This is a genomic window from Streptomyces sp. NPDC029159, from assembly GCF_055564055.1.
This window is the reverse complement of the sequence record NZ_JBVHWT010000014.1, coordinates 157,475-214,487: the sequence shown is the minus strand read 5'-3', so window position 1 is coordinate 214,487 and position 57,013 is coordinate 157,475. Positions and strand designations below refer to the sequence as shown.

45 protein-coding genes and 2 tRNA genes (1 of these 47 only partly in view) are annotated in these 57,013 nt (G+C 71.6%); 29 read left to right on the top strand and 18 right to left on the bottom strand.

The features are described 5' to 3' along the window. Positions 1-133: 133 nt before the first annotated feature. Entirely contained in the window at positions 134-2,713 is a 2,580-nt protein-coding gene (gene pepN, locus ACZ4U4_RS25065; protein ID WP_467878333.1) for an aminopeptidase N, read from the bottom strand. Positions 2,714-2,857: 144 nt separating this feature from the next. Here pepN and ACZ4U4_RS25060 point away from each other — a divergent pair, with 144 nt between their 5' ends. Next, complete coding sequence (locus ACZ4U4_RS25060; protein ID WP_467878330.1) at positions 2,858-3,502, top strand: mycothiol-dependent nitroreductase Rv2466c family protein; 645 nt, start codon at positions 2,858-2,860, stop codon at positions 3,500-3,502. A gap of 117 nt (positions 3,503-3,619) precedes the next feature. Here ACZ4U4_RS25060 and ACZ4U4_RS25055 read toward each other — a convergent pair whose 3' ends face one another. The 3 genes from ACZ4U4_RS25055 to ACZ4U4_RS25045 form a co-directional block, all read right to left on the bottom strand. After that, positions 3,620-4,261: a superoxide dismutase gene (locus ACZ4U4_RS25055; protein ID WP_467878327.1), complete on the bottom strand. Its 642-nt coding sequence runs from the start codon at positions 4,259-4,261 to the stop codon at positions 3,620-3,622. A gap of 199 nt (positions 4,262-4,460) precedes the next feature. Beyond that, positions 4,461-5,906, bottom strand: a complete 1,446-nt coding sequence (locus tag ACZ4U4_RS25050) for an amino acid permease (RefSeq protein WP_467878324.1) — start codon at positions 5,904-5,906, stop codon at positions 4,461-4,463. A gap of 293 nt (positions 5,907-6,199) precedes the next feature. Then, complete coding sequence (locus tag ACZ4U4_RS25045) at positions 6,200-7,612, bottom strand: amino acid permease (RefSeq protein ID WP_467878321.1); 1,413 nt, start codon at positions 7,610-7,612, stop codon at positions 6,200-6,202. A 294-nt stretch (positions 7,613-7,906) separates the two neighbouring features. Between ACZ4U4_RS25045 and ACZ4U4_RS25040 the strand changes: the two genes are divergently transcribed. Continuing rightward, a complete protein-coding gene (locus tag ACZ4U4_RS25040; RefSeq protein ID WP_391643777.1) occupies positions 7,907-8,503 on the top strand; it encodes a biotin transporter BioY in 597 nt (198 codons plus the stop codon). A gap of 99 nt (positions 8,504-8,602) precedes the next feature. Here ACZ4U4_RS25040 and ACZ4U4_RS25035 read toward each other — a convergent pair whose 3' ends face one another. After that, complete coding sequence (locus ACZ4U4_RS25035) at positions 8,603-10,048, bottom strand: amino acid permease (RefSeq protein WP_467878316.1); 1,446 nt, start codon at positions 10,046-10,048, stop codon at positions 8,603-8,605. A gap of 190 nt (positions 10,049-10,238) precedes the next feature. Between ACZ4U4_RS25035 and ACZ4U4_RS25030 the strand changes: the two genes are divergently transcribed. Further along, on the top strand, positions 10,239-10,724 hold the full coding sequence (locus ACZ4U4_RS25030) for a ribose-5-phosphate isomerase (protein ID WP_030283928.1): 486 nt from the start codon (positions 10,239-10,241) through the stop codon (positions 10,722-10,724). A 77-nt stretch (positions 10,725-10,801) separates the two neighbouring features. Beyond that, positions 10,802-11,620 carry an Fpg/Nei family DNA glycosylase gene (locus ACZ4U4_RS25025; protein ID WP_467878315.1) on the top strand — a complete coding sequence of 273 codons (819 nt, stop codon included), beginning with the start codon at positions 10,802-10,804 and terminating at the stop codon, positions 11,618-11,620. 102 nt (positions 11,621-11,722) lie between these two features. Here the strand turns inward: ACZ4U4_RS25025 and ACZ4U4_RS25020 are convergent, their stop codons facing one another. Continuing rightward, a complete protein-coding gene (locus ACZ4U4_RS25020) occupies positions 11,723-12,952 on the bottom strand; it encodes a GNAT family N-acetyltransferase (RefSeq protein WP_467878313.1) in 1,230 nt (409 codons plus the stop codon). A gap of 126 nt (positions 12,953-13,078) precedes the next feature. On the opposite strand from ACZ4U4_RS25020, the gene ACZ4U4_RS25015 reads away from it, so the two are divergent. Continuing rightward, complete coding sequence (locus tag ACZ4U4_RS25015; RefSeq protein WP_467878310.1) at positions 13,079-14,224, top strand: SpoIIE family protein phosphatase; 1,146 nt, start codon at positions 13,079-13,081, stop codon at positions 14,222-14,224. Here ACZ4U4_RS25015 and ACZ4U4_RS25010 read toward each other — a convergent pair. Continuing rightward, positions 14,205-15,428, bottom strand: a complete 1,224-nt coding sequence (locus tag ACZ4U4_RS25010; protein ID WP_467878307.1) for a cation:proton antiporter — start codon at positions 15,426-15,428, stop codon at positions 14,205-14,207. The two genes, ACZ4U4_RS25015 and ACZ4U4_RS25010, sit on opposite strands and share 20 nt — an antisense overlap. Before the next feature lie 306 nt (positions 15,429-15,734). After that, positions 15,735-16,946 (bottom strand): acyltransferase family protein, encoded by a 1,212-nt coding sequence (locus ACZ4U4_RS25005; RefSeq protein WP_467878304.1) that lies wholly within the window; start codon positions 16,944-16,946, stop codon positions 15,735-15,737. Between the two features lie 689 nt (positions 16,947-17,635). Here ACZ4U4_RS25005 and ACZ4U4_RS25000 point away from each other — a divergent pair. Continuing rightward, positions 17,636-17,830, top strand: a complete 195-nt coding sequence (locus tag ACZ4U4_RS25000) for a hypothetical protein (protein WP_030283919.1) — start codon at positions 17,636-17,638, stop codon at positions 17,828-17,830. 90 nt (positions 17,831-17,920) lie between these two features. Here the strand turns inward: ACZ4U4_RS25000 and ACZ4U4_RS24995 are convergent, their stop codons facing one another. Both ACZ4U4_RS24995 and ACZ4U4_RS24990 read right to left on the bottom strand, forming a co-directional pair. Continuing rightward, positions 17,921-18,292 carry an arsenate reductase family protein gene (locus ACZ4U4_RS24995; RefSeq protein WP_467878301.1) on the bottom strand — a complete coding sequence of 124 codons (372 nt, stop codon included), beginning with the start codon at positions 18,290-18,292 and terminating at the stop codon, positions 17,921-17,923. A gap of 100 nt (positions 18,293-18,392) precedes the next feature. Then, positions 18,393-18,463, bottom strand: a tRNA-Gly gene (locus ACZ4U4_RS24990). Positions 18,464-18,600: 137 nt separating this feature from the next. Here ACZ4U4_RS24990 and ACZ4U4_RS24985 point away from each other — a divergent pair. The 5 genes from ACZ4U4_RS24985 (at position 18,601) to clpX (ending at position 23,423) form a co-directional block, all read left to right on the top strand. Next, a tRNA-Pro gene (locus tag ACZ4U4_RS24985) sits at positions 18,601-18,677 on the top strand. Between the two features lie 290 nt (positions 18,678-18,967). After that, positions 18,968-20,347, top strand: a complete 1,380-nt coding sequence (gene tig, locus ACZ4U4_RS24980; RefSeq protein ID WP_467878299.1) for a trigger factor — start codon at positions 18,968-18,970, stop codon at positions 20,345-20,347. Positions 20,348-20,633: 286 nt separating this feature from the next. Continuing rightward, positions 20,634-21,236 (top strand): ATP-dependent Clp protease proteolytic subunit, encoded by a 603-nt coding sequence (locus ACZ4U4_RS24975; RefSeq protein ID WP_030283915.1) that lies wholly within the window; start codon positions 20,634-20,636, stop codon positions 21,234-21,236. Positions 21,237-21,302: 66 nt separating this feature from the next. After that, on the top strand, positions 21,303-21,980 hold the full coding sequence (locus ACZ4U4_RS24970) for an ATP-dependent Clp protease proteolytic subunit (RefSeq protein WP_467878296.1): 678 nt from the start codon (positions 21,303-21,305) through the stop codon (positions 21,978-21,980). Between the two features lie 159 nt (positions 21,981-22,139). After that, positions 22,140-23,423 carry an ATP-dependent Clp protease ATP-binding subunit ClpX gene (clpX, locus tag ACZ4U4_RS24965; RefSeq protein WP_030283913.1) on the top strand — a complete coding sequence of 428 codons (1,284 nt, stop codon included), beginning with the start codon at positions 22,140-22,142 and terminating at the stop codon, positions 23,421-23,423. Between the two features lie 74 nt (positions 23,424-23,497). Here the strand turns inward: clpX and ACZ4U4_RS24960 are convergent, their stop codons facing one another. After that, a complete protein-coding gene (locus tag ACZ4U4_RS24960) occupies positions 23,498-24,445 on the bottom strand; it encodes a hypothetical protein (RefSeq protein ID WP_467878293.1) in 948 nt (315 codons plus the stop codon). Positions 24,446-24,582: 137 nt separating this feature from the next. Here ACZ4U4_RS24960 and ACZ4U4_RS24955 point away from each other — a divergent pair, with 137 nt between their 5' ends. Next, on the top strand, positions 24,583-27,201 hold the full coding sequence (locus tag ACZ4U4_RS24955) for a valine--tRNA ligase (protein WP_467878290.1): 2,619 nt from the start codon (positions 24,583-24,585) through the stop codon (positions 27,199-27,201). Here ACZ4U4_RS24955 and ACZ4U4_RS24950 read toward each other — a convergent pair. Continuing rightward, the gene (locus tag ACZ4U4_RS24950; RefSeq protein WP_467878367.1) at positions 27,167-28,354 is read right to left on the bottom strand and encodes a hypothetical protein; all 1,188 of its coding nucleotides are present in this window, start codon (positions 28,352-28,354) and stop codon (positions 27,167-27,169) included. The genes ACZ4U4_RS24955 and ACZ4U4_RS24950 overlap by 35 nt on opposite strands. 225 nt (positions 28,355-28,579) lie before the next feature. Between ACZ4U4_RS24950 and ACZ4U4_RS24945 the strand changes: the two genes are divergently transcribed. The 9 genes from ACZ4U4_RS24945 (at position 28,580) to rodA (ending at position 39,355) form a co-directional block, all read left to right on the top strand. Beyond that, complete coding sequence (locus ACZ4U4_RS24945) at positions 28,580-30,028, top strand: peptidoglycan D,D-transpeptidase FtsI family protein (RefSeq protein ID WP_467878288.1); 1,449 nt, start codon at positions 28,580-28,582, stop codon at positions 30,026-30,028. A 159-nt stretch (positions 30,029-30,187) separates the two neighbouring features. After that, positions 30,188-31,699 (top strand): bifunctional tetrahydrofolate synthase/dihydrofolate synthase, encoded by a 1,512-nt coding sequence (gene folC, locus ACZ4U4_RS24940; RefSeq protein WP_467878285.1) that lies wholly within the window; start codon positions 30,188-30,190, stop codon positions 31,697-31,699. Positions 31,700-31,701: 2 nt separating this feature from the next. Continuing rightward, the gene (locus ACZ4U4_RS24935) at positions 31,702-32,055 is read left to right on the top strand and encodes a DUF4233 domain-containing protein (protein ID WP_467878282.1); all 354 of its coding nucleotides are present in this window, start codon (positions 31,702-31,704) and stop codon (positions 32,053-32,055) included. A gap of 185 nt (positions 32,056-32,240) precedes the next feature. Continuing rightward, on the top strand, positions 32,241-32,654 hold the full coding sequence (gene ndk / locus ACZ4U4_RS24930) for a nucleoside-diphosphate kinase (RefSeq protein WP_467878280.1): 414 nt from the start codon (positions 32,241-32,243) through the stop codon (positions 32,652-32,654). A gap of 297 nt (positions 32,655-32,951) precedes the next feature. Next, complete coding sequence (locus ACZ4U4_RS24925; RefSeq protein ID WP_003985182.1) at positions 32,952-33,971, top strand: rod shape-determining protein; 1,020 nt, start codon at positions 32,952-32,954, stop codon at positions 33,969-33,971. Positions 33,972-34,254: 283 nt separating this feature from the next. Further along, entirely contained in the window at positions 34,255-35,190 is a 936-nt protein-coding gene (gene mreC, locus ACZ4U4_RS24920; protein WP_467878277.1) for a rod shape-determining protein MreC, read from the top strand. Continuing rightward, entirely contained in the window at positions 35,190-35,909 is a 720-nt protein-coding gene (gene mreD, locus ACZ4U4_RS24915) for a rod shape-determining protein MreD (protein WP_467878275.1), read from the top strand. The genes mreC and mreD overlap by 1 nt, the downstream gene beginning before the upstream one ends. A 42-nt stretch (positions 35,910-35,951) precedes the next feature. Next, positions 35,952-38,144: a penicillin-binding protein 2 gene (mrdA, locus tag ACZ4U4_RS24910; protein WP_467878272.1), complete on the top strand. Its 2,193-nt coding sequence runs from the start codon at positions 35,952-35,954 to the stop codon at positions 38,142-38,144. Further along, the gene (rodA, locus tag ACZ4U4_RS24905) at positions 38,141-39,355 is read left to right on the top strand and encodes a rod shape-determining protein RodA (protein ID WP_467878270.1); all 1,215 of its coding nucleotides are present in this window, start codon (positions 38,141-38,143) and stop codon (positions 39,353-39,355) included. Before mrdA ends, rodA begins: the two co-directional genes overlap by 4 nt. Here the strand turns inward: rodA and ACZ4U4_RS24900 are convergent. Next, the gene (locus ACZ4U4_RS24900; protein WP_467878267.1) at positions 39,265-39,795 is read right to left on the bottom strand and encodes an ATP-binding protein; all 531 of its coding nucleotides are present in this window, start codon (positions 39,793-39,795) and stop codon (positions 39,265-39,267) included. The two genes, rodA and ACZ4U4_RS24900, sit on opposite strands and share 91 nt — an antisense overlap. A gap of 351 nt (positions 39,796-40,146) precedes the next feature. Between ACZ4U4_RS24900 and ACZ4U4_RS24895 the strand changes: the two genes are divergently transcribed. From ACZ4U4_RS24895 to obgE, 8 genes are all read left to right on the top strand, one after another. Further along, complete coding sequence (locus ACZ4U4_RS24895) at positions 40,147-41,898, top strand: CYTH and CHAD domain-containing protein (RefSeq protein ID WP_467878265.1); 1,752 nt, start codon at positions 40,147-40,149, stop codon at positions 41,896-41,898. Between the two features lie 189 nt (positions 41,899-42,087). Then, positions 42,088-44,016, top strand: a complete 1,929-nt coding sequence (locus ACZ4U4_RS24890) for a TIGR03960 family B12-binding radical SAM protein (protein WP_467878262.1) — start codon at positions 42,088-42,090, stop codon at positions 44,014-44,016. A 160-nt stretch (positions 44,017-44,176) separates the two neighbouring features. After that, positions 44,177-44,728, top strand: a complete 552-nt coding sequence (locus ACZ4U4_RS24885; RefSeq protein ID WP_467878259.1) for a GNAT family N-acetyltransferase — start codon at positions 44,177-44,179, stop codon at positions 44,726-44,728. A gap of 264 nt (positions 44,729-44,992) precedes the next feature. Beyond that, entirely contained in the window at positions 44,993-45,796 is an 804-nt protein-coding gene (locus ACZ4U4_RS24880) for a TIGR03936 family radical SAM-associated protein (RefSeq protein WP_467878256.1), read from the top strand. Positions 45,797-46,013: 217 nt separating this feature from the next. After that, a complete protein-coding gene (locus tag ACZ4U4_RS24875; RefSeq protein ID WP_467878253.1) occupies positions 46,014-49,805 on the top strand; it encodes an Rne/Rng family ribonuclease in 3,792 nt (1,263 codons plus the stop codon). Between the two features lie 228 nt (positions 49,806-50,033). Further along, positions 50,034-50,354, top strand: a complete 321-nt coding sequence (rplU, locus tag ACZ4U4_RS24870; protein ID WP_467878251.1) for a 50S ribosomal protein L21 — start codon at positions 50,034-50,036, stop codon at positions 50,352-50,354. 14 nt (positions 50,355-50,368) lie between these two features. After that, positions 50,369-50,626, top strand: coding sequence for a 50S ribosomal protein L27 (gene rpmA / locus ACZ4U4_RS24865; protein ID WP_009717948.1), 258 nt, complete (start codon positions 50,369-50,371; stop codon positions 50,624-50,626). Between the two features lie 135 nt (positions 50,627-50,761). Beyond that, complete coding sequence (gene obgE, locus ACZ4U4_RS24860) at positions 50,762-52,198, top strand: GTPase ObgE (RefSeq protein WP_467878247.1); 1,437 nt, start codon at positions 50,762-50,764, stop codon at positions 52,196-52,198. A 62-nt stretch (positions 52,199-52,260) separates the two neighbouring features. Here obgE and ACZ4U4_RS24855 read toward each other — a convergent pair whose 3' ends face one another. The 5 genes from ACZ4U4_RS24855 to ACZ4U4_RS24835 form a co-directional block, all read right to left on the bottom strand. Continuing rightward, a complete protein-coding gene (locus ACZ4U4_RS24855) occupies positions 52,261-52,896 on the bottom strand; it encodes a LutC/YkgG family protein (protein WP_467878244.1) in 636 nt (211 codons plus the stop codon). Then, positions 52,893-54,455, bottom strand: a complete 1,563-nt coding sequence (locus ACZ4U4_RS24850) for a lactate utilization protein B (RefSeq protein WP_467878241.1) — start codon at positions 54,453-54,455, stop codon at positions 52,893-52,895. Before ACZ4U4_RS24850 ends, ACZ4U4_RS24855 begins: the two co-directional genes overlap by 4 nt. Further along, positions 54,452-55,219 (bottom strand): (Fe-S)-binding protein, encoded by a 768-nt coding sequence (locus ACZ4U4_RS24845; protein ID WP_467878239.1) that lies wholly within the window; start codon positions 55,217-55,219, stop codon positions 54,452-54,454. Before ACZ4U4_RS24845 ends, ACZ4U4_RS24850 begins: the two co-directional genes overlap by 4 nt. A 191-nt stretch (positions 55,220-55,410) precedes the next feature. Beyond that, positions 55,411-56,181: a FadR/GntR family transcriptional regulator gene (locus ACZ4U4_RS24840; protein WP_467878237.1), complete on the bottom strand. Its 771-nt coding sequence runs from the start codon at positions 56,179-56,181 to the stop codon at positions 55,411-55,413. A gap of 173 nt (positions 56,182-56,354) precedes the next feature. Beyond that, positions 56,355-57,013: the end of a hypothetical protein gene (locus ACZ4U4_RS24835; protein WP_467878235.1), read on the bottom strand. 1,426 nt of this gene lie beyond the right edge of the window; the window shows 659 of its 2,085 coding nt (coding positions 1,427-2,085); its start codon lies beyond the right edge, outside the window — the gene reads right to left on this strand; its stop codon occupies positions 56,355-56,357.

Here is a 57,013-nt window from a genome sequence, read left to right as displayed (position 1 = left end):
GGTTTGTGCAACGCGGGGGGGAGGAAGGGGAGACTTTGGTGGGGGGGGGGGGGGGGGGGGGGGGGGGGCGGCGGGACGGGGCATCAGTGACCTCTCCCCCCCACCGCCCCGGACCGGCCGGCCCCGGCGTCCGTCAGTCCCGCGGGCCCGCCGCCGCGTCGCAGGCCCGGGCCCGCAGCGCCCGCGCCAGGTCGTCGCGCTGCTCCGACACCAGACGGCGCAGCGCGGGCGCGGCGTCCGTGTGCGCGGTCAGCCAGGCGTCGGTGGCGTCCAGCGTGGCCTGCTCGATCTGCCAGAACGGGAAGAGACCGCGGACCACGGCCATGCCGATCTCGATCGACCGCTCCTGCCAGATCCGCTCGATCGCCGCGAAGTACCGCTCGCCGTACGGCGCCAGCAGCTCGCCCTGGCCGGGCCGGGCGAAGCCGCTGATGGTGGCCTCCACCAGCGCGTTGGACAGCGCGTCGGACTCCACCACGTCGGCCCACGCCTGCGCCTTGACGCCGGCGTCCGGCCGGGCGGCCAGACAGCGGACCTGGTGCCGCTTGCCGGACGCGGTGTCGTCGCGGGACAGCTCGGCCTCGACGGCGGCGGCGTCGGCCGCGTCCTCCGACGCCAGCGACGCCAGGAACGCCCAGCGCAGCTCCTGGTCCACGTCGAGACCGTCGATCCGCGCGGTGCCGTCCAGCAGTCCGCGCAGCAGCTGGAGGTCGGACGGCCGGGTGGCGACCGCGGCGAAGTGCCGGGCCCAGGCCAGCTGGTGGTCGCTGCCGGGCGCCGCGATCCGCAGCTCGTGCAGCGCGCCCTCGGCCAGCGTGCGGGCCATCGCCTCCTGGTGCTCCGGCGCGGTGTACGACCGCAGTGCCCCCTGCGCCTGTCCGTGCAGCGTCTGGAGCACCCCGATGTCGCTCTCCCGCCCGGCGAACCGCAGCACCAGGTCCAGGTAGTCCCGGGCCGGCATCAGCCCGTCGCGGGTCAGCCCCCACACCGCCGACCAGCACAGGGCCCGCGCCAGGGGGTCGGAGAGGTCGCCGAGGCGGGCGCCGAGGGTGGCGAGCGAGCCCTCGTCGAAGCGGGTCTTGCAGTACGTCAGATCGTCGTCGTTGACGAGGATCAGCTCGGGCCGCTCGGCGCCCGCCAGCTCCGTGACGACGGTGCGCGGCCCCGCGACGTCGACCTCGGCGCGGGCGTAGCGCTCCAGCGCGCCGCCCGCGTCCTCCCGCCGGTAGAGGCCGACCGCCACCCGGTGCGGCCGCAGCTCCGGGTGGGAGGCGGCGGCCTCCTGGAGGACGACCAGTTCGGTGATGTGGTCCTGCGCGTCGTAGGTGACCTGCGGGGTCAGCGCGTTGACCCCGGCGGTCTGGAGCCAGGCGCGCGACCAGGCGGCCATGTCGCGGCCGGAGGTCTCCTCCAGCACCGACAGCAGATCGCCCAGCCGGGTGTTGCCGTAGGCGTGCCGCTTGAAGTAGCGGCGGGCGCCCTCCAGGAACGCGTCCCGTCCCGCGTACGCCACCAGCTGCTTGAGGACCGAGGCGCCCTTGGCGTACGTGATGCCGTCGAAGTTGAGCTTGGCGTCCTCCAGGTCATGGATGTCGGCGGTGACCGGGTGGGTGGACGGCAGCTGGTCGGCGCGGTAGGCCCATGCCTTGCGGTTGTTGGCGAAGGTGATCCAGCCGTTGCGGAAGCGCGTCGCCTCGACCAGCGACAGGGCGCCCATGTAGTCCGCGAACGACTCCTTGAGCCACAGGTCGTCCCACCACTCCATGGTGACGAGGTCGCCGAACCACATGTGCGCCATCTCGTGCAGGATGACGTTGGCCCGGCGCTCGTACGACGCCTCGGTGACCTTGCCGCGGAAGACGAACTCCTCACGGAAGGTCACACAGCCCGGGTTCTCCATCGCCCCGATGTTGTACTCCGGGACGAACGCCTGGTCGTACTTGCCGAACGGGTACGGGTAGTCGAAGTGCTCGTGGAAGAAGTCCAGGCCCTGCTTGGTGACGGTGAAGATGTCGTCCGCGTCGAAGTGCTTTGCCAGTCCCTTGCGGCAGAGCGCGCCCAGCGGGATCGTCAGCGTGGTGCCGTCCTCGAACGTCCGCCGGTAGCTGTCGCGCTCGTAGTGGTACGGCCCGGCGACCACCGCGGTGATGTACGTGGAGATCGGCTGCGTCGTCGCGAAGCGGTGGCGGCCGCCGGACGGCTCGCCCTCTTCGGCGCCGTTGCTGAGCACCAGCCACTCCTCGGGCGCGGTCACCTCGAAGGTGAACGGGGCCTTGAGGTCGGGCTGTTCGAAATTGGCGAAGACCCGGCGGGCGTCGGCGGGCTCGTACTGCGTGTAGAGGTAGACCTCGCCGTCCTCGGGGTCCACGAAGCGGTGCAGGCCCTCGCCGGTGCGGCTGTAGGCGCACTGCGCGTCGACGGTCAGGGTGTTCTCCGCCGCGAGACCGGCGAGCGTGATGCGGGTGCCGTCGAAGACCGCCGACGGGTCCAGGGCCGTGCCGTTGAGCGTCACCGACGTCACCGACGGCGCCAGCAGGTCCGCGAAGGTGGTGGCGCCCGGCTCGGCGCAGCGGAAGCGGATCGTGGTCAGCGAGCGGAAGGTGTCCTCGCCCTTCACCGCCGACCGCACGTCCAGCGCCACGTCGTACCCGTCGACGCTCAGCAGCCGTCCGCGCTCGTGGGCCTCGTCCCGGGACAGATTCTCACCTGGCACGCTCTGACTCCTTCGTCTTTTCGTGGTCTTCTTCCGGTTCCGTGGTCCACCGGTCGAACACGGGAATCATGGCACGGTCGCACTCTGTTGAAGCGGGCGCCGACCGGCGTACGCCCCGGCACCCACCGCACTTGAGGAGAGCCTGTGCCCGACACCGCGAAGACCCCCGCAGACTTCTGGTTCGATCCGCTGTGCCCCTGGGCGTGGATGACGTCCCGTTGGATGCTGGAGGTGGAGAAGGTCCGCCCGGTCGAGGTCCGCTGGCATGTCATGAGCCTCGCGGTGCTCAACGAGAACCGCCTCGACGACCTCCCGCCGGAGTACGCCGAGCCGATGCGGCCCGGCGGCTTCTCCTGGGCCCCGGTGCGGGTCTGCATCGCCGCCGAGCAGCGCTTCGGCAGCGATGTCCTCGGCCCGCTCTACACCGCGCTCGGCACCCGGATGCACAACGAGGGCATGGGCCGCCACCGCGCCGCCATCGAGGCGGCTCTCGCCGACGCCGGGCTGCCCGCCGAGCTGATCGAGGCCGCCGACTCCGATGCGTACGACACCGCGCTGCGCACCTCCCACAAGGAGGGCATCGAACTGGTCGGGCAGGACGTCGGCACGCCGGTCATCGCGGTGCCCGGCGCGGACGGCGGACAGATCGCCTTCTTCGGCCCGGTCGTCACACCCGCCCCCAAGGGCGAGGAGGCCGCCAGGCTGTGGGACGGCACCCTGATGGTCGCCTCCGTCCCCGGCTTCTACGAGATCAAGCGGACCCGCACGGCCGGTCCGGTCTTCGACTGATCCACAACGGTTAATGGGCAGGGCCCCGCGAGTCACGTCCTCGCGGGGCCCTGCCGTTCTTCCGCCTGCCGGGTGAAGGTTGAGAAGACGATCACGAGGCAGGACGCACGGGGGGTGTCACGGCGCCAGCAGCAGCGTGTGCGCGCGCTCCTTGGCGGCGGCGTAGCGCTTGGCCACGTCCTGCCAGTTGACGACCTGCCACATCGCCTCGATGAAGTCGACCTTCTGGTTCTTGTACTGGAGGTAGAAGGCGTGCTCCCAGGCGTCGAAGACCAGGATCGGCACCGAGCCCTGGCCGACGTTGCCCTGGTGGTCGTAGATCTGCTCGACGATCAGCCGGCCGCTGACCGGCTCGTAGGCGAGCACGCCCCAGCCGGAGCCCTGCGTGGTGGCGGCGGCCTTCGTCAGCTGGGCCTTGAAACCGGCGTACGAGCCGAAGCTCTCGGCGATGGCGTCGGCCAGCTCGCCCACACCGTCCTTGGCGTCGGGCTCGCCGCCGCCGTCACCGCTCATGTTGTGCCAGTAGATGCTGTGCAGGATGTGCCCGGAGAGGTGGAACGCGAGGTTCTTCTCCAGCCCGTTGATGCCGCCCCACTGCCCCTTGTCGCGGGCCTCGGCGAGCTGCTCCAGGGTGTCGTTCGCACCCTTCACGTAGGCCGCGTGGTGCTTGTCGTGGTGCAGCTCGATGATCTCGGGGCTGATGACCGGGGCCAGCGCCGAGTAGTCGTAGGGGAGCTCCGGAAGGGTGTAGGTCGCCATGTGCCCAGCCTCTCCAACTGCTTACGCCTTCTTATTGCAACAGGGAGCTATTGCAATTGGTGTGCAAGAACGCTCGCTACGCTACCAGCCGGGGCGATCACCGGCCCGGCAAGGGCGGGCTGCCTGGTCCCAAAGACGGAGGCGGGGCGGGACCCCCGGAGGAGTCCCGCCCCGCCTCGTACGCAGGGGTGCGGTCCGGTCAGCCGGCCGCCGGCCGCTCGCCCTCCGCGTGAGTGCGGCCCAGCTTCGAGCGCAGCAGCCCGATCACGGCCAGCACCAGCGCGAACCCGCCGGTGAACAGCAGTTGGACCCGCTGGTCGCCGTCGCGCAGCATCAGCAGCAGCACCGCCGCGATACCGGCCAGCGCCACCCACGTCAGGAACGGGAACGCCCACATCTTCACGACCAGCTTCTCCGGCGACTCCCGCTCCAGCTGACGGCGCATCCGCAGCTGGGCGGCGGCGATGAAGCCCCACACCACCAGCACCGCGGCGCCGACCATGTTGAGCAGCCACTGGAAGACCGTCGTCGGCCACCAGAAGCTGAAGAGCACCGCGAGGAATCCGAACGCCGAGCAGAGCACCACCGCACGGCGCGGCACCCCGCCGCTGACCTTGCCGAGGAAGGCCGGGCCCTGCCCGCGCGCGGTCAGCGAGAACGCCATCCGGGACGAGCCGTAGATGTTGGCGTTCATCGCGGACAGCAGCGCCACCAGGATGACCACGTTCATGATCTGCCCGGCCGCCGGGATGTTCAGGTAGTCGAGGACCGCGACGTACGGGCCGCTCTTGGTGATCGAGGGCTCGTCCCACGGGATGACGGTGACGATGATCGCCATCGAGCCGACGTAGAAGAGGGCGATCCGCCACATCGCGGTCCGCACCGCCCGCGCCACCCCGCGCACCGGGTCCTTCGACTCGGCGGCCGCGATCGTCACCGTCTCCAGACCGCCGTACGCGAAGACCGACGCCAGCAGACCGACCATCAGGCCGTCCACACCCTTGGGCAGGAAGCCGCCGTCGCCGGTGAGATGGGAGGCGCCCGGCGCGGCGGTGCCCGGCAGCGCGCCGAAGATCGCCAGCAGGCCCAGGATCAGGAAGATGCCGATCGCGGCGACCTTCAGAGCGGCGAACCAGAACTCGAACTCACCGAAGTTGCTGACCGCCGCGAGGTTGGCGCCGCAGAAGATCACCATGAAGAGCAGCACCCACATCCACGTCTGGGTGCCCGGGAACCACTGCGTCATGATGCCCGCCGCGCCGATCGCCTCGGCGGCCACCGCCACACACAGCAGCGCGGTGAACATCCAGCCGGCGGTGAACCCGGCCCACGGCCCGATCGACCGCCCGGCGTGCACCGAGAACGACCCGGACGCCGGGTTCGCCGCGGCCATCTCGCCCAGCATCCGCATGATCAGCATGACCAGCGCACCGGAGACCGCGTAGGCGAGGACGATCGAGGGCCCGGCGGCGGCGATGCCCGCACCGGAGCCGACGAAGAGCCCGGCGCCGATCACCCCGCCCAGGGCGATCATCGACAGATGGCGCTGCTTCAGGCCGTTGGACAGCGAGGGCCCGCCGTCGCCGCCCTGGTCCGCTTCGGACCGCTCACGCGCGGCCGCGGCGGACGGGGGTATTCCATTCATGTCGTACCTGTCCCAGTGGTGAGAGCGAGCGGAACCTGCGTTCTCCCGGGGCTGCGACCTGTACGCCTCCGCCGCCGACCCCCGGCCCCCCGCCCGCGGTGGCAAGGCACAGCCCTGCGTATGGCGCGTAAACGAGGGGTCCTCGGTGAAGCGCGCTCAGTCTGGGCGGCGGTGTCCGCTCAGGGCAACAGGCATGCAGCGAATGTTCGGTATTCAGACGTGATCGTGACCGTACGTGTCCAGGTCATCGTCGTATGCCACCACAAGCCCATACAAGGCGGTATACCTCCGCCTCAGCGCCGGGATGTCCAGCCACGTACTTCCCGGACGGCGGCGACCAGCAGGACCAGCGCGGTGGCCCCCGTCGACCACAGCAGCTGCGGCCGGGCGGTGGCGTCGGTCAGCATCAGCACCAGCACCGCGGCCATCCCCGCCAGCGCTGCCCAGGTCAGATAGGGGAACGCCCACATCCGCAGGGTCAGCTTCTCCGGCGCCTCCTGCTCGATCCGGCGCCGCAGCCGCAGCTGCGAGACGGCGATCAGCGCCCAGACGAAGAGCAGCACCGCGCCGACCGCGTTCAGCAGATAGAGGAACACCGAATCCGGCCACTCGAGATTCAGCAGCACCGACACGAAGCCGAACGCCACCGACGCCAGCACCGCCCGCCGCGGCACGCCCCTGCCCGCCACCTTCAGCAGCCCGCGCGGAGCCTCGCCCCGCTCCGCCAGCGAGAAGATCATCCGGGAGGCGCCGTAGAGATTGGCGTTCAGCGCCGACAGCAGCGCCACGAACACCACGATGTTCATGATCAGCCCGGCGCCCGGGATCCCGATATGGTCGAGCACCGCGACGTACGGGCTCTTCCCCGGGATCAGCTTCGACCACGGCAGCAGCGCGACGATCACCAGCATCGAGCCGACGTAGAAGAAGAGGATGCGCCACACCGCGCTGCGCACCGCCCGGCCCACCGCCCGCGCCGGATCGTCCGACTCGGCCGCCGCGATGGTGACGACCTCCAGACCGCCGAACGCGAACACCACCGCCAGCACCCCGGAGACCACCCCGGACCAGCCGCGCGGCAGGAAGCCGCCCTGCCCGGTCAGGTTGGACAGGCCCACCGGCTCGGTGTCCGGCAGCACCCCGAAGATCGCCAGCAGGCTCAGCACCAGGAAGAGCACGATCGCGGTGACCTTGAGCGTGGCGAACCAGAACTCGAACTCGCCGAAGTTCTTCACCGCGGCGAGGTTGGCGCCGGTGAAGACCACCATGAAGAGGAGCACCCAGCCCCACTGCGGCACCGCCGGCACCCAGCCGTGTGCGATCTGCGCCGCGCCCGTCGCCTCCACGGCGAGCACCACGACCAGCAGGAACCAGTAGAGCCAGCCCACGCTGAACCCGGCCCAGCGGCCCAGCGCCCGCTCCGCGTGCACCGAGAACGCCCCGGACGCCGGCATCGCCGCCGACATCTCGCCCAGCATCCGCATGATCAGCATCGCCAGCGCGCCCGCGATCAGGTACGACACCGTGATGCCGGGCCCGGCCACCGCGATACCCGCACCGGAGCCGACGAACAGCCCGGCGCCGATCACCCCGCCGAGCCCCATCATCGTCAGATGGCGCTGCTTGAGCCCCCCGGAGAGCGGCTCCCGCTCGCCTACCCCCTCTCCGAGCGGAGGTTTCCCGGAGGAGGGTGGTGCGTCGTGCATGGCTCGTACTCTCACGCGGTGCGGGGCCCCGCGCGCGGCGCGGCCTGTTGTCCTTCACAGTTTCCCCGCCCCGGCGACCACCGCAAAACGTCTGCCCTCTTGGTGAGAAGCATCACGTGACCTGCGAAGAGAACGTACGAACGGCCTCGCTGGGCCCGGCTGGGGGATGTTCGGAACTCTCCAAGCCGCCCGGCGCCGCTTTGTCGCCGCCACACGATGATCGCGGTGGCCCGGCTGGACTAACGTCCCTCAGGTCCGACCTGTCCGTATCCCTTAGACCTTCGCGGAGTTCTGATGAGCACTGCCGCTCTCACCCGTCCCGGTGCGGTCCTCGCCGATCTGCTGCCCGCCGCCACCGCCTCCCGCGCCCGCGTCCGTGACGCCGCGCTGGTCGCCGGGGGCGCCGTCCTCACCGGCGTCGCCGCCCAGATCGCCCTGCCGGTCCCGGGCTCCCCGGTGCCGGTGACCGGCCAGACCTTCGCCGCGCTGCTGGTGGGCACCGCGCTCGGCGCCCGCCGCGGCCTCGCCTCCCTCGCGCTGTACGCGGCGGTCGGCATGGCGGGCGTGCCGTGGTTCGCCGAGGGGAAGTCCGGCCCCGGCGGCGCCACCTTCGGCTACGTCCTGGGCATGCTGCTGGCCTCCGTCGTCGTCGGCGCGCTGGCCCGCCGCGGCGGCGACCGGGGCGCGCTGCGCACCGCCGGGACGATGGCCGTCGGCCTCGCCGTGATCTACGCCGTCGGCGTCCCCTACCTCGCGCTGTCCACCGGCATCTCCTTCGGCCAGGCGCTCGCCGTCGGGATGGTGCCGTTCCTGATCGGCGACGCCCTCAAGGCGGCCCTGGCGATGGGCGCCCTGCCCACCGCCTGGAAGCTGGCCGGCCGCCGCGGCTGACCCGACGGCCGCCGCACACGCGAACGGGCCGGGCCCCGCACCCACCCAGGTGGTGACTGCGGGGCCCGGCCCGTTCCCCCTGCCCTACGTGTCGGTCGGCTACGCGCGGTCCGCGCCCTGCGCGGCGGCGGCCTCAGGTGCCTCGGCGGCCGGAGCCTGCGCCGGAACGGCGGCGGCCTCGCGGGGACGGCGGCGGTCCAGTATCAGACCGATGGCGAGGACGACGACGGCGGCGACGACGGACAGGACCATCTGCTTACGGCCGTCCGGGTCGTAGAACATGTAGCCCACGACGAAGAGGATCAGCGCGATCGTCGCGTACGTCAGCCACGGGTACAGCCACATCCGGACCGTCAGCCGCTCCGGCATCTCCTTCTCGATGACCTTGCGCATCCGCAGCTGGGAGAAGCAGATGACCAGCCACACGAAGAGCGCGACGGCGCCCGAGGAGTTCAGCAGGAACTGGAAGATGGTGTCCGGCGAGGTGTAGCTGAAGATCGTCGCGATGAAGCCGAAGGCCACCGACGCCCAGATCGCCACGGCCGGCACGCCGCCCTTGTTGACCTTCGCGAACGCCTTCGGCGCGTCCCCGCGCTCACCCAGCGAGAAGGCCATCCGGGACGCGGTGTAGAGACCCGAGTTGAGACAGGACAGCACCGCCGTCAGCACGACGACGTCCATCACGGTGCCCGCGTACGGGATCTTCAGCGACTCCAGCACGGCCACGTACGGGCTCGCGTCCAGCTTCGGGTCGTTCCACGGCAGCAGCGTCACGATGACCGCGATCGAGCCGAGGTAGAAGAGCGCGATCCGCCAGATGACGCTGTTGACGGCCTGGCGCACGGCCTTCACCGGGTTCGGCGACTCGCTGGCCGCCAGGGTGACGATCTCGCTGCCCATGAAGGAGAAGACCACCAGCAGCATGCCGGAGAGGATCGCCCCGGGCCCGTTCGGCAGGAAGCCGCCCTGACCGGTGAAGTTGCTCAGCCCCACCGCGTGGTCGCCCGGGGGCAGACCGAAGATGGCCAGCGCGCCGACGATGATGAAGATGACGATGGCGACGACCTTGATACCGGCGAACCAGAACTCGAACTCGCCGAACGAGCCGACGGAGATCAGGTTGGTACCGGTCAGCACGATCATGACCAACAGCGCCCACGCCCACTGTGGGACGGCGGGGACCCAATTGGTCAGGATCGAGGCGGCCGCGGTCGCCTCGACGGCCAGTACGACCGACCAGAAGAACCAGTACAGCCAGCCGATGGTGAACCCGGCCCAGCGGCCGAGCGCACGGTCCGCGTAAGCGGAGAACGAACCGGACGTGGGGGAGGCCGCGGCCATCTCACCCAGCATCCGCATGACGAGCACGACCAGAAGTCCGGTCAGTGCGTAGGAGAGGAGAATGCCCGGTCCGGCGGCCTTGATACCGGCTCCGGACCCGACGAACAGTCCGGCTCCGATGACGCCACCGATGGCGATCATCGACAGATGCCGGTTCTTGAGTCCTGCCTGAAGCCCGTCCGTGGTAGGCGGGTGCGTGCCCATGTGCACCGTCCTTCAGTGGTTCTCGGTTTCGAGTCCCCGCATTAGACAGGTGACACCAACCGCTTAGGAAGATCCGACTCCGGATCGTTGCCGTTCCTGTTCAGCTGTATGAAGAGTGGCTGAAACCTTCCTGCCATATGTACGAAGACCCGACGCCACATGGTCGCATTCCTCGTGCCACACTCATGCCATGCGCGTGTATCTCGGCTCCGACCATGCCGGTTTCGACCTCAAGAACCACCTCGTCGACTGGCTCAAGGCCCACGGCCACGAGCCCGTCGACTGCGGTCCCCACCTTTACGACGCCCAGGACGACTACCCCCCGTTCTGCCTCCGTGCAGCTGAGCGGACCGCCGCCGACGCCGACGCCCTCGGCATCGTGATCGGCGGCTCCGGCAACGGCGAGCAGATCGCCGCCAACAAGGTCAAGGGCGTCCGGGCCGCACTGGCCTGGAGCGAGGAGACCGCGAAGCTGGGCCGCGAGCACAACAACGCAAACGTGATTTCCGTCGGTGGCCGGATGCATACCCTGGAAGAGGCGACCAGGTTCGTCGAGATCTTCCTCGCCACCCCGTACTCCGGCGAGGAGCGTCACACCCGCCGCATCGAGATGCTCTCGGCGTACGAGACCACCGGCGAACTCCCCCCGATCCCGGCCCACCACCCCCAGGGCTGATCGCCTCCGAGCCCGACGCCGCCCGCTTCCCCGGCCGCCGGGGGAGCGGGCGCACCACCTTCTGAAGGACGCACCGCATGCCCGAGGGGCACACCATCCACCGCCTCGCCCTCGACCACCGCGAGCGCTTCGCGGGCGAGACGGTCCGCGCGAGCAGCCCGCAGGGCCGGTTCGCCGCCGGTGCGGCGCTCGTCGACGGCCGGGTCCTGGAGCGCACCGAGGCCCACGGCAAGCACCTCTTCCTCGGCTTCGGGCCCGCCGGCTGGATCCACATCCACCTCGGCCTCTTCGGCAAGCTCGGCTTCGGCACCGCCCCGGCCCCGCCCGCCACCGACACCGTCCGGCTCCGCCTCGCCACCGGCGAACACCACGCCGACCTGCGCGGACCCACCGCCTGCGCGCTGATCACCGACGCCGAGAAGCAGGCGATACACGACCGCCTCGGCCCCGATCCGCTCCGCCCCGAGGACGACGGCGAACGGGCCTGGCGGCGCATCTCCCGCAGCCGCACCACCGTCGCCGCACTCCTCCTCGACCAGAAGGTCGTCGCGGGCGTCGGCAACGTCTACCGCGCCGAGGTCCTCTTCCGCCGCGGCATCGACCCGTACCTCCCCGGCCGGGCGCTCGCCCGCGACGACTGGGACGCGATCTGGGCCGACCTCGCCGCCCTGATGCGCGAGGGCGTCCGCCACAACCGGATCGACACCGTACGGCCCGAGCACCTGCCGGAGGCGATGGGCCGCCCGCCGCGCGTCGACGACCACGGCGGCGAGGTGTACGTCTACCGCCGCGCCCACCAGCCCTGCCACCTGTGCACCACCGAGATCCGCACCGCCGGCCTGGCGGCCCGCAACCTCTTCTGGTGCCCGCGCTGCCAGCCGGCGCACGGGGGCTGAGCGGGCCCGCCCCGCTTGCTCCGGACACGGGCCCGGCCACCGTCGCGGAGCCGGGCCTGGCCGGCGGGCCCGGCCGTCACCGCGGGCCCGCGCCCGCCGTCCTCAGAACTCGTGCGGCAGCCACGGCGCGACATCCCCGCCGAACGCCACCGACGCCGCCGCCAGCGCGCCCGGCCGCAGCTCCTGCACCCGCCCGGCCCCGGCCATCGCCGACAGCGTGAAGCCGCCCAGATACGCCGAACCCAGCTCCCGCACGGACAGCGCCACCTCGGCCGGGTCGGTGGTCCGCTCGCAGGTCGCGCCGGTGCTGTCGCCGGACAGCCGCCAACGGCCCTCGTTCCACGGGCAGAACGGGTCGGCCACCTGCAACACCGTGTCCACCGGCCCCTGGTACGTCCGCGCCGCCAGCGCCGCGCCCAGCTCCACCGGCCGTACGAACGCCGACTCCCGCAGCCCGATCAGACACCGCCGCATGTCCGGGACCAGGTGCAGCAGCGGATCGTCCTCCGGCAGATTCCACGCGGTCACCCAGGTCGTCAGGTCGATGCCGAACAGATAGCGCCACAGCGCGGCGCCCACCACCGGATCGGTCGCGGCCAGATCCCGCACCCGGACCGTGCCCTGCGCCCCGGCCTCGGCCCAGTCCATCACCACGGAGTAGCGGGCGTATCCGGCCACTTCTCCGCCGCTCTCGGCCACCACGCACTGCAGCGGCGTCTCGTCGTCGTCGCGGTCGTCCTCCGGGTCGAGGATCATCAGCCGGTCCCAGCCCGGCGGCCGCACCAGCATCCCGGCGCGCCCCGCGACCGTCCGCGCGTAGACCGCCTCGCACGCCGCCAGCGCCTCGCCCGGCTCCATCAGCCGCAGCCGTACGCCGTCGACACCGGGCAGCTCCGCGGGGGCCACCCGGGTGGTGTCGGCCTTGATCCGCATCTCCTGCGTCGCCGCGCCGTACCCGAACCGCCCGTAGATCGCGGACTCGGACGCCGTCAGCATCGCCAGCGGCTCGCCCCGCTCCCGTACGTCGTCCAGCTGCCGCCGCATCATCGCCGTCAGCACCCCGCGGCGGCGGTGCGTCGGCTGCACGCTGACCATCGTCACCCCGGCCGTGGGCACCGAGGCCCCGCCCGGCACCGTCACGCCGAAGGAGAACGCGCCCGCGGTGCCGACGATCTCGTCGTCGTCCCAGGCGGCGAGGGAGCGGCCGGGCTCCATCAGCTCCCGCCACATGGCCCGCTCCTCGGCGGTCTCCTCCTCGCTGAACGCCCGCTCCAGCTTCCCGTACCAGACGTCCCCTTCGTCCGGCTGCAACACTCGTACCTCTGTCGTCATACGCCACCTGTACCAGGAGGCTCTCCGGCAGCGCGACCGCATTTCGAACGGGATTCCCGGCAATCACACCGGGCGGTGTCCGGCGAATCGACGTGCCGCCGAACGGGTGGATAAAGTCCCCGTGACATGACTCGCCGCCCGGGATCGGAACCCCTGACGGCCCGGCTGCACAAAGCGCTGCACCGGGCCCGCGTCGGCATGCGCAAGGCCGGGGTCGACTACTTCCGCGGCGACGGCTCCGACGGACCCGCCCTCGCCGCGTTGCTCCTCTCGGTGGCGGTCATCGCGGGCGGCACCCTGTGGCACACGGAGTGGTTCGGACCGACCGCGTTGGTCCTTCCGGTGATCGCCGGCGGCCTCCTCCTGCGCCCCGCCAACCTCCTCGTCCTCTACGCCGCCTCCGCGACCGCACTGATCGTGGAGGCGGCGCTCTTCGGTCCGTACGACGAGGGACCGGAGCGCATCACGCCCGGCACGGTCCTGATCGTCGCCGCCGTCGGGCTGATCGGCCTGCTGATCGCGCAGTTCCGCAGCCGGGTCGGCGTGCCCTGGCGGCGCGGCAGCACCATGCTCTTCGACCTCCGCGAACGCATCCGGGTCCAGAGCGCACTGCCCCGGCTGCCGGACGGCTGGCACCACGAGATGGCGCTCCGGCCGGCCGGCGGGCAGTCGTTCTCGGGCGATTTCGTCGTCGCCTCCCGCACCCAGGGCGGCAACATCCTGGAGGTCGTCCTCACCGACGTCTCCGGCAAGGGCATGGACGCGGCCTCCCGCTCCCTGCTGCTCTCCGGCGCCTTCGGCGGCCTCCTCGGCTCGCTGCCGCCGAACAGCTTCCTGCCCGCGGCCAACGGCTATCTGCTGCGCCAGGACTGGGACGAGGGCTTCGCCACCTCCATCCACCTCGTCCTCGACCTGGAATCCGGCGACTACGAACTGCTCTCCGCCGGCCATCTCCCGGCCCTCCAGCTCTGCGCCGGGACGGGCCGCTGGGAGGAGAAGTCCGGCGAGGGCCCGCTCCTCGGGGTGTACGACGGGGCGCAGTTCGACCCGGTGAAGGGCCGGCTGCGCCCCGGCGACGTCCTGATGATGTTCACCGACGGCCTGGTCGAGTCCGCGGAGCGCGACATCGCCGAGGGCATGGACCGGCTGACCGGCGAGGCCGACCGCTATGTCGCGGGCGGTTTCGCGGGCGCCGCCTGGCATCTGATCGAGGCGGTCGCCAAGGATGTCAACGACGACCGGGCGCTGCTCCTCATCTGCCGGGACGCGTAGCGCCGACGGGTTCGGAGGCCGCCTCCCGCGCCGCGTCCGCGGTGCCCGGTGCGTCCGCCGTGGCCTGCCGGCCGCCCGGCAGCACCCGCGCCAGCAACTCCGCACGTCCGGCGGCCAGCGGCCCGAGCACCGCGAGGATCAGCACGTATCCGGCGATGAACGGCGACAGCCGCTCGTCGAGTCCGGCGGCCGCGGCCATCGTCGCCAGGATCAGCGCGAACTCACCGCGGGCCAGCAGCGAGGTGGCGATCCCCGCGGCGGGCCGGGGCCCGAAGCCGTGGATCCGCGCGGCCAGCAGCCCGGCGACGACGTTCATCGCCACCGTCAGCGTGACGGCGATCAGCACCGGCCCGACCACCGACGCCAGGTCACCGGGGTTGATGGAGAGGCCGAAGGCGAAGAAGAAGATCGCGCCGAACGCGTCCCGCAGCGGATGCACCAGCTCCCGGATCCGGTCGCCGGAGCTGGTCCCGCCCAGCATCAGACCCACCATGAACGCGCCGATGGCGTCCGCGACCCCGAACCACTCGGAGAACCCGGCGACCAGGACGGCCGCGCCGAGGAAGGAGATGACGAGGAGTTCGTTGTCTCTGGTGGCGATCAGCCGGTCGACCACCCGGGTGCCCCACCGCGCCGCGGCGGCGAGCAGCAGCAGGAACCCGAACGCCTTGCCCGCGTCGTACGCCGCCGCACCGAACGAGTCCGCACCGGAGATCACCGGCTGGAGCGCGGCCAGATACAGCGCCAGGAAGATGTCCTCGACGACGATGATCCCGAGGATCGGCTTCGCCTCCGGGCTGCCCAGCCGCCCCGTGTCGACCAGCACCTTGGTGACGATCGCGGACGAGGAGATGCCCAGCACCCCGGCGAGGACCAGCGCCTCGGACGTCCCCCAGCCGAGCGCGAAGCCGAAGGCGAGGCCGGCGCCGACGTTCAGCGCCAGATAGGCGCCGCCGGCCAGCGCCATCTTGCGCCCGCCGTTCTTCAGGTCGTCCACATGGAATTCGAGGCCGAGGTAGAAGAGCAGCAGCACCAGACCGAGGAGGGAGAGCATCTCCAGGTCGTGCGGGTCGGCGACCAGCACCAGGCCGGGGGTGTGCGGGCCGAGCAGGATCCCGGCCAGGATGAAGAGGGGGATGGTGGGCAGGCCGATCCGGCGGCCGATCCGGGCGAGCACGGCGGCGGCCAGAAAGGCCCCGCCCATGGCTATCAGGGTCTGCGCGTGACCGATGGCTCCTCCAAGGTCTGAGGGACGGACAGCTGAACGGGTGGAACAACGGGCGGACCCACGCACGACAGAAACGGGCAAAGCGCCGCGAAGTGCCACCCAGAGTCAAGAGATGGTCAAGAAAAGGTCGATAGTTAGATTACCAAAGTAAAATTCGCGTACGGCGAAGTGCAGGCCGGAGCCGGAGCGGCAACCGCCCGGAGGCCCGGACGCGGTGCGTCAGCGGGCGGATGGGGGAGAGGAGTTGGGAGACCCCGAATTTTTTCGGACGGGTCCGCGGACCTACCGTGTCGCCGCGGCGCGGCTGTCCTGCGCCGCCCGGTCCGCTCCCGCCGCCGGGGGACCCGCCTCCGGCCCGCCCCGTCCGGCTGCCCGACGGGCCTCCTCCGGGTCCTTGCGGAACGCCCACGCCATCGTCGGCTCCATCGCGAACCGGAAGACCTTGCGGACCGGCGGGGTGCACAGCGCCGTGACCACCACACCGGCGATCACCGTGACCGCGATCTCCCCGAGCGGCGTGTGCAGCCAGGCGTAGTCGTCGAACCAGCCCCAGAAGCGGGAGCCCTTGGCGAGGAAGCCGTGCAGCAGATAGCCGTAGAGCGTGCCCGCGCCCAGCACCGTGAACCACGTCCGCCGGGTCGGGACCCAGGAGTAGAAACACGCCGTCAGCACCAGCGAGCACCCGAAGAGCGCCAGATACATCACGGCACCGGCCCACCAGGTGGTGCCCAGCTCCTGCGCGCTGTCGCGGTGGTAGAACCACGCCGACGTCATCCGGGGCGCCGCCCAGTACGCCACGGCCACCGCCGCCGCGAAGACCGGCACCGCCGCGATCCGCACCGCCCGCCGCCGCACCCACGCGAAGTGCTCCGGCTTCAGATTCAGCCCCAGCACGAAGAACGGCAGGAACTGCAGCACCCGCTGGAGGTCGAGATCGTCACCGATCTCCGGCGAGACGGAGGCGGCGATCGCGAGGGTGAGCGCCAGCGGGACCGGCCACCGGACCACCTTCCACAGCGGCGTCGTCAGCCGCCAGATGAAGAGCGCGACCAGGAACCACGTCAGGAACCACGGATCGAGCAGACTGATCGGCATCTTCGGATCGTGGTTCGCCCACCGCGCGAAGAAGGTGTACGCGACCTCGAAGAGGATGTACGGCACGGCGACGCCGGTGATCAGCCGCTGCAACCGGTCCTTGCGCATGTCGAAACTGCGCGAGAAGTAGCCGGAGATGATGATGAACGCCGGCATGTGGAAGGCGTAGACCGTCATGTACAGCGCCTCGGCGGCGCGGCTGCCGTCGGTCAGCGGCTCCCAGGCGTGGCCCATCGCCACCAGCACGATGGCGAGGTACTTCGCATTGTCGAAGAACGCGTCCCGGCCCCGAGCCGGGCGTTCGGCCGCCGCTGCGCCCGAGGGCGGCGCCGGATGCGCATCCGCCCCCTCCCGGACCGCGGGGAGGGCACGTCGCGAGGTCGGCACAGGCGGAAACATCTGAGGCACCCTAGTGGCGATCCGTCGAATGCGTAAAACCACCGTCAGGCAATTCACCATTCCCCCAGGTAAACGCCGTATACGGGGCCCGGCCCCGGCGTGATCCAATTTCGCGCGGCGCTCCGCAATAACCCGAGCACCCCATGAACTCCCCGCTCGACGCGCCGTTTTGTGGCATTTCACCCCCATAAAACGGTCGATATCGTGCCCGAGTCCCGCCGGAGGGAATGTCACGCCGCCCCGTCAACACGCCGCCACGGCGGACATGAGTGATGTCACATCAGGGAATATGCTCCGGCTTCCGCGCGGCGAATGCGGCGCGCGCCGCCAGGTGAATAACCACGTGGCGAACGTCACTTACCAGCCAGCTACGGCGAAATATTCCGGCCGAATTGCCGTTCCCGCGGCGCGCGTCGTTTCCCTCCGCACCGCCCGCACCGTACGGTGCCCCGCCCGGTCACCCCCGGGCCCGCTTCCTGGCGCCTTGTCGAAACGTCCCCGGCCCGCCGTACGAGCGTGACGTTCCTCCGCTTGGCCCTTCAACGGCGCGAAGCGGGCAAAGCCTTGGCCGATGATTCGTCACCCGTATGCGATGGGAAGTGACTTGGTGGCACGATGGGTGCCTGCGGGGGTGTGCGCAGCTGCACACTTCCCGGCCGGTGAGGCTTCCGACCGAGGGTGTGATCAGTGTGGCTCTGTCGCTGTCAGTGGTGCTGCTGTTGGGGATCGTGCTGATCGTGCTGATCCGCGGCAAAACGATCAAGCCCGGTCCGGCGATCGTCGCCATCCTCTTCGGGTTCTTCCTCGCGTCCACCGGCATGGCCCCGTCCATAAACCGGTTCTTCAACTCCCTCGCGGACACGATCAACCACATCACGTTCTGAGCGCCGCCCCGCCGCCCGGTGACACACCGCGCGGCACCGCCCGCCGGCCCCGGGGCCGGACCGCACCCGCGGCCCGGCCCCGTATCCGTGTCAGCTCCCGGCGCCCCGCGCCAGCGCCGCGCGCACCGCGTCCTCGCTGCGCCCGACGACCGCCGTGCCGTCGTCCGCGGTGATGATCGGCCGCTGGATCAGCCGCGGATGCGCCGCCAGCGCCTCGATCCACCGCTCCCGCCCGGCCTCCGACCGCTCCCAGGACGCCACCCCCAGCTCCTTCGCCTCGGCCTCCTGCGTCCGCGTGATCTCCCACGGCTCCAGCCCCAGGCGCCCCAGCACGGCACGGATCTCGTCCGCCGTCGGCGGCTCCTCCAGATAACGGCGCACCGTGTACTGCGCCCCCTCCTCGTCGAGCAGGCCGACCGCGGAACGGCACTTGGAACACGCGGGATTGATCCAGATCTCCATGCCGGTCACCCTAGGGGGCCGCGCAGGCGCCCGCCTGCGGTGAGAGGGGCGTACGACAAGAGGCCCCGGACCGGCAGGTCCAGGGCCTCTCACCTCGCTGAGCGGGCGACGGGAATCGAACCCGCGTAGCCAGTTTGGAAGACTGGGGCTCTACCATTGAGCTACGCCCGCATGCGCCACAGGTCGTCGCGACCCCGGCACGCAGTGCACTGTAGCGGGTCGGACCCCTCCATCGCACACCGGTTGACCATGCGCGGATATCCGGCAGCCGCAGCGCCATCAGCCATGTACCCTACGTGTCGCACCGACGGGGTGTGGCGCAGCTTGGTAGCGCGTCCGCTTTGGGAGCGGAAGGTCGTCGGTTCGAATCCGGCCACCCCGACCAGCAGTATTCACGGCGTACGTCCCGGTGGACCGGTTCCCCGGGGCGGACCGCCCGCCGGAGCACCTACGGATATCCGGAGGTGACTCTCCGGCCACGTCCGCGCACCGCGAGCGCCCTGCGCAGGGGCCCGCGAGGTCGCGTTGTCGGTGCCGTCCACCTTGCGGTTACTATGCAAGCTGCGTGCCCGTGTGTCTCTGGACCGGGCGCGATCGGCCGGGGCCCGCGCCTGCGGGGGCGTCCCGGAAGATCCCAGCAGAACCCCAAGAAGTCAGCCCCAAGGAGACCGAACCGTGAAGAGCGCCGTGGAGACCCTGAACCCGACCCGGGTTCGGCTCACTGTCGAGGTGCCCTTCGAGGAGCTCAAGGACAGCCTCGACGCGGCGTACAAGAAGATCAACCAGCAGGTCACGGTGAAGGGCTTCCGCAAGGGCAAGATCCCTGCCCGCGTCATCGACCAGCGGTTCGGTCGCGGCGCCGTGCTGGAGGAGGCCGTCAACGACGCGCTCCCGAAGTTCTACACCGAAGCGGTCAACGAGGGTGAGCTGAACGTCCTCGGCCAGCCCGAGGTCGACATCACCGAGCTGAAGGACGGCGAGCTGCTGGCCTTCACCGCCGAGGTCGACATCCGCCCCGCCCTGGAGATCCCGGACTACTCCGGCATCGAGGTCGAGGTCGACGCGGTCGCCGTGTCGGACGAGGACATCGAGAAGTCGGTCGAGCAGCTCCGTGAGCGCTTCGCCTCCACCTCCCCGGTCGAGCGCGCCGCGCAGGACGGTGACGTCCTGACGCTGGACCTCGAGGCCAAGGTGGACGGCGAGGTCCTGGAGGACGGCGTCGCCAAGGGCGTCAGCTACACCGTCGGCTCCGGTGAGCTGCTGGACGGCATCGACGAGGCCGTCAAGGGCGTCGAGGCCGGCGGCACCGCCACCTTCACCTCCGAGCTCAAGGGCGGCTCCGCCCAGGGCAAGGAGGCCGAGGTCAAGGTCGACGTCACCGCCGTCGCCGCCCGCGAACTGCCCGAGCTGGACGACGACTTCGCGCAGCTGGCCAGCGAGTTCGACACGCTCGACGAGCTGAAGGCCGACAGCGCCAAGCGCCTCGAGCAGATGAAGAAGTACGACCAGGCCACCCAGGCCCAGGAGAAGGTGCTCGAGGAGCTGCTGAAGCTCGTGGAGGTCCCGATCCCCGAGAAGCTGCTCGAGGACGAGATCAACACCCGCAAGCACAACCTCGTCAACCACCAGCTCGGCCAGATGGGCCTCGACCTCGCGAAGTACCTGGAGATCCAGGGCAAGAGCGAGGAGGAGTTCGACGCCGAGACCAAGGAGCAGGCGGAGAAGGGCATCAAGACCCAGTTCATCCTCGATGAGCTGGTCAACAAGGAGAAGCTGAACGTCAGCCAGGAGGAGCTCACCGAGCACCTCATGCGCCGCGCGCAGTCCTCCGGCATGTCCCCCGACCAGTTCGCCCAGGCCGTCGTCGAGGGTGGCCAGGTGCCGATGCTCGTCGGTGAGGTCGCCCGCGGCAAGGCGCTCGCCGTCGTCGTCGAGGCCGCCACCGTCAAGGACAGCAACGGCGAGGTCGTCGAGCTGGACGACGAGGACGAGACCGCCGAGACGGTCGTCGCCGAGGCCGAGGGCACCGAGGCCGCGGAGAAGACCGAGAGCTGAGCTCCGGCACCCTCCCGCACCCCTTGATCACGGGCCCGAACGCGCCTCTGCGTGCGTTCGGGCCCGTGCTCGTCACCGCCTGGGGAGCCTGCGCTCACAGCGAACAGTTCTCCAAGCGGGATGGCGTTGTCCGACCTGCGCGTTAGGGTCCGTAGATACGAGGGCAGGGGAGTCTTCGAACGCGCCGGGGCCACACCGTACGGCGCAGACCCCCACGCCCCGGCAGACGACGCTGAGACGGTTCCGTACCGTCCGACAACGAGCAGGTGGACACGTGACGATCCCGATGCCTTCCGCCGCCGCTGAGCCGACCTTCGGTGGCCTCGGCGACCAGGTCTACAACCGGCTGCTCGGCGAGCGGATCATCTTCCTCGGCCAGCCGGTCGACGACGACATCGCCAACAAGATCACCGCGCAGCTGCTTCTCCTGGCCGCGGACCCGGACAAGGACATCTTCCTCTACATCAACTCCCCGGGCGGCTCGATCTCGGCCGGCCTGGCGATCTACGACACCATGCAGTACATCAAGAACGATGTGGTGACGATCGCCATGGGCCTGGCCGCCTCCATGGGGCAGTTCCTCCTGAGCGCCGGCACCCCGGGCAAGCGGTTCGCGCTGCCCAACGCGGAGATCCTCATCCACCAGCCCTCGGCCGGTCTCGCCGGCTCCGCGTCGGACATCAAGATCCACGCCGAGCGGCTGCTGCACACCAAGAAGCGCATGGCCGAGCTGACCGCCTTCCACACCGGTCAGACCGTCGAGCGGATCACCCAGGACTCCGACCGTGACCGCTGGTTCTCCGCCGACGAGGCCAAGGAGTACGGCCTCATCGACGACGTCATGACCTCCGCCGCCGGCGTTCCGGGCGGGGGCGGCACCGGGGCCTGAGCCCGCGGACCACTCGCCCCACAGCCACCCAGCCTCTTGATCGCCACCAGGACGGTGAACCTCCCGATGAACAACTTCCCCGGCAGCGGCCTGCACCAGGGCGCCGAGTCCGAGTTTTCCGGCCCGCGCGCCGAGTCCCGCTACATCGTGCCGCGTTTCGTCGAGCGCACCTCGCAGGGCGTGCGCGAGTACGACCCGTACGCGAAGCTCTTCGAGGAGCGGGTGATCTTCCTCGGCGTGCAGATCGACGACGCGTCGGCCAACGACGTCATGGCGCAGCTGCTGTGCCTGGAGTCGATGGACCCCGACCGGGACATCTCGATCTACATCAACTCCCCGGGCGGCTCCTTCACGGCGCTCACCGCGATCTACGACACGATGCAGTTCGTGAAGCCCGACATCCAGACGGTCTGCATGGGCCAGGCGGCCTCCGCCGCCGCCGTGCTGCTCGCCGCCGGTACCCCCGGCAAGCGGATGGCGCTGCCCAACGCCCGTGTGCTGATCCACCAGCCGTACAGCGAGACCGGCCGCGGTCAGGTCTCCGACCTGGAGATCGCCGCCAACGAGATCCTGCGGATGCGTTCGCAGCTGGAGGATCTGCTGGCCAAGCACTCCTCCACCCCGATCGAGAAGATCCGGGACGACATCGAGCGCGACAAGATCCTGACCGCCGAGGAGACCTTGGCGTACGGTCTGGTCGACCAGATCGTGTCGACGCGCAAGGCGTCGGTCTCGATGGGCTAGCGGTACCGCGCACAGGCGCCGGGCGCCCGCCCCCTTGGACCGAGTCGACGGAGTCGGTCCAAGGGGGGCCCGTACGAAGGGCCCGGCAAGGTACCGTCGATAGGCAAGCACCCGGGTCCGTAGGAGCAATGCGGATCCCAGGCGAAGGGGAAGCACCTCGTGGCACGCATCGGTGACGGCGGCGACCTGCTCAAGTGCTCGTTCTGCGGAAAGAGTCAGAAGCAGGTGAAGAAGCTCATCGCGGGACCTGGTGTGTACATCTGCGACGAGTGCATCGACCTCTGCAACGAAATCATCGAGGAGGAGCTCGCCGAGACCTCCGAGGTGCGCTGGGAAGAGCTTCCCAAGCCCCGCGAGATCTACGAGTTCCTCAACGGCTACGTCGTCGGCCAGGAGCCCGCCAAGAAGGCCCTCTCGGTGGCCGTCTACAACCACTACAAGCGGGTGCAGGCGGGCGAGAACGGCGGTGGCCGCGGTGACGAGGGCATCGAGCTGGCCAAGTCCAACATCCTGCTGCTCGGCCCCACCGGCTCCGGCAAGACGCTGCTCGCGCAGACCCTCGCCCGGATGCTGAACGTCCCGTTCGCCTTCGCGGACGCGACCGCTCTCACCGAGGCCGGATACGTCGGCGAGGACGTCGAGAACATCCTGCTCAAGCTGATCCAGGCCGCGGACTTCGACATCAAGAAGGCCGAGACGGGGATCATCTACATCGACGAGATCGACAAGGTCGCCCGGAAGAGCGAGAACCCGTCGATCACCCGTGACGTCTCCGGCGAGGGCGTCCAGCAGGCGCTGCTGAAGATCCTGGAGGGCACCACCGCCTCGGTGCCGCCGCAGGGCGGGCGCAAGCACCCGCACCAGGAGTTCATCCAGATCGACACGACGAACGTGCTGTTCATCGTGGGCGGCGCGTTCGCCGGTCTGGACAAGATCATCGAGGCGCGGTCCGGCGCCAAGGGCATCGGCTTCGGCGCCACGATCCGCTCCAAGCGCGAGATCGAGTCGAAGGACCAGCTCAAGGACGTCATGCCGGAGGACCTGGTGAAGTTCGGGATGATCCCGGAGTTCATCGGCCGGCTGCCCGTCCTCACCTCGGTCCACAACCTCGACCGCGAGACGCTGCTGCAGATCCTCGTCGAGCCGCGCAACGCCCTCGTCAAGCAGTACAAGCGCCTCTTCGAACTCGACGGTGTGGAGCTGGACTTCGACCGCCCGGCCCTGGAGGCCATCGCCGACCAGGCGATCTTGCGCGGGACCGGCGCCCGCGGTCTGCGCGCCATCATGGAGGAGGTCCTCCAGTCGGTGATGTACGAGGTGCCCTCCCGCAAGGACGTGGCCCGCGTCGTCATCACCGAGGACGTCGTGCACTCCAACGTCAACCCGACCCTGGTGCCGCGCAGCCGCGGCGAGTCGGGCGAACCGCACGAGAAGAGCGCGTAGCACCCACCCCGTACGCACGAGAGCCGCCCGGCAGCGAATCCGCTGCCGGGCGGCTCTTCGTCGCTCCCGCGGGGTTACTTCTCCTGGCGTACCTCGTTGCGGACCTTCGCGGTCTTCTCCGACAGCTGCTCCGCGGTGAGCGCCTGCGCACCGGAGGCGCCCGAGGGGTCGGGCTTGGCCTGGGAGGTGATGGCGCCGACGGCGCTGCTGTCGGCCCAGATGCAGGTGGAGAACGTGATGCTGGCGGAGGCTCCGCCAGCCGTCACCGTTCCCTTCTGCGTCCGGCACTTCATCACCGCGCCGTCGAAGTCGTCGGGGGAGAAGTTGGTGGCCGGCACGGTCGTCTCGACCTGTGCCTTGGGGTTCTTCTTCTGGTCCGCGTCGATCTTGGCGAAGAGGGTGTCCACCGCCGAGTTCGGGTCCGCGACCTCGCCGTAGACACCCGCGACGCTCAGGAGCTGACCGGCGAGGTTGCTGTAGCCACCCGTGACGGCCTTGCCGTTGGTGACCCCCATCGCCCGCATCTCCTTGTCGTTGGAGAGGTCCTCGGCAGCGCCGCTCGACCCCGCCTGCTCCGGCACCTTCGTGTACTCACCGTTCACCAGCTTGTCCTTGAGGACGATGGTGTACGGCGGGACGCTGCCGCCCGAGCCGAAGGCGAAGTACGCGCCCACGGCGATGGCGGCGACGACCGCCACGCCGCCGGCGATCAGGCCGATCTTCTTGCCGTTGCCGCCGGAGGCGGGCGGGGGGCCCTGCGGGATCGCGCCGTAGGGCGTCTGCTGGCCGTACGGCGGCTGCGGCTGCTGGCCGTAGGGGCCCGGCTGCTGCGGCTGGCCGTACGGCGCCTGCTGGGGCGCGCCCTGCTGGGGGTAGCCGTAGCCCTGCTGCGGGGGCACCGGGGCGCCCTGCTGCGGATAGCCGTAACCGGGCTGCGGGGCCGGGGGCTGCGGCTGACCGTACGGTCCGGGCTGCTGCGGCTGCTGGCCGTACGGTCCGGGCTGCGGCTGGTTGAAGCTCATGGAGCGGTTCCCCTCGTGACTACTGGCGGCAGGCTCTCTCCTGCCCCGACACATCCTGTACGACGCCGCTGACAGTCGGTGCCCCGGGGGCGAAACCGATTCGAAGCTGCGACATCCGCGCCCGTACACTGTCGGTCGTGACCGAGAACACTCAGCAGAGCAACCACAGCGCCCCCGAACTGCCGACTCAGTACACGCCGGCCGACGTAGAGGGGCCGCTGTACGAGCGCTGGGTGGAGCGGGGCTACTTCACCGCCGACGCGAAGAGCGAGAAGCCCCCGTACACGATCGTCATCCCCCCGCCGAACGTCACCGGCTCGCTCCACCTGGGCCACGCCTTCGAGCACACCCTGATCGACGCCCTCACCCGCCGTAAGCGCATGCAGGGCTTCGAGACGCTGTGGCAGCCCGGTATGGACCACGCGGGCATCGCCACCCAGAACGTCGTCGAGCGGGAGCTGGCCAAGGAGGGCAAGTCCCGCCACGACCTGGGCCGCGAGGCGTTCGTCGAGCGGGTCTGGCAGTGGAAGGCCGAGTCCGGCGGCCAGATCGCCGGGCAGATGCGCCGCCTGGGCACCGGCGTCGCCTGGGACCGCGACCGCTTCACCATGGACGAGGGCCTCTCCCGCGCCGTCCAGACCGTCTTCAAGAAGATGTTCGACGAGGGCCTGATCTACCGCGCCGAGCGCATCATCAACTGGTGCCCGCGCTGTCTGACGGCCATCTCGGACATCGAGGTCGACTACCAGGACGACGACGGCGAGCTGGTCTCGCTGAAGTACGGCGAGGGCGAGGACTCCGTCGTCGTCGCGACCACCCGCGCCGAGACGATGCTCGGTGACACCGCGGTAGCCGTCCACCCCGACGACGAGCGCTACGCCCACCTCATCGGCAAGCGGATCGCGCTGCCGCTGACCGGCCGCACCATCCCGGTCGTCGCGGACACCCACGTCGACCCGGAGTTCGGCACCGGCGCCGTCAAGGTGACGCCCGCCCACGACCCGAACGACTTCGCCATCGGCCAGCGCCACGACCTCGAATCGATCAAGGTGCTGGACGAGCGGGGCGTCATCACCGCGCACGGCCCGTTCGAGGGTCTCGACCGCTTCGAGGCGCGCTCGGCGATCGTCGCCGCGCTGCGCGCCGAGGGCCGGATCGTCGCCGAGAAGCGGCCGTACGTCCACTCCGTGGGCCACTGCTCGCGGTGCAAGACCACGCTGGAGCCGCGGCTGTCGCTCCAGTGGTGGGTCAAGGTCGACACGCTCGCCAAGGCGGCCGGCGACGCGGTCCGCGACGGTCGGGTGAACATCCACCCCGCCGACCTGACGCAGCGCTACTTCGACTGGGTCGACAACCTCAACGACTGGTGCATCTCCCGCCAGCTGTGGTGGGGCCACCGCATCCCCGTCTGGCACGGCCCGAACGGCGAGACCGTCTGCGTCGGCCCGGACGAGCAGCCGCCGAGCGGCGAGGGCTGGGCGCAGGACACCGACGTCCTCGACACCTGGTTCTCCTCCGGTCTGTGGCCGTTCTCCACGATGGGCTGGCCGGAGAAGACCGCGGACCTCGCGAAGTTCTACCCGAACTCCACGCTGGTCACCGGCTACGACCTGATGTTCTTCTGGGTCGCCCGGATGATGATGTTCGGCCTCTACGCCATGGACGAGGTGCCTTTCCGCACCATCGCGTTCCACGGCATGGTCCGTGACGAGCACGGCAAGAAGATGTCGAAGTCGTTCGGCAACACCGTCAATCCGCTGGACTGGATGGACAAGTACGGCTCCGACGCCCTGCGGTTCACGCTGGCCCGCGGCGCCAACCCCGGCACCGACGTGCCGATCGGCGAGGACTGGGTCCAGGCGTCCCGGAACTTCGCCAACAAGATCTGGAACGCGACGCGCTTCGCGCTGATGAACGGCGCGACGATCGAGGGCGAACTGCCCCCGGCCGAGCAGCTGTCCGCCACCGACCGCTGGATCCTCTCCCGGCTGAACACCGTCGTGGCCGAGGTCGACGCCTACTACGACGACTACCAGTTCGCGAAGCTCGCCGACACCCTCTACCACTTCGCGTGGGACGAGGTCTTCGACTGGTACGTCGAGCTGTCGAAGACGACGTTCATGGCCGGCGGCGAGGGCGCGAAGGTCTCGGCGCGGGTCCTGGGCGAGGTCCTGGACACCACGCTGCGGCTGCTCCACCCGATCGTGCCGTTCGTCACCGAGACGCTGTGGACGACGCTGACCGGCGGCGAGTCGCTGGTCGTCGCCGACTGGCCGGCCGACTCCGGCTTCCGGGACGCGGCCGCCGAGCAGGAGATCGCGCTGGTCCAGCAGGTCGTCACCGAGGTCCGCCGGTTCCGCTCCGACCAGGGTCTCCAGCCCGGTCAGAAGGTGCCCGCGCAGCTGGAGCTGGCCGGTACGCAGCTGGCGGCGCACGAGGCGGCCATGCGCGCGCTGCTGCGTCTGCAGCCCGCCGGTGAGGCGTTCAGCGCCACCGCGTCGCTGCCCGTCGCCGGGGCCACCGTCGCGCTGGACCTCTCCGGTGCGATCGACGTCGAGGCGGAGCGCAAGCGGCTGATGAAGGACCTGGCCGCCGCCGAGAAGGAGAAGGCGCAGGCGCTGGGCAAGCTCGGCAACGAGGCGTTCCTCGCCAAGGCGCCGGAGAAGGTCGTGGACAAGATCCGCGGCCGGCTGGAGACCGCCGAGGCGGACCTCGTCCGGATCACCGCTCAGCTGGCGGCGCTGCCGCAGGCATGACCACGCCCGGGGACTGCCCCGGGAGGTGCACCGCAGGCCCCTCGCCCTCACCGGCGGGGGGCCTGCCCCGTCCCCGGGAGCCCCGCTCCCGCACCGGCCACAGCAGGACGTACGCGGTGGAGACCGCCACGAAGCCCAGCCGGATCAGACCGCGCGCCGCATCGTCCGGGACGACGAAGACGCTGCCGTAGAGGGTGAGCAGCGCCAGCCAGCTCCACCACGGCACCAGCCGCCGCTGCCCGATGACGTCCCACAGCAACGTGCCCAGCAGCACCGACGCCGTGTAGTACGTGTAGACGCTCGGGTCGAGGACGATACGGGCGTTGGCGCCGAGCAGCACCACGGCGGCCCACCGGCCGCGCCACACGGCCAGCGAGCCGAGGGTCAGGCCCAGGACCGCCTGGGCCGGGCGGTCCCAGCCGGGCGTCTCGGGGTCGCCGACGCCCAGCCAGCGCAGCGCGGACGCCGGATGGTTGGGGATGGCGAAGCGCGCGGCGGCGACGGTGTCGGGGGAGTCCAGGAAGAACGGCAGCCAGGCGACCGCGACCAGCGCCGCGCACCACAGCCCGGCCCGCAGCCACTGCCGCCGCGGCAGGGCCAGCAGCAGCGGCAGGAAGGCGAGCGCGGTGGGCTTGGCGTCCATCGCCAGCGCCAGACAGATGCCGGTCGCCGCCGGGTTGCCGCGGGTCAGGAAGCGGACGGCGAGGGCGGTGAAGAACAGCGCGAGGACGTCGTCGAGGTGGCCGAAGCGGACCGCGACCTCGATCCACATCGGGATGAACGCCAGCCCGGCGACGAGCACCCGCTGCCGCAGCCGCCGGTGGTTGGTGCCGGTGCCCAGGAAGTACTCGGCGGCGCTGCGCCCGGCCAGGACCGTGATCACCAGGCCGAGCAGCGACATCAGCGCCGCGGCCAGGAACTGCCCGGTGGCCTCGGGGAACGGGTTGAAGACCCCCGCGACCAGGAAGCTGACCGGTCCCATCTGGAGCTCGGGGTGGTGCGCGTAGAGGTTGAGGCCGCCGGTGCCGTCTCCGGCGGAGCCCTGGTAGAGGAGTTCACCGCCCGCCCGCAGGTAGTGCCAGGAGAAGCCGCCGTGCGGCTCGACCACGGCGAACCACAGCACCGTCCAGGCGGTGAGCAGCACCAGATGCATCCGCTGACGTGTCGGCGGCACGTTCTTCGCTCCCGTTTTCCGTCCACTCGTACCGGAAGGGGCCCGCTCAGGCCCCTCCGACGAAGAGGCGGGAATGCACGGAAAAGTTCCCGGGCCGGGCCGAAAGGTCATTTTCATCGCGCTCTCATCAAGACGGGTGACCCTGGGGCGGGGCCGCCGGACTTTCCGGAGGAACCGCCCGAACCGTGAGGAGCCGCGCCGATCATGAACAAACCGCTGCGCCGGGTCTCGGTCTTCTGCCTGACGCTGATCGTCGCGCTGATGGGCTGGGTCACCTGGATCCAGGGAGCCAAGGCCGGTACGTACCGGAGCGATCCGTCCAACCCCCGGGTCACCATAGGGAAGTACGCCGCCCCGATGGGCAACATCCTCGTCGACGACCGGCCCGTCACCGGCTCCGCCGAGACCTCCGGATCGCTGCGGTACAAGCGCACGTACACCGACGGTGCGCTCTACGCGCCGGTCACCGGCTTCGCCTCGCAGGTCTACGGCTCCACCCAGCTGGAGGCGCTCTACGGCGACCTCCTGGACGGCACCGACAGCCGCCTGCAGACCCCGGCGGACACGCTCTCCCGCAAGCGCCCCAAGGGCGGCGACGTCGCCACCACCATCGACGCGTCCGTACAGAAGGCCGGATACGCGGCGCTCGGCGGCAAGAAGGGCGCCGCCGTCGCCCTCGACCCGGCGACCGGCAAGATCCTCGGGATGGTGAGCACGCCCTCCTACGACCCGGGGAAGTTCGCCGGATCGGATGACAAGGACGCCGCGGCGTGGCGGGCGATGAGCGACGACCCGGACAGCCCCGAGGTGAACCGCGCGCTGCGCCAGTCGCTGCCGCCCGGCTCCACCTTCAAGCTGGTCGTCGCCGCGGCGGCGCTGGAGAACGGGCTGTACTCCTCGGTGGACGAGCCGACCCGCAGCCCCGACCCGTACACGCTGCCGCACACCCGCACACAGCTGACCAACGAGAGCGCCTCGGCGCCGTGCGAGAACGCGGACATCCGCACCGCGCTGCGGTACTCCTGCAACACCGTCTTCGCGAAGATGGCCGTCGACCTGGGCGAGGACAAGGTCCGGGCGCAGGCGGAGAAGTTCGGGTTCAACGACGGGAAGATCGACACCCCGGTGCGGACCGGCAAGAGCGTCTACCCCAAGGACATGGACGAGGCGCAGACCGCGCTCTCCGGTATCGGGCAGTTCGACGACCAGGCGACCCCGATGCAGATGGCGATGGTCGCCGCCGCCATCGCCAATGGCGGCGAGCTGAAGACCCCGCAGCTGGTCGACCGGCTCACCGACGGCTCCGGCAACACCCTGGAGCAGCCGGGCACGAAGACGTACGGCCGGGCGATGTCGGCGCACACCGCCGAGCAGCTGCGCTCCGCGATGCGCACCGTCGTCGACCAGGGCACCGGCACCAACGCCAAGATCGACGGCCTGACCGTCGGCGGCAAGACCGGCACCGCGCAGCACGGCGTCGACAACAGCGGTACCCCGTACGCGTGGTTCGTGTCGTACGCGCAGGACGACCGGGGGCGGCAGGTGGCGGTCGCGGTGATGGTCGAGGACAGCGGCGCCGCGCGTGACGAGGTCTCCGGCAACGGCCTGGCGGCGCCGGTCGCCCGGGCGATGATGAAGGCGGCGCTGCGGTGACCCGGACGGGCCACCGGGCGCGGGCGGTGCGGTCGTCCCGGTCGGCCGCGGCGGCGTTCGGGGTGCCCGGTCCGCCCCCGCACGTCCGTGGCCTGGGCAGGTCCGCCGGCCGTGGTGCGGGCGAGACCGTTGTCAGGGGTGACTCGTAGACTGGTCGGCGTGAGCGAGAGCCCCCAGAACGACGACCACGAGCCGACCGACGCCTTCGAGGAGATGGTCGACGCCGAGACCCGGCGCGACCCCGATCTCGCGGTGATCGAGGCCGGCAGCCGCACCCTGCGCGCCCAGGCCGGGCCCCCGCAGGGGGACGTGCCCGCCCGGCCCGAGGACCCCGAGCTCGACCGTGCGCTGCGCGCGGTCGAGGAGGAGCTGGCGGGCCGCTGGGGGGAGACCAAACTCGACCCGTCGATTCAGCGCATCGAGGCGCTGCTGGACATCCTCGGCTCCCCGCACCGCGCCTACCCCGCGATCCACATCACCGGCACCAACGGCAAGACCAGCACCGCCCGGATGATCGAGGCGCTGCTCGGCGCCTTCGACCTGCGCACCGGCCGGTACACCAGCCCGCACGTCCAGTCCGTCACCGAGCGGATCAGCCTGGACGGCGCGCCGATCTCCGCCGAGCGCTTCATCGAGACGTACCGGGACATCGCCCCGTACATCGAGATGGTCGACGCCCAGCAGGAGTACCGGCTCTCGTTCTTCGAGGTGCTGACGGCGATGGCGTACGCCGCGTTCGCCGACGCACCGGTGGACATCGCCGTCGTCGAGGTCGGCATGGGCGGCACCTGGGACGCGACCAACGTCATCGACGGCGACGTCGCGGTCATCACCCCCATCGCGCTGGACCACACCGACCGGCTGGGGGACACCCCCGAGAAGATCGCCGTCGAGAAGTCCGGGATCATCAAGAAGGACGCGACGGTCGTGCTGGCGCAGCAGCCGGTCGAGGCGGCGTCCGTGATGCTCAAGCGCGCGGTCGAGGTGGACGCCACCGTCGCCCGTGAGGGCATGGAGTTCGGCGTGCTCTCCCGCGAGGTCGCGGTCGGCGGGCAGATGCTGACGCTGCGCGGTCTGGGCGGCGAGTACCCGGAGATCTTCCTCCCGCTCTACGGCGCCCACCAGGCGCACAACGCCGCGGTGGCGCTCGCCGCGGTCGAGGCGTTCTTCGGCATCGGCTCGGCGCACGCCCGCAGCCTGGACATCGACACCATCCGCCGGGCGTTCGCCTCGGTCGCCTCGCCGGGCCGGATGGAGGTCGTCCGCCGCAGCCCCACGGTCGTGCTGGACGCCGCGCACAACCCGGCGGGTGCCCGCGCGGCGGCCGACGGCGTCACCGAGGCGTTCGGTTTCAGCCGCCTGGTGGGTGTGGTCGGCGCCAGCGACGACAAGGACGTCCGGGGCTTCCTGGAGGCGTTCGAGCCGGTCTTCGCCGAGGTCGTGATCACCCGCAATTCCAGCCAGCGCGCGATGGACCCGGATGAGCTGGCCGCGGTCGCCGTCGAGGTCTTCGGCAGCGAGCGGGTCCAGGTCGAGCCGCGGCTCGACGACGCCCTGGAGGCGGCGATCACCCTCGCCGAGGAAGAGGGCGAGTACTCCGGAGCCGGGGTGCTGGTCACCGGCTCGGTGATCACGGTCGGCGAGGCCCGGCTGCTGCTGAGGAGGGGCTGACGATGCGTACGCTCTGCGCGAGCACCCTGATCGGTGAGTTCTTCGTCATCGGCTTCGCCGCTCTGGTGGCGATGCAGCTCCACGACCTCCCGGCGGCCACGGTCTGGACGGTCAGCGGTATCGCGATGCTGCTCTGCGTCCTGCTGTGCGGCGCACTGACCCGCCCCGGCGGTGTGCAGCTGGGCTGGGCGCTCCAGATAGCCCTGATCGCCAGCGGCTTCGTCGTCCCCACGATGTTCTTCCTCGGCCTGGTGTTCGCCGCCCTGTGGTGGGCGTCGGTGCACTACGGCCGGAAGATCGACGAGGCGAAGGCCCGCTGGGCGGCGATGGCCGAGGCGGAGGCGGAGGCCGCGTAGCGCCCCGCCGCGCGGAGACGGCGGGCGGGCAGCACCGGTCCGGCGGCCGGCCCGGTGCCTGTGGGTGAAGCCCCGGCGGCGCACCGTGCAGGCGGCGCCCGCCCGCGGTCCCGCCCGCCGGGCGCGGGCCGCTTCCCTGTAGCCTCGCCTCACCGCAGTCCCGTTCTTCCCAAGGAGCCTTCTTCATGAGCCAGCGCACTCTCGTCCTTCTCAAGCCTGACGCGGTCCGTCGTGGCCTGGTCGGCGAGATCATCGGCCGGATCGAGCGGAAGGCCGGCTGGACGATCGGTGCCCTGGAACTGCGCACCCTCGACCGCGCGATCCTTGAGCAGCACTACGCCGAGCACGTCGGCCGGGACTTCTACGAGCCGCTGATGACCTTCATGTCGTCCGGCCCGGTGGTCTCCCTCGTGGTCGAGGGCGAGCGGGTCATCGAGGGCGTCCGCGCCCTCGCCGGTCCCACCGACCCGATTACCGCACCGAGTGGCTCCATTCGTGGGGACTTCGGCACGATCACCCGGGAGAATCTGATCCACGCCTCGGATTCCGAAGAGTCCGCCGAACGGGAGATCAAGATTTTCTTTCCCGGCCTTTCCTGATACATCATCGCGCGTATACCGCTCGTGACCAGGGGCGACCGGTGAAATCACCGGTCGCCTCCTGGTATATGAAGGACGTTCGGGGGAACGCGACTCCGCGACACGACGTCACCATTGAGGAAGGCGGGTGCGGGTACCGCCGACAATGGCGCAAGTGGCGCCCACCGCCGTGTTCGGGCGGGTGGCGCGACGAACTACGATGAAGCTTCCGCGCCGTGTGGCGCATCACCTCCTGCCGACCTCCAGTAAGCATTCGCTCCAGTTGGGAAGGCCAGACGTATCCTCATGGGGAACAACATGTCGTTCATCGGCCGTGACATGGCTGTCGACCTCGGCACCGCCAACACGCTGGTGTACGTCAGGGGTCGCGGGATCGTGTTGAACGAGCCCTCGGTGGTGGCCATCAACACCAACACCGGTGGCATCCTCGCGGTGGGCGCCGAGGCGAAGAAGATGATCGGGCGCACGCCCGGCAACATCGTCGCCGTACGGCCCCTCAAGGACGGCGTCATCGCCGACTTCGAGATCACCGAGCGGATGCTCCGGTACTTCATCCTCAAGATCCACAAGCGGCGGTATCTGGCCCGCCCGCGGGTCGTGGTCTGCGTCCCCTCCGGCATCACCGGCGTCGAGCGCCGCGCCGTCATCGAGGCGTCGACGCAGGCGGGTGCGCGGCAGGTGCACATCATCGAGGAGCCGATGGCCGCCGCGATCGGCTCCGGTCTGCCGGTCCACGAGGCCACCGGCAACATGGTCGTCGACATCGGCGGCGGCACCACCGAGGTCGCGGTCATCTCGCTCGGCGGCATCGTCACGGCCCAGTCCATCCGCGTCGCCGGTGACGAGCTGGACAACGCGATCATCCAGCACATCAAGAAGGAGTACAGCCTTCTGCTGGGCGAGCGGACCGCCGAGAGCATCAAGATCACCATCGGCTCGGCGTACGACCTGGAGCAGGACGAGCACACCGAGATCCGCGGCCGTGACCTGGTCTCCGGGCTGCCGAAGACCGTCGTCATCTCCGCCGCCGAGGTCCGCAAGGCCATCGAGGAGCCGGTCAACTCCATCGTCGACGCGGTCAAGACGACCCTCGACAAGTGCCCGCCGGAGCTGTCCGGCGACGTCATGGACCGCGGCATCGTCCTCACCGGCGGCGGCGCCCTGCTCCGCGGTCTCGACGAGCGGCTGCGCCGCGAGACCGGGATGCCCATCCACATCGCCGAGGACCCGCTCGACTCCGTCGCGCTCGGCTCCGGCAAGTGCGTCGAGGAGTTCGAGGCGCTCCAGCAGGTCCTCGACTCCCAGCCGCGCAGGTAACCCGACCGGACCGTCCACGGCGCGGACGCCCTGCGGCGTCCGTGCCGGGCGGGCACCATGGCGGAGGGCCGTCCCCGTCTTTTCCCGGCCCGCTGATATACAGGACCACCCCGGGACCGGCCCCGCCCGTCCCGGGCACCGCCCCAACCCCCGGAAAAATCCCGTGGACTGACCGCGCACCACCAGCCACCGCACACACAGGCACAACGCTCAGCACTCCCGAACGAGACCGGCGCGGGCCCGCAGCCGGCCGGTCCTACGAGGAAGGACACGGCCGCCGCACGTGAGGGACACACGAGAGAGCCGGCTGCTACTTGTGCTGCTGGTCGCCATCGCGTTCGCGCTGATCACGGTGGACATCCGCGGTGGCGAACAGTCCCCGCTCGACGGTGCCCGCCAAGCCGCCGCCTCCGCCTTCGGCCCCGTCGAGAACGGCGTCGCCGGAGCGGTCAACCCGATCGGCAACGCCATCGGCGCGGTACGCGACTCCGGCGAACGGCACACCAGGATCGCCGCGCTGGAACGCGAGAACGCCGCCCTGAAGGCCAAACTCGGCTCGTCCGACCGCAACCGCAACCGCGCCGCCGAGCTGGACAAAATGCTCAAGACCGCCGGCGCCGGCCAGTACGGCATCAAAGGCGCCCAGGTCATCGCCATCGGCGCGGCCCAGGGCTTCTCCTGGACGGTCACCATCGACGCGGGCAGCCGGGACGGCATCGCCCGCGACATGACGGTGCTCAACGGCGACGGGCTCGTCGGCCGCGTCACCACCGTCGGCACCTCCACCGCCACCATCCTGCTCGCCAACGACCCGGACTTCACCGTCGGCACCCGGATGGAGAAGACCAACGAGATCGGCTTCGCCTCCGGTCAGGGCGGCCGGGCGATGCGCGTGCAGCTCCTCAACGGCAAGGCGCCGGTGAAGAAGGGCGACCGGATGGTCACCTTCGGCTCCAGCAAGGGCAAGCCGTTCGTGCCCGGTGTGCCGGTCGGCCGCGTCGTCAAGGTCGAACCGTCCAACGGCGATCTGACCCGCACCGTCCAGGTCAGCACCTACGTCGCCTTCTCCCAGCTCGACGTCGTCGGGGTGGTCGTCCAGCCGCCGCACCGGGACCCGCGGGACACCGTGCTGCCGGCCCCGCCCGCCAAGCCCCGGCCGACGCCCACGGTCACCGTCACCGCCGACCCCTCCGACGGCGAATACCCAGGAGCTGACTGATGCGTCTGTACCGGATCCTGCTGACCGTCCCGCTCGTCCTCATCGCCCTGGTCCTCCAGGTCAGCGTCCTGGCGCGGCTCCAACTCCCCGGCGCCGTACCGGACCTGCTGCTGCTCGTCGTCGTCGGCCTCGCGCTGGTCTACGGGCACGTCGGCGGCTCCCTCGTCGGCTTCGCCGCCGGCCTCCTCGCCGACCTCGCGCCCCCGTCCGACCACGCCATCGGCCGCTACGCGCTGGTGCTCTGCATCGTCGGGTACGCCGTGGGCCTGACCCGCCCGGAGAACGGCCGCCACCGCTCGGCGACCGTCCCGCTGCTCGCCGTCGTCGGCGCCGCCGTCGTCTCCACGCTGCTCTACGCGGGCGTCGGCGCCCTGGTCGGCGACACCACCGCCCGGCATGTCGGCGTCGGCGGTCTGGTCCTCAGCGCCACCGTCTACGACCTGCTGCTCGCCCCGTTCATCGTGCCCGGCGTGATGGCGCTCGCCCGCCGCCTGGAGGGCGAGCCGCTGACCGGCGACGGCTCCGGCAGCCCGGGCGGCACGGTCGCCGGGCGGGAGCCCGCGTACGGCTGGATGACCACCGGCACCGGCCTCAAGGCGTCCCGCGGCGGGCTGAAGTCCGGCCGGGCGCCGAAGCCGTCCCGCTCCTCCCGCGGCGGCCTCCTCGGCCGCTCCGCACGGAACAAGGCCGCCCGCATCAAGGGGGTCAAGCGCCTGTGACCGACCGACTGCCCCGCACCCGGACCGAGCTGTGGAGGCGCCGTGAGCAACATTCCTGAGACCGGCCGGACCTCCCGCGTCACCGCCCGGCTCGTCGCGATCCAGATCCTCGTCTTCTCCCTCCTGCTCACCCTCGGCGGCCGCCTCTGGTACCTCCAGATCCGCAACGGCCAGGAGTACGCGAGCAAGGCCCGCAGCAACCACGTCCAGCAGGTCGTCGACCCGGCCACCCGCGGCTCGATCCTCGACGCCCGCGGGGTGCCGCTCGCCGACAACGAGACCCGGCTGGTGGTCTCCGCCAGCCGCACCGAACTGCTGAAGATGAAGGACGACGGCAAGGCGGTCCTCGGCCGCCTCTCCGACGTCCTCGGCATCCCCGAGCAGGAGATCCGCAACAAGGTCCGGCTCTGCGACGCGAAGACCCCGCAGCCGTGCTGGAACGGCTCGCCGTACCAGCCCATCCCGATCACCGACAAGGCCACCACCCAGCAGGCCCTGCAGATCCGCGAGCGCTCCGAGGACTTCCCCGGCATCAGCGCCGAGCCGACCGCCGTGCGCCGCTACGCCGCCCCGGCGAAGGCACAGACCGCGCAGGTCCTCGGCTATCTCTCGCCCGTCACCGACGACGAGATCAAGAAGGCCGAGCACACCCGCTCGCCGCTGCTGCGCTCCGACCAGATCGGCCGCTCCGGCCTGGAGCGGACGTACGACAGCGCACTGCGCGGCAAGGCCGGCGTCACCCGCTACGAGGTCGACAACCTCGGCCGGGTCATCGGCAAGGCCCACAGCGACCCGGCCGTCCCCGGCGCCAACGTCATCACCAGCATCGACGCCCGGGTGCAGGCGGTGGCGGAGAAGGAGCTGTACCAGGCGATGAAGGACGCCCGCCTGGAGCACGACAAGAACACCGGCACCAACTACAAGGCGGACGCCGGCGCCGTCGTCGTCATGGAGGCGAAGACCGGCCGCGTCGTCGCGATGGCCTCCAACCCCTCGTACGACCCGAACTCCTGGGTCGGCGGGATCTCCGGCAAGGACTACGCCAAGCTCACCGGCAAGAAGTCCAACTACCCGCTGCTCAACCGCGCCACCCAGGGGCAGGCGGCGCCCGGCTCGATCTTCAAGGTCATCTCGACCACCGCCGCCGTCAACGCGGGCTACCCGTTCAACGGGCACTACCCCTGCACCAGCTCGTTCAACATCGGCAGCCAGGTCTTCAAGAACTTCGAGTCGGAGAACTTCGGCCCGATCAGCCTCGGCCGCGCGCTGGAGGTCTCCTGCGACACGGTCTTCTACAACATCGCCTACGACCAGTGGAAGAAGGACGGCGGCAACAACCCGAAGCACCCCGCCGACTGGTTCTACAAGACGGCCCATCAGTTCGGCCTCGGCAAGAAGACCGGCATCGACCTGCCGGACGAGGTCAGCGGCCGGGTGCCGGACCGCCGCTGGAAGAAGGACTACTGGGAGGCGAACAAGGCCGGCTGGTGCGCCCAGGGGAAGAACGCCGACGACTACGTCTCCAAGATCGCCCGGGAGAACTGCGAGTCCGGCATGAAGATGCGCGCCGGTGACTCCGTCAACTACTCCATCGGCCAGGGCGACACCCTCGTCACCCCGATCCAGATGGCGACGATCTACGCCGCGCTCTCCAACGGCGGCACGCTCCACGACCCGACCCTCGGCAAGGCGATCGTCAGCCCCGACGGCAAGAAGATCGAGAAGATCACGCCGAAGGCGCACGGCAAGCTGCCCGACTCCCCGGCCACGCTCAAGCAGATCGACTCGGCGCTGGCCGGCGTCGCCACCCGCGGCACCGCCGCCTGGCGCTTCCAGGGCTGGCCGCAGGAGAAGATCCCGATGCACGCCAAGACCGGTACCGCCGAGGTCTACGGCAAGCAGACGACCTCCTGGTTCGCGACGTACACCAAGGACTACGCCATCGTCATGACCATCTCCCAGGGTGGTACCGGCTCCGGCGCCTCGGGACCGGCCGTCCGCAAGATCTACGACGCGCTCTACGGCGTCGACCCGCAGGGCGGCATCGACAAGAAGAACGCGCTGCTGCCGGCCCCGGAGTCGTCGCTGCCGGTCATCGAGCGCGACGGCACGATCCAGGCGCAGCCCGTCGCACCCGCCGACGACGCCACCGACCCGTCGGCGGACCCGGCGGACCAGGGAGCGGACGGGGCGGACCAGGGAGACGGGGCAGGCCAGGGAGGGGACGAAGGATGACGACGAGCCCCACCTCCCGGATGTTCAACGTCCGGCGGTACGCCCCCGAGACCGGCACCTGGGGCAAGCTGATGGACCGCGACTCCGCGGTCCGCAAGCTCGACTGGCCGCTGCTGCTGGCGTGCCTGGCACTGTCGCTGCTCGGCTCGCTGCTGATCTTCTCCGCGACCCGCAACCGCATGGAGCTCAACCACGGCGATCCGTACTACTTCTTCCTGCGGCATCTGCTGAACACCGGTATCGGCCTGGCGCTCGCCGCCGGGACGATCTGGCTGGGCCACCGCACGCTGCGCGGCGCCATCCCGGTGCTCTACGGCCTGTCGGTGGTGCTGGCGCTGCTGGTGCTGACGCCGATCGGCGCCACCATCAACGGCTCGCGGTCCTGGCTGGCGATCCCCGGCGGCTTCTCGCTGCAACCCGCGGAGTTCGCCAAGATCACCATCACGCTGGGGATGGCGATGATCCTCGCCTCCCGGGTCGACGCGGGCGACACCCCGCACCCCGACCACCGCACCGTCGTCCAGGCGCTCGGTCTCGCCGCGGTGCCCGTCCTGGTCATCCTGCTGATGCCGGACCTCGGCTCGATCATGGTGCTGGGCGCCATCATCCTCGGCGTGCTGCTCGCCTCCGGCGCCTCCAACCGCTGGATCCTCGGCCTGCTGGGTACCGGCGTCGTCGGCTGCCTCGCGATCTGGCAGCTCAACCTCCTCGACGAGTACCAGATCGCCCGCTTCGCCGCGTTCGCCAACCCGAGCCTGGACCCGGCGGGCGTCGGCTACAACACCAACCAGGCGCGCATCGCCATCGGCGGCGGCGGGCTCACCGGCTCCGGTCTCTTCCACGGCAGCCAGACCACCGGTCAGTTCGTCCCCGAGCAGCAGACCGACTTCATCTTCACCGTCGCCGGTGAGGAGCTGGGCTTCGTCGGCGCGGGCCTGATCATCGTCCTGCTGGGCATCGTGATGTGGCGCGCCTGCCGCATCGCCCGGGAGACGTCGGAGCTGTACGGCACGATCGTCGCCGCCGGGATCATCGCGTGGTTCGCGTTCCAGGCGTTCGAGAACATCGGCATGACGCTGGGCATCATGCCGGTCACCGGTCTGCCGCTGCCGTTCGTCTCCTACGGCGGTACGTCGATGTTCGCCGTCTGGATCGCCATAGGGCTGTTGCAGTCGATCAGGGTCGAGCGGCCGGTGTCGGCCTCCCGCTGAGCCCCCACGCGTGGGGCCCGCAGTGTGAACCAGAGCCCGGCGGGGCGCTCCGTCCCGCCGGGCTCCGCCGTGCCCCAGGCGTCCGCGAGGGCGCCGAACAGCAGCCCGGAGAGGTCCGCGGCGCCGTCGTGTCCGGCCCGGGGCGGGCTTCCGCCGTGGACGCTGACCCGCACCTCGGCCGGGCCGTCGCCGGTCACCACCCGGACCAGCACATCGGGCGCACCCTCCGTGAGCGGGTGCGCCCGGGTGACCGCCTCCGAGGTGAGCAGGACGGCGGTGTCCCGCAACGGCTCGGCCGGGGTGCCGCGCAGCACGGCGCGGACGAAGTCGCGGGCGGCCCGGGCGGCGGCCGGTCCGCTCGGGGCGATCAGCAGATGCGGGCGGGTACCGGTCGCGGCGCGGGCCGGCGGGCGGGCGCCGGTGGTGCGGGACGGGTGCACGGGTGCTCCCTTCCGGGAGGTCGGCCGCCGGGGCCGTGCGGGCGGCCGGCGGACGGACGGCGTCGGTGGGCCGGACGAGGGCGTCGGACCCGCCGCCTCCGGCCTCGCACACCGTAATTCGAGGGGGCGCGGGGCGTTCCCCGTCCCGGTGGGCGCGCCGTCGTCAGGTGGGGCGCACGGGGGCGCGGAACGGTGGCGCACGGCGGGAAGCGCGCCGGGCCCGGCGCCCCGGCGCGGGGACCGGGTGCCGGGCGCGTACGGCCACTGCCGGGCGGGCCCCCGCCGGACCGCCGCCCGGGACGGGCGCCCGGCGGGCGGCGCGCTCCGGGCCGAGGTTCTAGATTCGGAGGTATGGCGCACACCGTGCGGGAGACCGAGCGGAAGTACGACGCCGCCGACGGCGTCCGGCTCCCGGATCCGGCCGCCGTCGCGGGGGTCGCCGCCGCACAGCCGGGCGGCGTCACCGCCCTCGACGCGCGCTACTACGACACCGAGGACCGCCGCCTCGCCGCGGACTCCCTCACCCTGCGCCGCCGCACCGGCGGCCCCGACCCCGGCTGGCACCTCAAGCTCCCGGTGGGCCCGGACGTCCGCGACGAGACCCGTGCCCCGCTCGCCGACACCGTCCCGCCCGAGCTGGCCGCCCTCGTCCGCTCCCGGGTGCGCGGCGCCGCGCTGGTCCCGGTGATGCGGCTGCGGACCCGGCGCGAGGTGACGGTGCTGACCGACGCCGCCGGCACGCCCCTCGCGGAGCTGGCGTACGACGAGGTCCGGGCCGAGCGCCCGGACGGCGCCCGCGCGTCCTGGCACGAGGTGGAGGCCGAACTGGCGCCCGGCGCCGCACCGGAGCTGCTGGACGCGCTGGACGCCTGGCTGCGGGACGCGGGGCTGACGCCGGGGGCGTACCCGTCGAAGCTCGCCCGGGCGCTGGCGGCGACGGAGGAGGCGCGCCGTAACGAACAGGGAGCCTCCCTGAAGGGCCGTAACGAACAGGAAGGCTCCCTGAAAGGCCGTAATGAACAGGAAGCCTCCCAGAAAGAAAGCCCCGGCCAGAGGGAAGCGCCCCGCAGCCTTCAGGAACCCTCCCGGAAAGAAACCCCCGCACAGGAGGAAGCGCCCCGCACCCCTCAGGAACCCTCCCTGAAAGATCCCACCGGCCGGCCGAAGAAGCCCGCCCGCAAGGGTGACGCCGGGCGGCCCGCGCGCCCCGGGACCGGCGCCCCCGGGCCACCCACCGCCGGGGACACCGTCCTCGCGTACCTCGGGGACCAGCTCCGGGCGATCGTCGCGCTCGACCCCGCGGTCCGCCGTGAGCTGCCCGACGCGGTGCACCGGATGCGGGTCGCCACCCGCCGGGCGCGCGGTGTGCTGCGCTCCTACCGCCGCCTGCTCGACCGGGCGGCGACCGACCCCGTCGTCGCCGAACTCTCCTGGCTGGCCGGGGAGTTGGGGATCGACCGGGACCGCGAAGTGCTGACCGCACGCATCGGCGACGGGGTCGCCGCACTGCCGCGGGAGCTGCGCGTGGGGCCGGTACGCACCCGGGTGCGCACCTGGTCCCGGCCCCGCCGCGGCGCCGCCCGGCGGCTGACCGCGGTGCTCGACGGCCACCGCTATCTGACGCTGCTCGACACCCTGGACCACCTGCTCGCCGACCCGCCGCTGCGCCCCGCCGCCGCCCGCGCGCCCGGGAAGGAGCTGCTCCGGGCGGTGCGCAAGGACTTCCGGCGGCTCTCCGGCCGGATGCGCCGCGCCCTGGAGGCCCCGCCCGGCCCGGAGCGGGACCGGGCGCTGCACGAGGCCCGTAAGGCGGCCAAGCGCTTCCGGTACGGCGCGGAGGCGGCCCGCCCGGCGCTGGGCCGGACCGCCGCCCGGTGCGTACGCCGCGCCACCGCCCTCCAGGACGTCCTCGGCGAGCACCACGACACCGTGGTGACCCGCGAGGCCCTGCGCGAGCTGGCCGACCGGGCGCACACGGCGGGCGAGAGCGCCTTCACCTACGGTCTGCTCCACGGCCGCCAGGAGGCGCGGGCGGCGGCGTGCGAGGAGCGCCTGCCCCGGCTCTGGAAGAAGGCGAAGAAGAAGGCGCCCCCGGGCGCGTAGGCGGGCCCGCACCGGCCACGCGCCCCGGCCCCGCCGCAGGTCGGACACCCCGGGCGCCCCGGCCCGGCCACCATCCGGCGTCCCGTCACCCACCGCAGCCCTCGCATCACCCCCGGCGTGCGTCAAGGGCGCCCCTTCGGACACGTTAGGCTTGAGGGTCACCCCTGCCCGCCGACGAAAGATCCCGCGATGCCTGTCGAGTCGGTCTTCCCGCGCCTGGAGGCCCTTCTCCCGCACGTCCAGAAGCCGATCCAATATGTCGGCGGCGAGCTGAACTCCACCGTCAAGGAGTGGGACGACTGCGACGTCCGCTGGTCGCTCATGTACCCGGACGCGTACGAGGTCGGCCTGCCCAACCAGGGCGTGATGATCCTTTACGAGGTGCTCAACGAGCGCGAGGGCGTCCTCGCCGAGCGCACCTACAGCGTCTGGCCGGACCTGGAGGCGCTGATGCGGGAGCACGGCGTCCCGCAGTTCACCGTCGACGCGCACCGCCCGGTCAGCGCCTTCGACGTGCTCGGTGTGTCCTTCTCCACGGAGCTGGGCTACACCAACCTCCTCACCGCCCTGGACCTCTCCGGCATCCCGATCGAGGCCAAGGACCGTACCGAGGACCACCCGCTGATCCTCGCGGGCGGCCACGCCGCGTTCAACCCGGAGCCCATCGCGGACTTCCTGGACTGCGCGGTCGTCGGCGACGGCGAGCAGGCGGTCCTGGAGATCACCGACATCATCCGGGCGTGGAAGACCGAGGGCCGCCCCGGCGGCCGCGACGAGCTGCTCTTCCGCCTCGCGAAGACCGGCAACGTCTACGTCCCCAAGTTCTACGACGTCGAGTACCTGGCCGACGGGCGGATCTCCCGCGTCGTGCCCAACCGCTCCGGCGTCCCGTGGCGGGTGTCCAAGCACACCGTCATGGACCTCGACGAGTGGCCCTACCCCAAGCAGCCGCTCGTCCCCCTGGCCGAGACCGTCCACGAGCGGATGTCGGTCGAGATCTTCCGTGGCTGCACCCGCGGCTGCCGTTTCTGCCAGGCCGGCATGATCACGCGCCCTGTCCGGGAGCGAAGCATCACCGGCATCGGCGAGATGGTGGACAAGGGCCTGAAGGCCACGGGATTCGAGGAGGTCGGCCTGTTGTCGCTGTCCTCCGCGGACCACACCGAGATCGGCGACGTCGCCAAGGGCCTCGCCGACCGGTACGAGGAGGACAAGATCGGCTTGTCCCTCCCCTCCACCCGGGTCGACGCGTTCAACATCGACCTGGCCAACGAGCTGACGCGCAACGGCCGTCGCTCGGGACTGACCTTCGCGCCCGAGGGCGGCTCGGAGCGCATCCGCAAGGTCATCAACAAGATGGTCTCGGAAGAGGACCTGATCCGCACCGTCTCCACGGCGTACGGCAACGGCTGGCGCCAGGTGAAGCTGTACTTCATGTGCGGTCTGCCCACCGAGACCGACGAGGACGTCCTGCAGATCGGCGACATGGCGGTCAACGTCATCGCCGAGGGCCGCAAGGTCTCCGGTCAGAACGACATCCGCTGCACGGTCTCCATCGGCGGGTTCGTCCCCAAGCCGCACACGCCGTTCCAGTGGGCCCCGCAGCTCTCCGCCGAGGAGACCGACGCCCGCCTCGCCAAGCTGCGCGACAAGATCCGCGGCGACAAGAAGTACGGCCGCTCCATCGGCTTCCGCTACCACGACGGCAAGCCCGGCATCGTCGAGGGCCTGCTCTCCCGCGGTGACCGCCGCGTCGGCTCCGTCATCCGCGCGGTCTACGAGGGCGGCGGCCGCTTCGACGGCTGGCGCGAGTACTTCTCGTACGACCGCTGGATGGCGGCGGCGGAGAAGACGCTGCCGGACTTCGGCGTCGACGTCGCCTGGTACACCACCCGCGAGCGCACCTACGAGGAGGTCCTGCCCTGGGACCACCTCGACTCCGGTCTCGACAAGGACTGGCTCTGGGAGGACTGGCAGGACGCCCTCGACGAGACCGAGGTCGAGGACTGCCGCTGGTCCCCGTGCTTCGACTGCGGTGTCTGCCCGCAGCTGGACCTCGACATCCAGATCGGCCCGACCGGCAAGAAGCTGCTGCCGCTCTCGGTGGTCAACAAGTAGCCGTGCAGGTGGGGGAGTTGCGGTCCGCGGCTCCCCGACCGGCCGCACAGGGGCGGGAGTTGGTGTCACCGACTCCCCGAGTGGCCGCACGGGCAAGGCGGTTCGGCCCGGTGTCGCATCTCGCGATGCCGGGCCGCTGCCGTTCCCGCAGACTGGGCCGATGCCGCCCCGCCTCACCGCACCCACCGCCCCCGTCCACGCCTCCTTCCTCGCCGCGATGGCGGAGCTGCGCGCCGAGGGGCGCGGCGGCCCCGACGACGGTTCGGCCGTCGGCCGCGATCTGCGGGAGTACGGCGACCGCTGGCACGACCCCGCCGTCTTCGCCGCGTACACCGCCCGCCTCCGCGCCGCCGCCGAGGAGACCGGCGACGGCCGTATCCCCTGCGACCACTTCTGGTACACCGACGGCCCCGCCTACCTCGGCGGACTGCGCCTGCGCCACCGGCTGAACGACTTCCTGCTCTCCTACGGCGGCCACATCGGCTACGACGTCCGGCCCACCGCCCGCCGCCGCGGTCACGCCACCGCGATGCTCCGCGCCGCCCTGCCCCGCGCCCGTGCGCTCGGCCTCGAACGGGTGCTGATCACCTGTGATGCCACCAACACCGCCTCCCGAAAGGTCATCGAGGCGTGCGGCGGACGGTTCGAGGACCGGCGCGGGGCGAAGCTCCGCTTCTGGGCGCCGACGGGGGAGCGGCCCCGGGTGCCCTGAGACCGCACGGCGAGGGACGTACCGCCCAGGGCCCCCGCCTGTCGGCCGTACCGCCCGGTATTCACCCCGCCGGGCCACCGGCCGGGTGCGGTTCCCGGGACGCCGCCCGTGAGGTCCGCCACTCCCTTTCCGGCGGCCGGAGCGCACCGCGGGGAACCGGCGGTGCGTGTGGCACGTACTCTTGGTAGCAGTACGACCGCACTCACGAAGGACTGAACGACACTGGGCAAGCGACAGCCCGAAGGCCCGCCGCCCGCACCGGCGGTGCAGCGCATCCGTCTGCGCTACACCAAGCGCGGCCGCCTCCGGTTCACCAGCCACCGCGACTTCCAGCGCGCTTTCGAGCGGGCGCTGCGCCGCGCCGAGGTCCCCATGGCCTACTCGGCGGGCTTCACCCCGCACCCCAAGGTGTCGTACGCCAACGCCGCCCCCACGGGTACGGGCAGCGAGGCCGAGTACCTGGAGATCCAGCTCACCCAGGAGCGCGACCCCGCGACCCTGCGCGAGCTGCTGGACGCGTCGCTGCCCACGGGCCTCGACGTGACCGACGCCGTGGAGGCGCGGACCAGCGGACTCGCCGACCGGCTCCAGGCATCGGTCTGGGAGATCCGGCTCGACGGCGTCGAGCCGGCGGAGGCCGAGCGGGCCGCGGCGGCGTTCCTCGCCGCCGAGGAGGTGCAGGTCGAGCGCCGCACCAAGAACGGCATGCGCGCCTTCGACGCGCGGGCCGCGGTCAGCGCGCTGGAGGTCTCGGCCACCGAGGTCGATAGGCCCGGCGGCAGAGCCTGTGCGATACTGCGGCTGGTTGTTCGGCATGTGACACCTGCCGTTCGACCCGACGACGTCCTGTCCGGCCTCCGAGCCGCGGCCGACCTGGCGCCGCCGGTCCCCGCAGCGGTGACCAGGCTGGCGCAGGGGCTGCTCGATGAGGAGACCGGCGCGGTGACCGACCCGCTGGCGCCCGACCGCGACGCTGCCCCGGCCGCCCCACCCACGGCCGCCGGGCCACGTGCCGCGACGGTGACGAGCGGGGGCGACCCGGCCGATGCCGGGCACGGCACCGCGTAGAGCGCCGTCGTCGCGTCGCCGACCGAACCAGGGAGCCACCCCGGTGCGGCAGACGCACTGACCAGGAGACTTTCGCCGGCCCCGGACCACGGGCCCGGCGAGCGAGACGACAGCTCCCGTGCGGCGCCCGCGCCCCGGACCGCAGAGCCGCGCCAAGACGCGGCGCTGCGGCCGGACCAGGCCCGGCGCCCGGGAGCGTGACGGGAGAACCGCCCGCATGCTCGAACCCATTGAGCCCACCGCACCCGCGCCGTCCACGGACCGTGGCGCGGACGACAACCATTCCCCCAGCGACACGCTGCCGCCGCGCCGCAGGCGCCGTGCGGCCTCCCGCCCGGCCGGCCCGCCGCAGGGCGCCGGAGCCGCCGCGGTGAGCGACGCCCCCCGGGCCGCGGCCGCGCCGCAGCCGTCCGAGGCACCCGTCGCGGACGCGCCCGCCGCGGAAGCACCTGCCGCGGAGGCCGCTCCGGCCCGTCCGCGCCGCCGTGCCACCCGTAAGGCCACCGCCCCGGCCGGTACCCCGCAGCCCGCCGCCGAAGCCGCCGAGGCGTCCGCGCCGCAGGCCGAGGCCGCACCCGCGGCCGACGCGCCCGCCGAGGACGCCGCGCCGCGTGCCCGTACCCGCCGCCGGGCGACCCGTAAGGCCACCGCGCCCGCCGGTGCCCCGCAGGGCGCGGACGAGACCCCCGAGGCCACCGAGGCGCCCGCCGCCGAGGCCCCGGCCGCGGAAGCGCCCGCCGCGGAGGCGCCCGCCGCGGAGGCCGTTCCGGCCCGTCCGCGCCGTCGTGCCACCCGTAAGGCCACCGCCCCGGCCGGTGCCCCGCGCGCCGCCGAGGAGGCCCCGGTCGCCGAGGCGCCGGCCGCCGCGCCCGCCGAGGAGACCCCGCAGGCCGTCGAGGAGACGCCCGCACCCCGCGCCCGCCGCCGTGCGACCCGTAAGGCCACCGCGCCCACCGGTGCCCCGCAGGGCGCGGACGAGACCCCCAAGGCCGCCGAGGAGACCCCGGCCGAGCCGAAGGCCGAGGCCGACGAGGCGCCGCGCCGCCGGGCCCGCCGCCGTGGCGAGCGTGCCGCCGAGCCGGTCGCCGAGGCCCCGAAGGCCGCCGAGGAGAAGCCCGCCAAGGAGGCCCCGGCCCGTGGCCGCCGCCGTGCGCAGCGTCCGCCGACGGCCGTCTTCCAGGCGCCGGTCTTCGCCGAGCCGATGTTCCAGACCCCGGAGACCGCGGCCGCTGCCGCCGCCGCGGCCCGCCGCGAGGAGGAGGCCGCCACGGCGGTCGAGCCCGAGCAGCCCCGCGAGGAGCAGCCGGCCGGCCGTCGCCGCCGTCGCCGCGCCGAGCGGGTCGCCGAGCCGGTCGCCGCCGCGCCCGTCGAGGAGCCGCAGGAGAGCGCCGAGGAGGCCGAGGAGGCCGAGGAGGCCGCCGGGCAGCGCGAGGCCGCGCACGACGACGAGTCGGGCGACCGCCCCTCGCGCCGCCGTCGCCGCGGTGGCCGCCGCCGCCGTCGCGGTGAGGCCGCCGACGCGGACGAGCAGGCCGCCGAGGCGTCCGAGCAGGAGCAGGAGAGCGCCGAGGCCGAGGAGCCCGCCGAGGAGCCGGCCGCCGAGGAGCAGGAGGAGGCCGAGGAGCCGGCCGGCGGCTCCAGCAGCAGCCGTCGCCGCCGTCGCCGCCGCCGGCGCAGCGGGGACGACGGTGGGGGCGAGGCCCCGGGCGGCGACGACCCCGAGCGCACCGTCGTCAAGGTCCGCGAGCCGCGCGAGCGCAAGGCGGAGTCGACCGGCGCCGACGAGGTCCAGTCCATCAAGGGCTCGACGCGTCTGGAGGCGAAGAAGCAGCGCCGCCGCGAGGGCCGCGAGCAGGGCCGCCGCCGGGTGCCGATCATCACCGAGGCGGAGTTCCTGGCGCGCCGCGAGGCCGTCGAGCGGGTCATGGTCGTCCGCCAGAGCGGCGAGCGCACCCAGATCGGCGTGCTGGAGGACAACGTCCTCGTCGAGCACTTCGTCAACAAGGAGCAGTCGACCTCGTACGTCGGCAACGTCTACCTCGGCAAGGTGCAGAACGTCCTGCCGTCGATGGAGGCCGCCTTCGTCGACATCGGCAAGGGCCGCAACGCCGTGCTGTACGCCGGCGAGGTCAACTTCGAGGCGCTCGGCATGGGCAACGGCCCGCGCCGCATCGAGACCGCCCTCAAGTCCGGCCAGTCCGTGCTGGTGCAGGTCACCAAGGACCCCATCGGCCACAAGGGCGCCCGCCTGACCAGCCAGGTCTCGCTGCCCGGCCGCTACCTCGTCTACGTGCCCGAGGGCTCGATGACGGGCATCAGCCGCAAGCTGCCCGACACCGAGCGCGCCCGGCTGAAGCAGATCCTCAAGAAGATCGTCCCCGAGGACGCGGGCGTGATCGTCCGTACCGCCGCGGAGGGCGCCAGCGAGGACGAGCTCCGCCGTGACGTGGAGCGCCTCCAGGCGCAGTGGGAAGAGATCCAGAAGAAGGCGAAGACGCCCTCGACGAGCGCGCCGAGCCTGCTCTACGGCGAGCCGGACATGACCGTCCGGGTCGTCCGCGACATCTTCAACGAGGACTTCTCGAAGGTCATCGTCAGCGGTGACGGCGCCTGGGAGACCATCCACGGCTACGTCTCGCACGTCGCCCCGGACCTCACCGACCGGCTCCAGAAGTGGACGTCGGACGTGGACGTCTTCGCGACGTACCGGATCGACGAGCAGCTGATGAAGGCGCTGGACCGCAAGGTCTGGCTGCCCAGCGGTGGTTCGCTGGTGATCGACAAGACCGAAGCGATGGTCGTGATCGACGTCAACACCGGCAAGTTCACCGGTCAGGGCGGCAACCTCGAAGAGACCGTGACGAGGAACAACCTCGAAGCGGCCGAGGAGATCGTCCGCCAGCTGCGCCTGCGCGACCTCGGCGGCATCGTCGTCATCGACTTCATCGACATGGTCCTGGAGTCCAACCGCGATCTGGTGCTGCGGCGGATGCTGGAGTGCCTGGGCCGCGACCGGACGAAGCACCAGGTGGCCGAGGTCACCTCGCTGGGTCTGGTCCAGATGACCCGTAAGCGGGTCGGCCAGGGCCTGCTGGAGTCGTTCTCCGAGCCCTGCGTCCACTGCAACGGCCGCGGCGTCATCGTCCACATGGACCAGCCGACGACGGCCGGCGGTGGCGGCAAGCGCAAGAAGAAGGGCAAGGGCGGCGGCGAGCGCCACGACCACCACGAGCACGTGGCCGAGCAGCCCGCGGAGCCGGTGGCCGAGCAGCCCGAGGCGCCCGAGCTGGAGCCCGCGCCGGTGACCGAGGCGGAGCTGCAGCCCGCGGTGGCCGACGCCGACGAGTGGTTCAGCAGCCCGGCCGAGGCCGAGGCGGCCGCCGCCACGCGCGGCCGTGGCCGCCGCCGGGCGAGCCGGAAGGCGTCCGCCCCGGCGGGCGCGCCGAAGGCCGCCGAGGCCGCCGCGATCGTGGTGCCGGTGGCGGAGACCGCCCCGGAGCCCGAGGCCGCGCCCGAGCCGGAGCCCGAGGCGCCCGCCGCCCCGGAGCCCGCTCCGGCCCGTCCGCGCCGCCGTGCGACCCGTAAGGTGTCCGCCCCGGCGGGCTCCCCGCAGGCCGCCGAGGCGACGGTCGTCGTGGTCGAGACCCCGGAGGTCGCCGAGGCCCCCGCGGAGCCGGTCCAGGCTCCGGCGGAGACCGTCGAGGCACCCGCCGAGGCCCCGGCCGAGGAGGCGCCCGCCGCCAAGAAGACGGCGAAGAAGGCGGCGGCCAAGAAGACCGCCGCGAAGAAGACGGCCGCGAAGAAGACCGCGGCCAAGAAGACGACGGCGGCGAAGACGGCGGCGACGAAGAAGGCGGCGGCGAAGAAGACCACCACCGCCAAGACCGCCACCGCCAAGAAGACCGCCGCGAAGAAGACGGCCGCGAAGAAGACCACGGCGAAGAAGACGACGGCGAAGAAGGCGGCGGCCAAGAAGACCGCTGCCGCCGAGCCTGCCGCGGAGGACTGACGGTCCGAGCCGCGCCCCGGGTCGGTGACGACCCGGGGCCGGTTTGACCCCCAGGTCAAGGCCCCGTAACCTTGACCGTCGGTGTCTGTGACACCAAGCCCCTGAGCAAACACCCCCTGGCTCTCCGCCGGGGGAGGCCGCTCGTCCACTCGGATTTCACGGGAGTCTCCCAAGCCCGTGTGAGCGGCTGGCATCAGAGGATCCGTTTCCAGCGAAGGAGAGTTCCGCGTGTACGCGATCGTGCGCACCGGCGGACGCCAGCAGAAGGTTTCTGTCGGCGACGTCATCGAGATTGACCGCATTTCCACCAGCCAGGTCGGCGACACCGTCGAGCTCTCGACGCTGCTGGTCGTCGACGGCGAGTCGGTCACCAGCGACCCGTGGGTCCTGGCCGGCGTCAAGGTCCAGGGTGAGGTCGTCGACCACCACAAGGGCAACAAGATCCGGATCCAGAAGTACAAGAACAAGACCGGCTACAAGAAGCGGATCGGCCACCGCCAGCTCCACACGGCGCTGAAGATCACCGGCATCGACGCTCCGGCGAAGTAAGGGACTGAGGAGACATGGCACACAAGAAGGGCGCATCGTCCACTCGGAACGGTCGCGATTCCAATGCTCAGCGGCTCGGCGTGAAGCGCTTCGGCGGTCAGGCCGTCAACGCCGGTGAGATCCTGGTCCGCCAGCGTGGCACCCACTTCCACCCGGGCACGGGCGTCGGCCGCGGCGGCGACGACACCCTGTTCGCCCTGGCTGCGGGCGCGGTGCAGTTCGGCACCCACCGTGGTCGCAAGGTCGTGAACATCGTTCCGGTCGCTGAGTAATCAGCCGCCGGGCGACAGCTCAGCAGTAGCACCACTCCGAGGGCGGACCGCCTTTCTCGCGCGAGCGGGAAGGCCGGTCCGCCCTTGGCGTGTTAGTACAGAGACATTCCCGTAGTTATCTGGAGGCACCTCACCATGACCACCTTCGTGGACCGCGTCGAACTGCATGTCGCCGCGGGTAACGGAGGCCACGGCGTGGCCTCCGTGATGCGGGAGAAGTTCAAGCCGCTCGGCGGGCCCGATGGCGGCAACGGCGGACGCGGCGGCGATGTGATCCTCGTCGTCGACCAGGACGTCACCACCCTTCTCGAATACCACCACCACCCGCACCGCAAGGCCACCAACGGCCAGCCCGGCGCCGGTGACCACCGCGCCGGGAAGAACGGCCAGGACCTCGTCCTGCCCGTTCCGGACGGCACGGTCGTCCTGGACCGCAAGGGCAACGTCCTCGCCGACCTCGTCGGGCAGGGCACCACCTTCGTCGCGGGGCAGGGCGGCCGTGGCGGTCTCGGCAACGCCGCGCTGGCGTCGGCGCGCCGCAAGGCGCCCGGTTTCGCGCTGCTCGGCGAGCCCGGTGAGGCCCGTGACATCGTGCTGGAGCTGAAGACCGTCGCGGATGTCGCGCTGGTCGGCTTCCCGAGCGCCGGCAAGTCCTCGCTGATCTCGGTGCTGTCGGCGGCCAAGCCGAAGATCGCGGACTACCCGTTCACCACGCTGGTGCCCAACCTCGGTGTGGTGACGGCCGGTTCGACCGTCTACACCATCGCGGACGTGCCCGGTCTGATCCCCGGCGCCAGCCAGGGCAAGGGCCTGGGCCTGGAGTTCCTGCGCCATGTGGAGCGCTGCGAGGTGCTGGTCCACGTCCTGGACACCGCCACGCTGGAGTCGGACCGTGACCCGCTCTCCGACCTCGACATGATCGAGGCGGAGCTGGCGCAGTACGGCGGTCTGGAGGACCGGCCGCGGCTCGTCGTCCTCAACAAGGTCGACATCCCCGACGGCCAGGACCTCGCCGACATGATCCGCGGCGATCTGGAGGAGCGCGGTTTCCGCGTCTTCGAGGTGTCGGCCGTCGCCCGGCAGGGCCTGAAGGAGCTGTCGTACGCGCTCGCCGAGATCGTGGCGCAGGCGCGTGCCGCCAAGCCCGTGCAGGAGGCGACCCGGATCGTCATCCGGCCCAAGGCGGTGGACGACTCCGGCTTCACGGTCACCGAGGAGGGCGACCACTTCTACCGGGTGCGCGGCGAGAAGCCGGAGCGCTGGGTGCGGCAGACGGACTTCAACAACGACGAGGCGGTCGGCTACCTCGCGGACCGGCTCAACCGCCTCGGCGTCGAGGACGCGCTGCTCAAGGCCGGTGCGCACACCGGTGACGGCGTGGCGATCGGCCCCGAGGACAACGCCGTGGTCTTCGACTGGGAGCCGACGATGGCCGCCGGTGCGGAGATGCTCGGCCGCCGCGGTGAGGACCACCGCATGGAGGCGCCGCGGCCGGCCGCGCAGCGTCGCCGAGACCGCGATGCGGCGCGGGACGAGGCGGAGCAGGAGTACGACGGCTTCCGCCCGTTCTGACAGGCATGGCGAAGGCCCCGGGAGGACGCTCCTCCCGGGGCCTTCGCCATGCCGTGGGCCGGTCAGGCGTCCGTGCGGATGATCACGTCCAGGGTGCGGGGCCCGTGGACGCCCTCGACGCGTTCCAGCTCGATGTCGGAGGTGGCGGACGGGCCGCTGATCAGCGTCGTCGGCCGGTCGGGGACGAGCCGGGCGACGGCCTCGGGGACGCCGACCGCCACGCTCGACAGGTCGACCACGCAGACGTGCAGGTCGGGGACGAGGGTGAGGGCGCGGCGGCCCTGGTCCGGGGAGCCGTCGAGGAAGATCGTGCCGGTCTCGGCGCAGCTGACGGCGGAGGCGGTGACCACGCCGTCGAGGGCGTCCAGCGTGGGCGGTGCCACCGCCGGGTCGTCCTCACGCAGCTCACCGTCGTACGCGGCGAGCCAGGCGCGGTCGAGTCCGGCGGGGATGCCGACGAGGCGGGCGCCGCGGGTGGCGAGGACGGCGGCGACGGTGGCCGCGGTCTCCTCGGCGGTGCAGGGGTGGACCTCGGCGCGGTAGTCGACGAGCCGGTCGGTGAAGAGCGCCAGCCGCTGGGCGTCGGGGAGGGTGCGGCCGGTGCGGTAGGCGCGGGAGACCTCCGCCTCCGGGGCGGGGGCGAGCGCCAGGGCGTCGCGGATCCGGCCGAGGACCGTCTCGCGTGCGGTCGTGGTCACCGTTCCTCCTCGGGGGTGTCGGGCATCTCGGGGGCGGCGGCCCGCTGCCGGGCGCCTTCGGCGGCGGCGTCGCGCAGGGCGGCGGCGCCCTCGTCCGAGGCGAGCCAGGAGCGGAAGGTGTGGCGGGGCGGGACGGGTGTGTCGCGGCTCTCGCTCCAGCCGTTGAAGGGCGGCGGCAGATGGGAGATCGTGCCGTCGCGGCCACCGGCGAGGCGGCCGAGGCGGGCGGCGTTCTGCGCGGCGGTGTAGACCTTGGGCCGCCTCATCACCCCCGCCGCCGCCTTCATGGCGAGCTTCTCCGCGGTCGTACCGGACTGTTCGGTCTTCTGATGGCGCAGCTCGACCAGGAGCGACGGGATGTCGATCTTGACGGGGCAGGCGTCGAAGCAGGCGCCGCAGAGGCTGGAGGCGTACGGCAGCGAGCTGTTGGGGTCGTCCTTGGCGGCGTGCATCCCGGCGAGCTGCGGGGTGAGGACGGCGCCGATCGGGCCCGGGTACGTCGAGCCGTAGGCATGGCCGCCGGCGCGTTCGTAGACCGGGCAGACGTTGAGACAGGCCGAGCAGCGGATGCAGTTGAGCGCCTCACGGCCGACGGCGTCGGCGAGGGCGGCGGTGCGGCCGTTGTCGAGCAGCACGAGGTGGAAGTCCTGCGGACCGTCGCCGGGGGTGGTGCCGGTCCACATCGAGGTGTACGGGTTCATCCGCTCGCCGGTGGAGGAGCGCGGCAGCAGCTGGAGGAAGACCTCCAGGTCCTGATAGCGGGGGATGACCTTCTCGATGCCCATGACGGTGATCAGCGTCTCGGGCAGCGTCAGACACATCCGGCCGTTGCCCTCGGACTCGACGACGGCGAGGGTGCCGGTCTCGGCGACGCCGAAGTTGGCGCCGGAGACGGCGACCTTCGTCGTCATGAACTTCTCCCGCAGATAGGCGCGGGCGGCGGCCGCCAGATGGGCGGGCACGGCGTCCAGCTCCGGGTCGACGCCGGGGATCTCCTTGAGGAAGATCTCCCGGATCTCGTCGCGGTTGCGGTGGATCGCCGGGACGAGGATGTGCGACGGCTTGTCGTGCGCCAACTGCACGATCAGCTCGGCGAGATCGGTCTCGTACGGGGTGATGCCGCGGCTTTCGAGGTGTTCGTTGAGGCCGATCTCCTGGGTGGCCATCGACTTGACCTTGATGACCTCACGGCTGCCGGTCGCCTCGACCAGCTCGGTGACGATCGCATTGGCCTCGACGGCGTCGCGCGCCCAGTGGACGGTGCCGCCGCGCTCGGTGACCTTGCGCTCCAGTTCCTCCAGGAGGTCGGGGAGGCGGTTCATGGTGGCGGTCTTCAGCGCGGATCCGGCGTCGCGCAGCCGCTCCCAGTCGGGGAGTTCGCCGGTGACCGCGAGCCGCTTGGCGCGGATGGTGTGGGTGGCCTTGCCGAGGTTGCGGCGGAGCTGGTCGTTGCGCAGCTCGTCATGGGCGGCCTTGGGGAAGCTGCGGTCGCCGCGGAGATTGCCGGCGCCGTACGGGGCGCGGGGCGGGGCGGCGGGCATGCCCAGGAAGGTGCTCATCGGACGGCCTCCGTCGGGACGTAGGGCGCGGTGCGGGTGGCGGCGAGGATCTGTGCGAGGTGCAGGGTGCGGGTGCCGGCCTTGATACGGGAGAGTCCGCCGCCGATGTGCATCAGGCAGGAGGAGTCGCCCGCGGTGCAGATGGCGGCACCGGTCGAGGTGATGTGGCCGACCTTGTCGTGCAGCATCGCCGTGGAGGTGTCGGCGTTCTTGACGGCGAAGGTGCCGCCGAAGCCGCAGCAGGCGTCCGCCTCGGGCAGCTCGACGAGGTCGATCTCCTCGACGGCGCGCAGCAGCCGCAGCGGCTTCTCGCCGACCCGCAGCATCCGCAGCGAGTGGCAGGTGGGGTGGTAGGTGACGCGGTGCGGGAAGTACGCGCCGACGTCGGTGACGCCGAGCACGTCCACCAGCAGTTCGGAGAGTTCGTACGTCTTCTCCTTGACGGTGGCGACCCCGGTGCGGAGCGCGGCGTCGCCGTAGCGCGCGGCGACGATCTCGTGCTGGTGGCGCACCGAACCGGCACAGGAACCGGACGGCATCACCACCGCCTCGATCGACGCGTCCCCGAACTGCTCGGCGAAGCCGCGGACGAGGGGGACCGGCTCGCGCTGGTAGCCGGTGTTGACGTGCATCTGGCCGCAGCAGGTCTGCTCCGGCGGGAACACCACCTCGTGCCCGAGTCGGGTGAGCAGCAGGGCGGTGGCCTTCACCGCGTCCGGGAAGAGCGTGTCCCCCAGGCAGGTGGCGAAGAGTCCGATACGCATGGAGCGCCTCCCACAGAGTTTTATGGTCCGACCATTCTAGCGTCGGTCCGGAAGCGCGGGCAGGAGGCGGCGCCGAGCGGGGTGTGCCGGGATACGCGTACGCCGAAGTCGGGTAGGCCGGGGGAGGCCCTGGAACGCGGAAAAGCCCTGGCCACGGGCTGGCCAGGGCGGGAGGTCACACGGACCGCGGGCTACGCGCCCGCGTCCCCCGCATCACCGGAGGCGGGCCCGTCCGCCGTCTCGTCCGCATCCGCCACCAGCGTCCCGTGGAAGCCGCGGATATGGCGTTCGGCGAGGTCGGCGGCGGCCGTGCCGTCGCCCGCGCGGACCAGGCGGAGCAGTTCGGTGTGGTCGGCGTTGAGGGCGGCGGCGGTGGCCGGCCAGTCCTCGGCGGCCTCCAGGGCGCGCAGGATCAGCGGGCGGACCGACTCGCGGACCGCGGAGGTCAGCGTCGAGGTGAGGTCGTTGCCGGAGCTGCGGGCGATGGCGACGTGGAAGCGGGTGTCCAGATCGTTGAAGTCCGCGGGGGACAGGCCCGCCGCGCCCAGCCGTTCCAGCAGCTCCTCGGCCTCCGCCAGCGCGTCCGGCGCACCGTGGCGCGCCGCCGCCTCGAAGCTGGAGCGCTCCAGCGTGACCCGGGCCTCCAGGACGTCGTGGAGGCTGTAGCTGCCGAGCGCGAAGTGCAGCCGCAGCAGCCGGCCGAGCGCGTCGTCGGGATGGCGCACGATCCGCGCCCCGGCGTCCGCGCCCCGGCCCGCCTGCGCGACCAGCACCCCGATGGTCTCCAGCACCCGCAGCGCCTCGCGCAGCGCCGAGCGGCTGACCCCGAGCACCGGCGCCAGCTCCCGCTCCGGCGGCAGCCGGTCCCCGGCCTTCAGCTCCCCGGCGAGCACCTGCGCCTCGATGCTCTCCAGCACCAGCTCATGCGTGCGGACCTGCCGCACGGGGCGCCACTCGGCCATCGGAATCCCTCGGCTCGCTCTCGTACCGGACCGGCGACTGTCGCCTGCGGATGTCCCGCACAGTCTATGGTCCGACCGGGTACGGACGGCCGCCGGGAGCGGGCGCCCGGGAACGCCGGAGGGGCCCGCCGTCGACCGGCGGGCCCCTCCGGACCGGTGTGTCCTCCCGTGGCTCAGACCGCCGCGGGCGCCTCCGGGGTACCGGGCTCCGGTGCGGCCGCTGCCTCGGTCTTATCGGCCTGCGCACGCGGACCGGGGATACCGGCCAGGCGGCGCTCCATCCGCGCGCGGCGGGCGTCGGCCTCGGCGGCCAGGTCCAGGGCCGCCTGGTTGAAGCGGACCGACGAGGGCGGGTCCGACGGGCCGAGCAGATGCTCCTTGAGGGCGGCGCGCTCGGCCGCGAAGATGTCCAGCTCGGGGTTGCGGACGCTCTCCAGCAGCCCGGCGACGCCGTCCGCGGCGGGCGTGAGGATCGCCGCGGCGCGCACCGTCGGGAAGTTGGTGCGGAACTCCTCCTCGCTCATCCCGGAGGTGTTGGCGACGGCGTACGGCTTCTCGCTGGTGAGGTAGTCGGAGACCACGCTGGAGACGTCGCTGATCAGCACGTCCGCCTGGTTGAAGCAGCCGAAGATGCCGGGGCGGGCGGTGGTGATGACGAGGTGTTCCCACTCCGGGAAGGACGCGAAGTAGGCGCTCTCCCAGGCGTCGGCGGCGGTGGTGACGGCGGCCGCGCGGCCCTCCGGCGGCGTGCCCTGGAGCCGCATCCGCTCCAGCTCGTCCGCGCTCTTGCGGAACGACATGGTGGTCAGCGCGGCCAGCTCCGCCTCCCGGC

Bases quoted from the DNA above. Each gene is read 5' to 3' on its own strand.
- ACZ4U4_RS24935 (WP_467878282.1), top strand. From the start codon at position 31,702: ATGCGTACGCTCTGCGCGAGCACCCTGATCGGTGAGTTCTTCGTCATC.
- ACZ4U4_RS25045 (WP_467878321.1), bottom strand. From the start codon at position 7,612: ATGCACGACGCACCACCCTCCTCCGGGAAACCTCCGCTCGGAGAGGGG.
- ACZ4U4_RS25050 (WP_467878324.1), bottom strand. From the start codon at position 5,906: ATGAATGGAATACCCCCGTCCGCCGCGGCCGCGCGTGAGCGGTCCGAA.
- ACZ4U4_RS24840 (WP_467878237.1), bottom strand. From the start codon at position 56,181: ATGGCCGAGTGGCGCCCCGTGCGGCAGGTCCGCACGCATGAGCTGGTG.
- ACZ4U4_RS24925 (WP_003985182.1), top strand. From the start codon at position 32,952: ATGTCGTTCATCGGCCGTGACATGGCTGTCGACCTCGGCACCGCCAAC.
- obgE (WP_467878247.1), top strand. From the start codon at position 50,762: ATGACCACCTTCGTGGACCGCGTCGAACTGCATGTCGCCGCGGGTAAC.
- ACZ4U4_RS24850 (WP_467878241.1), bottom strand. From the start codon at position 54,455: ATGAGCACCTTCCTGGGCATGCCCGCCGCCCCGCCCCGCGCCCCGTAC.
- ACZ4U4_RS24895 (WP_467878265.1), top strand. From the start codon at position 40,147: ATGGCGCACACCGTGCGGGAGACCGAGCGGAAGTACGACGCCGCCGAC.
- ndk (WP_467878280.1), top strand. From the start codon at position 32,241: ATGAGCCAGCGCACTCTCGTCCTTCTCAAGCCTGACGCGGTCCGTCGT.
- rodA (WP_467878270.1), top strand. From the start codon at position 38,141: ATGACGACGAGCCCCACCTCCCGGATGTTCAACGTCCGGCGGTACGCC.
- ACZ4U4_RS25010 (WP_467878307.1), bottom strand. From the start codon at position 15,428: ATGGGCGGGGCCTTTCTGGCCGCCGCCGTGCTCGCCCGGATCGGCCGC.
- ACZ4U4_RS25035 (WP_467878316.1), bottom strand. From the start codon at position 10,048: ATGGGCACGCACCCGCCTACCACGGACGGGCTTCAGGCAGGACTCAAG.
- ACZ4U4_RS24960 (WP_467878293.1), bottom strand. From the start codon at position 24,445: ATGAGCTTCAACCAGCCGCAGCCCGGACCGTACGGCCAGCAGCCGCAG.
- ACZ4U4_RS24875 (WP_467878253.1), top strand. From the start codon at position 46,014: ATGCTCGAACCCATTGAGCCCACCGCACCCGCGCCGTCCACGGACCGT.
- ACZ4U4_RS25020 (WP_467878313.1), bottom strand. From the start codon at position 12,952: ATGACGACAGAGGTACGAGTGTTGCAGCCGGACGAAGGGGACGTCTGG.
- mreD (WP_467878275.1), top strand. From the start codon at position 35,190: ATGCGTCTGTACCGGATCCTGCTGACCGTCCCGCTCGTCCTCATCGCC.
- ACZ4U4_RS24950 (WP_467878367.1), bottom strand. From the start codon at position 28,354: ATGCATCTGGTGCTGCTCACCGCCTGGACGGTGCTGTGGTTCGCCGTG.
- ACZ4U4_RS25055 (WP_467878327.1), bottom strand. From the start codon at position 4,261: ATGGCGACCTACACCCTTCCGGAGCTCCCCTACGACTACTCGGCGCTG.
- ACZ4U4_RS24885 (WP_467878259.1), top strand. From the start codon at position 44,177: ATGCCGCCCCGCCTCACCGCACCCACCGCCCCCGTCCACGCCTCCTTC.
- ACZ4U4_RS24970 (WP_467878296.1), top strand. From the start codon at position 21,303: ATGAACAACTTCCCCGGCAGCGGCCTGCACCAGGGCGCCGAGTCCGAG.
- ACZ4U4_RS25040 (WP_391643777.1), top strand. From the start codon at position 7,907: ATGAGCACTGCCGCTCTCACCCGTCCCGGTGCGGTCCTCGCCGATCTG.
- ACZ4U4_RS24995 (WP_467878301.1), bottom strand. From the start codon at position 18,292: ATGGAGATCTGGATCAATCCCGCGTGTTCCAAGTGCCGTTCCGCGGTC.
- ACZ4U4_RS24890 (WP_467878262.1), top strand. From the start codon at position 42,088: ATGCCTGTCGAGTCGGTCTTCCCGCGCCTGGAGGCCCTTCTCCCGCAC.
- ACZ4U4_RS25025 (WP_467878315.1), top strand. From the start codon at position 10,802: ATGCCCGAGGGGCACACCATCCACCGCCTCGCCCTCGACCACCGCGAG.
- rpmA (WP_009717948.1), top strand. From the start codon at position 50,369: ATGGCACACAAGAAGGGCGCATCGTCCACTCGGAACGGTCGCGATTCC.
- ACZ4U4_RS25005 (WP_467878304.1), bottom strand. From the start codon at position 16,946: ATGTTTCCGCCTGTGCCGACCTCGCGACGTGCCCTCCCCGCGGTCCGG.
- ACZ4U4_RS24845 (WP_467878239.1), bottom strand. From the start codon at position 55,219: ATGCGTATCGGACTCTTCGCCACCTGCCTGGGGGACACGCTCTTCCCG.
- ACZ4U4_RS25015 (WP_467878310.1), top strand. From the start codon at position 13,079: ATGACTCGCCGCCCGGGATCGGAACCCCTGACGGCCCGGCTGCACAAA.
- ACZ4U4_RS24945 (WP_467878288.1), top strand. From the start codon at position 28,580: ATGAACAAACCGCTGCGCCGGGTCTCGGTCTTCTGCCTGACGCTGATC.
- ACZ4U4_RS24975 (WP_030283915.1), top strand. From the start codon at position 20,634: ATGCCTTCCGCCGCCGCTGAGCCGACCTTCGGTGGCCTCGGCGACCAG.
- ACZ4U4_RS25030 (WP_030283928.1), top strand. From the start codon at position 10,239: ATGCGCGTGTATCTCGGCTCCGACCATGCCGGTTTCGACCTCAAGAAC.